Origin of the sequence: Labrenzia sp. OB1, assembly GCF_001624695.1 — a bacterium.
Taxonomy (GTDB): domain Bacteria; phylum Pseudomonadota; class Alphaproteobacteria; order Rhizobiales; family Stappiaceae; genus Roseibium.
The window spans coordinates 57,672-115,342 of the sequence record NZ_JSEP01000002.1; the positions used below are offsets into that span (position 1 = coordinate 57,672).

Sequence of the window (57,671 nt, forward strand, 5' to 3'; positions counted from 1 at the left end):
AGTCCTCCCGGAACGGGATTTTGGCGGCGTCATCGAACTTCTCACGGTTCTTCGGCCACAGGGCATAGGCCAGAATCACGCCGAACAGGATCATGAAATAGATGAGGCCCCAGGTCTGCGCGAAGGCCGCAACAGCGGTATATGTCTCATTCATCGCCTTACCTCGCGTTTGCCTTGTCGTCATAGATTGAGAAGTCGACCATGGTGCCCAGCACCTGAAGATAGGCGACCAGCGCATCCATTTCGGTGACTTCCTTCAGGTTGCCGTCAAACGTGCGGATCTTTGCCGTCGGCCAGCGTTCCTCGAACTCATAGGCCGCGTCGGTGTCCGGGCTTGCCTGACCTATGAGATCGGCTGCGGCGTTGTCGATCTGCTCCTGCGTATAGGGTGTCCCCAGGAAGGCGTTTACGGAGAGATCCGCCTGGATGTCGCGAGTGCTCAGCCGGTTTTCCGCCAGGAACGGATAGCCGGGCATGATCGAGGCCGGAACCAGCGAGCGGGGATCCTTCAGATGCTCCACGTGCCAGTCGTCGGAATATTTTCCGCCGACGCGGGCAAGGTCCGGGCCTGTGCGCTTCGATCCCCACTGGAATGGGTGGTCGTACATGCTTTCTGCGGCCAGCGAATAGTGGCCGTAGCGCTCAAGTTCGTCGCGCATCGGGCGGATCATCTGCGAGTGGCAGGTGTAGCAGCCCTCGCGGATGAAGATGTTGCGCCCGGTGAGCTCCAGCGGTGTATAGGGCCGCATCCCCTCCGTCTTCTCGATCGTGCTCTTCAGGTAGAAGAGCGGTGCGATCTCGACCAGGCCGCCGATGGCGACCACGACCAGGATCCCGATCAGGAGGACGAAGGAGTTCTTTTCAAAGATTTCGTGTTTTTTCCAAGCTGACATTTTCATCCCTCCCTTATTCGGCCGGAGCCAGGGAGCCGGCCGGCGTGGCTTCGGCTTCCTCAGCCTCACCATGACGGACAGTCATCCAGAGATTATAGGCCATGATCACGGCGCCCAGCAGGAAGAGCGCGCCCCCCAGAGCCCGGATTATGTAGAAGGGATGCATCGCCTCGACGGTTTCCACGAAGGAGTATTCCAGGAAACCGAGCTGATCGTAGGCGCGCCACATCAGGCCCTGCATGATGCCGGACACCCACATCGAGGTGATGTAGAGAACGATGCCGATCGTCGACAGCCAGAAGTGCCAGTCAACCAGTCTCAGGGAGTACAGGTTCTTCTTGTTCCACAGCCACGGAATGAGGCAGTAGAGCGCGCCGAAGGAGATGTACCCCACCCAGCCGAGCGCACCGGAATGCACATGGCCGATTGTCCAGTCGGTATAGTGCGACAGGGAGTTGACGGAGCGCAGGCTCATCAGCGGGCCCTCGAAGGTCGACATGCCGTAGAAGGCGACGGAGACCACCATCATGCGCAGCACCGGATCGGTCCTGAGCTTGTCCCAGGCACCCGACAGCGTCATCAGGCCGTTGATCATGCCGCCCCAGGAGGGCATCCACAGGATTATGGAGAAGGTCGCGCCCAGCGTCGAAGCCCACTGCGGCAGCGCCGTATAATGCAGGTGGTGCGGACCGGCCCAGATGTAGATGAAGATCAGCGCCCAGAAGTGCACGATGGACAGGCGGTAGGAATAGACCGGCCGGTCGGCGCGCTTGGGGATGAAGTAATACATGATGGCCAGAAAGCCAGCGGTCAGGAAGAAGCCCACCGCATTATGGCCGTACCACCACTGCACCATCGCATCCTGCACGCCGGACCAGACGATGTAGGACTTGGTCGAATAGACCGACACCGGGATCGTCAGGTTGTTGGTGATGTGCAGCATGGCGATGGTGACGATGAACGCCAGGTAGAACCAGTTGGCCACATAGATATGCGGTTCCTTGCGCTTCCAAAGCGTACCGAGGAACAGGAGCAGATAGCAGACCCAGACGATAGTCAGCCACAGGTCGGCGTACCATTCCGGTTCGGCGTATTCCTTGCTCTGCGTCGCGCCGAGGAGATAGCCGGTGCCGGCAACCACGATGAAGACGTTGTAGCCGACGATCACGAACCAGGGCAGGATCTTGCCCGGCATCCGCACGCGGCTCGTGCGCTGGACCACATACATCGACGTCGCCAGCAGCACGTTGCCGCCGAAGGCGAAGATCACCGCGGAGGTGTGCAAGGGGCGCATGCGGCCGAAATTGGTCCAGGGCAGATCGAAATTCAGCGCCGGGAAGGCAAGCTGGAGAGCGATCACCAGTCCGACGGTGAAACCGGCGAGGCCCCAGACCATCGCCGCGACCGAGCCGAACTTGACCGGGCCCATATTGTAATTGGGTTTACCGTCGATTTCCTGCGGGATCGGTTCCCCGCCGTCGTCGAAGTAATTCTTGAAGATCCAAAACACGCTGACGGCGGCGACAAGTGCGCCGATGCCCGCATGAAATGCCATGACCTGATCGAAGGTCTTGCCCGCCACAATCAGGCAGGCGAATGCAAGCAGCACGAGGAAGATGGCGAAACCGCCTTCCTCGAGCGAAACCATTTTGGCCTTGTTTTGTGCCATTTTTAGCGCCCCAGTCTTTGATATCGTTACAAGGTGCCAACGATGGCACGAGCATTCGCACGACTCGTCTGGAGCCGCGTTGATTCATATCAAGACGTTGAGGGGGCAGAGCGCGGGACGGCGCTCGTGCCGACTGCCGCGGTGCGAGTGCACCGTGTCGCGGGAGAGACCTTGTTCCGACCGGTCCGCCTCCAGTTCGAGGCAGGAAACACCGGCGTCCGCAGCGCCGGGTTTCCGGTCAAGGATACGTTTTGGAGGCAACGGCGCTTATACCGGACACCGCTGCCCCGATGTCATTTCTTCTTGCTTCCGCCGGCAAACGCGGAAAGGCCCTTGTTCAGGAATGACGAGGACGTTTGAGCCGGTTCGGCCGCTTTCGGCGCTTTCTTCGGCTTTCTGATCTCGCGATTGCTGCGCTTCTGTGATTTGGCCATGGTAATCTCCTGTCGTGAGAGCCGCATTCGTTGACGTCATGCGGTGAGGCCGGCTCCTGCCCTTCCGAAAAGGATGCGAATAGACACTCTTGCGACTGTCCGATTTTCCCCGCGGCGCGACTAGCTGATGTCGGCGGCGGTCAGAATGAGTGTCGCGCCCCGGCGCCGGGAGTAGGCTTTGCGGGCATGGCCCTCGAGGGTGTCGCGCATGCCATCGAAGGCCGCCAGAAACAGCGTCTCGTCGGACATCGGTTTTTCGGTCATCGTCCTGAGCGCGTCGACCTGCACGAAGATCGAGATCTCGAAGACACCGTCATATCCCGTGAAACGTACGGATTGCCGCCCAGGGTCGAAGCTTCGGCTCTGATTGGGAAAGTTCAATGCCATTGATGCAATTCCTCCGATGATCTCGGTCCGGGCGTCATCCGGGCTTCAAATGCCCCGCGCCCGGCAGGCAAGCTGTAGGTCTTGGTGACGAAAGGCGATGTCATGGCACGCAGCAGCGCGCTGTAGTTGAGCTGAAAGGTCATTTCGGATCCTGCGGTCACATAGGATTTGCCGGTGTCCACCATCAGGTGATCGCTGCTGGCCCCCAGAACCTCGATGCCGGGTACGGCGGTGAGGCCGAGAGGATCGACGTCCTGGCGGCCCAGCGCCAGTATCGTGCGGAAGGCGCTGCCGTCCCGCCCGGAAACCGGCATTGGGCCAAAGGCCGCCTGTCCGATCTTTCCCCAGGGCCGGGAGGGTTTGGTCTTGGCCTCGATGACTTCCGCGATCAGGGAAATCGCGTTGGTGTAAAGACCTTCAATCGGTTGCCGGTCGAGGGGATTCAGTCCCAGAAGGATCGCCTCTCCCAACCGGAGGTTATTGACACGCCCGGCTTTTTCTCCGGACAGCGCCCACTTGAGATTGCTGGAATTGCCGCCCGACACGACCCTGATGACAAGGCCGAATGCATCATCCAGCACATCCGCCAGGCGCGACAGTTCGGACATGTTCCCGGCATCCGGAGATACGCCGCTCTGGCAGGCAAGGTTGGCGCCGATACCCTTCAGGTCGATGTTCGGAAACCGGAGCGCCGCCCGCGCGGTTTCCTGCAAATCTTCCGGCATGATGCCTTCACGAAGGTCCCCCATCTCCACCATAAGAACCACGCCATGGCGCCTGCCCGCCCTCCGGGCCGCGGTCGACAAGGCGGCGATGACGTCAAGCTCCGTGTTGAAACTGATGTCGGCGTGGGCGACCACACGGCCGGCCTGGCTCGGCATGGGCGACCTTATGAGGGTGATGGGCGCCCTGATGCCCGCCAGGCGCATCGCCTCGATGTTTTCGATACGGGAGTCGCCGAGCCCCTTTACACCTGCCCCGAGCAAGGCGTTCGCAAAGCGCGGTTCCCCGAGACAGGCCTTGGTGACGCCGGTCACGGAGATACCCTGGCCGCTCAGCCGCGAGACCAGGGCGGAGGCATTATGGCGTATCTTTTCAAGATCGACTTCCAGGCGCGGTGCGCTCATCGTATCAAAGCGGCGTGCTTCCTCTCAAGTTCCGGAAAGGACGAAAAGACCATGTCCACCAGCCGGTCCTCGGGGCGCGCCAGCGCGTCCGTGACCGGAATTTGAAGTTCATTCTCATAGGCGGAAATGGCAGCGCCGATCTCGACGTCCGTCATGTCTTCATGATTGATCGTCAGGCCGATGACCTTTGTGTCCGAGAAGGCCTCAATCAGATTGATCTCGGATTTCGGTTCCGGCATCTTCATGTGCTCGAAATCGCAGCGGGTCTCGCGGTGTGGCGCGTGCTGCAGGATGACACCCTGCGGAGCGCTGCCCCTCAGGATGAAGGCCGACGTGCAGAAGGCGGGGTGGCTCAGCGCTCCCTGACCTTCGATGATGATCACGTCCGGATCGTCGCCCTTCCAGGCATCGACAATCGTCGCCTCCAGTTCGCCGCAACAGAACTGGGAAGGCACCGCATCCAGCGCGACGCCATAGCGCCCGCCCTGCATCAAACCGGTTTGGCCGGTGGATACCATGACAGCACGCACGCCGCGTGCGATCAGCGCCCTGGTCAGAATGCTGGCGGTCGTCCGTTTGCCGATGGCGCAATCGGTCCCCAGAACCGCGATACGCGGACAGGTCACCTCATGAATGGCGCCGCTGAACAATCTCAGGTCGTTCTTGGGGCGCGGTTTTCTGACATCGATGATCGCGGCGTTGCCGGCAGTTCCCGCCGCAACGAACTCCGGGTCGTCGCCGAGAAACTCGTGCAGCCCGTTGACCACATTCATGCCCTGCCCAAGGGCTGCAAGAACGATCTTGCGCTCTTGCGGCGACAACATCCCCGTCGCCGGTGCCATGCCATAGATGAAAAAGTCGGGCTTGCGGCGCGAACCGGCCAGCGCCTGGTCGAGACTGGCGAAGACGGGAATTTCATTCACCTCCCCGTCCAGCACCTCGCCGGCATCGCGGCCCGCTTGCGTGCTGTCGATAATCGCGAGGATTTCGTATTTTTCCGAATGGCGCACAAGGCCATTGGCCGTCTTGCCGTCGATCTTGCCGAAATTGCCTTCACAATAGACCACCGCCGTCGCAATCGCGGCTTCAGCCGGTTTTGAGTCCGGTGCAACAGGTGGAACCGGGGCATTCCTGGCAAATGACAGATGCAGGACAGGTCTGGCTTTCACTGTGGTCGCGAAGGGAATTACGGTCATAAAGGTTCCTTGGGAGTAAACGCCGTCGCATGGCCCGAAAGGCACGCGAAGACGGCCGCCTCCGCGCACGTCAAGCGGGCGCAAGGAGGAAGAAATTGATCAGGTTTCAAGCTTGTATCCGCCCGACAACGACTTCTTCGCGCTTGGACCTATGCTCCGCGCGAGTTCGTGTGCAGGGGATGTGTTTGAACAAACGGATCGAAAGGACGACGCAAGCCACCGGCACAGCGGTCCAGGAGTTCGTCAGTAAGGGCCCATGCGCCCAAAACGATCCGGTAACATCGCCATCATGCGCCATATGGCGGGCAATGTACAACGCCAATTGTAAAAACCAACACGACTCCAGACAGGTTGCCTCCCAAAGCGGCTCCTGCCGGCCGTGCGAAAACATCGCGTAAACATCAAACCAACCCGACGTTTTAATCCTTGCCCGGCGCCTCTCCCTGTTCGGCCTTTCCCGCCTCGAATGCGCTACAGAACTGACCAAGGAATTCCGGGAAGAACGCGATTGTTCCAGGTCCGGATTGCAGCCGTGGACCCGGACAACAACTTACGGCGAAGGCTTACGGCAATCGCTACTTCGCGTTCGCGGGGTCGCTTGACACCTCGCGCAACGGCGCGCGGCTGAAATCGTTCGCAGCGTCCGTCGCCTTGCGCAGCAGACGCATGAATTCCGCCACCTCAACCTCGTCTAGGCCGCTCAGCATGAGCTTCTGCGCGGTCTCCACCGCCGGTGCAATCCTGTTCAAAGCGGCTTCGCCGGTCTCCGTCATGCGCAGCACGCGGGCGCGGCGGTCCGTGCCGCTTACCTCACGGGTCAAGAAGCCCTTCTGCACCAGCCGGTCGACCACGCCTGCAATGGTCGTGCGGTCATAGGCGATCAGACCCGCCAGCGTCGCCTGATCGATGCCGGGATGGGTGCGGACCCTGACAAGGGCCGCATACTGGACCGGAGTGAGGTCGAAACCGGCGCTTTCGACCTGGGCATGGAACACGGCGACCGCGATCTGCTGAAGGCGCCGCACCAGGTGGCCGGGCATGTCATTGATGTCTTTCACGGCTGTCTCCGAACCTCTTCACTCGAATTGACAGTATGCTGATCATCAGTATACTGATTAACTACCGCCTCTGTCGAGACCAGTGTCAGCATCGCGGACGGATTGTCAAAACGGCAGCCCGCCTCCGGCATGGAAGGCGGAAACACGGCGGGCGGAGGAACGGTCCCATGCAATTTCATCTGAACGGTTTCAAGGCCGGCGATCCGGAGACCAGCGCGCAGACGGGCATCACCGGCATGCTGGCGAACAACGATGACCTTCCGGAGACCGTCGATGTCCTGATTGTCGGCTGCGGCCCGGCCGGACTGACCCTTGCCGCACAGCTTTCAGCCTTCACTGGCATCCGCACGCGGATCGTCGAGCAGAAAGCAGGACCGCTTGAACTTGGTCAGGCGGATGGCGTTGCCTGCCGGACGATGGAAATGTTCCACGCCTTCGGCTTCAGCGAAAAGCTCATGAAGGAAGCCTATTGGGTCAATGAGACGACTTTCTGGAAACCGGACCCGGACCGGCCGGCAAACATCACCCGCAGCGGCCGGGTCCAGGACGTGGAGGACGGGCTTTCCGAATTCCCGCATGTGATCCTCAACCAGGCCCGGGTGCACGATTTCTATCTCGATGTCATGCGTAAATCCGCTAACCGGCTGGAGCCGAATTATTCGCGGCACATGGCTGGTCTTGAGGTGGATACATCCGCTTCGGCGGATGAATATCCGGTCACGGTTCGCCTGGAGCGGACCGGTGCGGGACATGAAGGCAAGACGGAGACAGTCAGGGCGAAATACGTGGTCGGCTGCGATGGCGCGCGCAGCACGGTCCGCAAGGCCCTCGGGCGCGAGCTCACGGGCGATTCGGCCAATCAGGCATGGGGCGTGATGGATGTGCTCGCCGTCACCGATTTTCCCGACATCCGGTTCAAGGCGCTGGTCCAGTCGAAGTCCGAAGGCAGCATCCTGATCATTCCCCGCGAGGGCGGCTATCTGGTGCGCATTTATGTGGAGCTCGACAAGCTCAATGAAAACGAGCGCGTCGCGGGACGCAACATCAGCATCGATCAGCTGATAGCCGCCGCGCAGAGAATTCTTCATCCTTATGCACTGGATGTGAAAGACGTCGCCTGGTGGTCGGTCTACGAGATCGGCCAGAGGCTGTGCGACCGGTTCGACGATGTCGCGGATGGGGAAGATCGTCCACCACATGTCTTCATAGCGGGCGATGCCTGCCACACCCACAGCCCGAAAGCCGGTCAGGGCATGAATGTCTCCATGCAGGACACGTTCAATCTGGGCTGGAAACTCGCTCACGTGCTTCTCGGGCGAAGTTCCCCCGCTCTGCTGCACAGCTATTCCGAAGAGCGTCAGGAAACCGCACGGACGCTTATTGAATTCGACCGTGAATGGTCGCGAATGCTCAGTGCCCCGTTGAAATCGGAGGGTAATCCGGATGGCGTCGATCCGGAAGACGTGCGCAGGCACTTCGTTGAGCACGGACGCTATACCGCCGGTACGGCGACGCGATACCGGCCTTCTGTCCTCACCGGCGGACCAGATCATCAGCATCTGGCGACCGGCTTTCCGGCCGGCATGCGCTTTCACTCCGCGCCGGCGATCCGCCTTGCGGATGCAAAGCCGGTCCATCTCGGACACACTGTCAAGGCGGACGGGCGCTGGCGTCTCTTTGCCTTCGCGGGCGCGGAAGATCCGATGGCGGAAAACGCCATGATCCATCGACTGTGCACGTTTCTCGAAACCGCACCGGCCTCGCCGGTGAGAAGATACACCTCGGAAAGTGAGGATATCGATGCGGTGCTCGACGTGCGGGCGGTCTTTCAGCAGAGCCATCGCGACCTCGACCTGAGCCGCCTGCCAGCCTTCCTGCTGCCGGCGAAAGGCCGCTACGGGCTGCGGGACTATGAGAAGATGTTCTGTCCGGACCCGGTGAGCGACATTTTCGACATGCGCGACATCGACCGCACCTCGGGCTGCATGGTGGTTGTCCGTCCGGACCAGTATGTCTCTCTGGTGCTTCCCCTGGAGGCCCATGCCGAGCTCGCGGAGTTTTTCGACAGGGTTCTGCTGAGTGGAGTGAATTGACAGGAAGCGCGACAGGATCAGGTTGCCGTATCGCCCGCGATCACCTGCAAGGCCTGCATGACCTGCTCCGCCGCACTGCCGCTGCGACCGGAAGGCAGGAGCCAGAGGGAGATGGCCTCCCCTGCCGGCACCGTTTTCGAAAATGGTGCGACCAGTGCCCCGGACGCCAGATAGGGGGCAACCAGCGCCCGGCGTGAGATCAGCACACCGGCGCCGCTGAGCGCTTCCTGAAGGGCGAGCGCATAAAGGGAAAACACCGGACCGCGCGGTGCGAAGCCTTCACCCGGCATAGCCTTTTCAGCCCATGCGCCCCAGTCCCCTGCCCAGGCTGTGTCCGTCAGGCACACCGCGTCCTTCAGATCCCGCGGCTTTTTCAATGCCTTTGCGACTTCCGGCGTGCAGACCGGCAGAAGGTCATCCTCCGCGAACCGGATACTGCCATTGGGTGACTGCGAACCATAAAACAGGCAGAGATCGAACGGAACCCGTTTCAGGTTCGGCGGCCGTTCCAGCGCTGTTACCGAGATATCGATGCCGTCCAGACGTTCGCGAACGGCGGGCAGCCTCGGCGCCAGCCAGAGCTGGGCCAGGGCGGGGAGCGCAGCGACATGCACCTTTTGCGGCGCGGCGTCACGCCTGAGGTCCCGGACAGCGTCTCCCAGTGCGTCGAAAGCCGTTATGAACCCCTGCAAGGCCCTTTGCCCCAAAGGCGTCAGGTGGACACCACGCGCCTGACGGACGAAAAGCGCGGCGCCGACTTCCTGTTCCAGAGACTTGATCTGCGCTGCGACCGCCCCTGCCGTCACATGCAGTTCCTCGGCTGCAGGAGCAAAGCCGCCCAGACGCGCGGCGGCTTCGAAAGCCTTCAGCGCGTTGAGGGAGGGAAACCGGGGGACTGGTGGTTCAACCGACATGGCAAGCCCTAATTTTTCTAGGCCTTATATTTCTAAAAACTGATTTGCGATAAGGCAACCCCTCCATCAGTCTCTGGACATGTTTTCACTGGAGTTGAAGCATGACCGTTCGTGACCTACGCCCCTGGCTGCCGGCCGTCGCGGCAGCGCGCATCGATGAAATCACCGGCCGCACGCTGTCTCTGTCGTCGGCGCAGATCGCCTTGCGCATCGAAGCGCTTGCACAGGAGAACCGCCAGATCCACGAGCGGGACTGCTTCAACCTCAATCCGGCGACAAATGTGATGAATCCGAGGGCGGAGGCTCTGCTCGCCAGCGGTCTGGGCTCCCGTCCGTCACTGGGCTATCCGGGTGACAAATACGAGATGGGCCTGGAAGCCATCGCAGAGATCGAAGTGATCGCGGCGGAGCTTGCAGCCGAAGTCTTCAACGCGAAATACGCCGAAATCCGGGTTTCCTCCGGTGCGCTTGCCAATCTTTACGCGTTCATGGCAACGACGAGACCGGGCGATGCCATCATCGCACCACCGGCCTCGGTCGGCGGACATGTCACCCACCACGCGCCGGGCTGCGCCGGTCTGTACGGTCTGGAGATCCACGAAGCGCCGGTCGATCCGGACGGCTACACCATCGATCTGGACGGACTGCGGGAACTTGCCCTGAAGGTACGCCCCAAACTCATCACCATCGGCATGAGCCTCAATCTTCATCCGCATCCTGTTGCGGGTATCCGCACCATTGCCGACGAGGCCGGAGCAAAAGTGCTGTTCGACGCCGCACACCAGTGCGGCATGATCGCCGGCGGCGTCTTTTCCGACCCGCTGGCCGAGGGTGCTCACCTCATGACCATGAGCACCTACAAGAGCCTTGGCGGTCCGGCGGGCGGATTGATCGTCACCAACGACCAGGACCTGTCGCAGGAAATCGATGCGATTGCCTTTCCCGGTCTGACCGCGAATTTCGACGTTGCCAAGTCGGCCGCGCTGGCGATCACGCTGCTGGACTGGCGGGACCATGGCAAGGCTTACGCAACCGAAATGGCGGCCACGGCCGCCGCGCTGGCCGAAGCGCTGGCAGCCGACGGTCTGCCTGTCTTTTCCACCTCGAAGGGCATAACCGCGTCCCACCAGTTCGCGCTGGAGGCAGCGGCTTTCGGCGGTGGGCAGACCGCATCAAAGAAGCTGCGCAAGGCGGGCTTTCTGGCCTGCGGCATCGGCCTTCCCATTGCCCCAGTCGACGGAGACATGAACGGTCTGCGCTTCGGCACACCCGAACTGGTCCGCTGGGGCATGACCGAAGCCGACATGCCGAAGCTCGCGAGGCTGATCGCAGAAGCGCTGCGCTCGAACGACCCTGCAGCGATGGCTCAAAAAGTTGCCGCCTGGCGCGGGACATTCGACACCCTGCACTTTGTTTCAGCATGACAAGGGCGTTTCATGCCTCCTGAAGGTCCGGCAAATTCCGACTTCCGTTTTTCCGGTTCTCTGAATACGCTGGCTTTTGCAACAACCAGCTAGCGGAAATGCAAGGCGAGGCGCATATGGGGAACCGGGAAGACGACGGTTACGACGCACTGGAGGACATTGCCGCCCAGTCTCCCGATCTGCTCAAATCCATACTGGAAGGTTCGCCGGACACCATCAGTCTGTCCGATGCTTCGCAGCCGGATCTGCCGCTGATTTACGTCAATCCGTCATTTGAAAGAACCACCGGTTATCAGCGCACAGATGTTCTCGGCCGCAATTGCCGCTTCCTGCAGGGAGAGGAAACCGACCGGAACGAAGTGGCCAGACTTCGCCGGGCGATCGCCGATCGGCAGTCTGTTGAAGTCACTCTCCTCAACTACCGCAAGTCGGGAGAGCCGTTTCTTAACGCCTTGCGCATTGCACCGATCTTTGACCGGTCAGGCCAGCTGGCCGCCTATCTTGGCATTCAACGTGACATCACAAAAGAACGGCTCAGAGCCCAGCAGGACAACACACGCAACCGCCTGGAAGCCCTCGGCACGGCCTCTGGAGCGCTGGCTCACCAACTGAACAACCTGCTTCACCCGGTCGCCAGCCTGCTGTCTCTTCATCTTCCCGACATTGAGGATGCCGGCATGCGCAAGGATCTGGAAATGGCGCTTTACAGCGCCCAACAGGCGGCCGAACTCTCGCGCTCCCTGCTCGGTCTTTCACGGGGCCGTTTTGAGACGGACAAATCCACAACCGACCTGCCAGAAGGGCTTCTCCGGACAGTCGATCTGGCACGCATGATGGTGCCCACCAGAGTGATCATCGAAACCGGTATTGGGAACTTTCCTGAACACCTGAAAATTCCGATAAGTGAAACCTTGTTTGCACAAGCAATCATCAATCTCGTGATGAATGCCGCACAGGCATGCAAGGGCTCCGGGGAGATACGTATCGAACTTGCCTCAACGGAATCCGGCCGCATTAAAATTTCTATTGCTGACAACGGGCCAGGTATCCCCGACGCCGATTTCGAGAAAGTGTTTAACCCTTTTTACACGACAAAATTAAATCAAAATGGCACAGGTTTAGGTTTATCTGTTGTTTTGGAAATTATTAATAAATTAAGTGGATTAATTTATATCGAAAAAGGACTGTTACAACCTGACGGAAATGGAAGAGGCTGTATGTTTACCTTGGATATACCTATTCTTACGTAGGGTTGTGTCCAGATACAATCAAGGACATGCATCGATGTGCCAAATTCTATTGATTGATGACATGATGCCAGTCAGGCATGCCATCGCCGCCACTCTGCGCAAGGCCGGGCATGATGTCGTGGAAGCCGACGACGGCAACAAGGGCCTGGAGCTCGCCTCCAAAGACCATTTCGACCTGGTCATTACAGACATCATGATGCCTGCTTCGGACGGAACAGATGTCGTCTTTGAGCTGAAATCCAGAAACCGCGGTCCGAAGGTGGTGGCCATGTCCGGAGGAGGATCCGGCATTGCGGCCAACGAAGCGTTGCGGATGTCGGCAGCACGGGCGGACGCGGTGCTGACGAAACCGTTCACAAATGAAGTCCTGATCGAGACCGTGAGCAGCCTCACTGAAAACTGATCATATGCTTTACCGCGTTGACGGAGGAGAACAATTTGACCTGGTTCTATAACATGCGTCTGACGCAGAAACTCCTGTTTGCCTTTGCTGCCTTGCTGCTTGTGATGGCGACTATCGGCGGAAAGTCGGCGCTGTTGTTTCAGACGCTCGATCATGAATTCACCGAGTTTTCCGAGCACGGCAACGCACTCGCCGCCGCGGCAGACATCACCCAGGCCTTTTCCGAGATGGAAATCAAGGCGATGGAATTCGTCTCACATTCCACGCCGGAAAATTTCGAATCCGCGAAGATCGCGCATGACCGTGTCGCCGAACTGATTACGGACAAGCTCACCAAATTGCATGTGCCTGAGGAAGTCGACCGCCTGAAGGACGCTCAGAAGCATATCGAAATCTATTGGGTCAATTTCGAGAAGCTCACCGAAGAGCGACGCCAGCAGATCGATATTGTCGACCACCAGCTTCACAAGACAGGCGACAAACTTCAGGATGAAATCCTGACTGTCTTCAAGCACAAGCAAGATGCAGAGATTGTCGATGGCAAGCCAAGCGAGACACTTGAGCTCGTGACGGATGCCACCATTCACCTGCTGATCGCTCGAGATCATGCCAACAGATACGTTTATTCAGGCGATGAAGGCGAACTCGACTATGCGCTTTCAGAAATCGAGCGGGTCAAGAAGGACCTCACCAGCGAAGTGATGGCCTCCCTCGAAGCTGAGGACGCCAAACTCGTCGATGACGCTGTTCATCAGATCGACATCTATGTAGGCGCTCTCAAGAGCTTTCGAACGCTCGCCCAGGACATCAACCGCCTGACATCGGATGTCATGCAGAGCGAAGTCAGGGTGATCGCCAGGGATCTGGATGAAATCAAGACCTTTGCGATCGAAGCCGAACACAAGATCGAGAAACTTGTTCATGCCCAGACCTCCAGCGCAATTCTGTTTTCGGTGGGGGGCACGGCCGTCGGTCTCGTCCTTGGATTTCTGATTGCCTACATGATGGGCCGCATGATCAGCCGGCCAATCGTACACCTGTCCCGGACGATGAGGGATCTGTCTGACAACAAGCTTGATACAGATGTACCTGAGCCCCGCGGCAAGGATGAGGTCGCCGAAATGACCAGGTCCGTACTTGTCTTCCGCGATGGCCTCATCGAACGGCAGGCCATGCGCGAAACACAGGAGAAGGAACGCGAGCAGTCGGACCGGAGGCAAAACGAGGTCAACCAGATGGTGGGCATCTTCGGCAACACCATCCGCGGGATCTTCAAGCGCATGTCGGATTCTTCGACGGAAATGTCTAACACCGCCGAGGACCTCACGTCCAATGCCGACCATTCCACCTCGCAAGCCATGACACTCGACAAGGATGCGACCGAAACCTCCAGCATGGTCACCACGGTTTCGTCCGCCGCCGAAGAGTTGATCTCCTCCATTCAGGAAATTCAGCGCAGCGCCGACCATTCGGCGGAAATCGCCACGCGTGCGTCGGGCAAGGCGGAAGAAACACGTTCGAACTTTACCGAACTGGTGGCTGCGGCCGACCAGATCACCAGTGTTGTCGACCTTATCCGTGATATTGCCGACCAGACAAATCTACTTGCCCTGAACGCAACCATCGAAGCCGCCCGAGCGGGCGAATCCGGCAAGGGGTTTGCCGTGGTTGCCTCGGAGGTGAAGGAACTTGCGGCCCAGACGGCACGTGCGACCGGCGAAATCGGCAACCAGGTCGGCGCGGTCCAGCGCACGGCACAGGGCGCCGAGGAACACATGGGCGAAATCTACAATACCGTTCGCGAGATCAGCGAGGTTGCAAACGGCATCGCGGCTTCTGTTACCCAGCAGCAGGCGGCAACTTCCGAGATTGCCCAGAGCATGGAAACCGTCTCCAACAACGCCGCCAAAGTCAGGGACAGCGTTTCCGTCATGCGCGACAATGCGGAGAACTGCGCCTCGTCCTCCCAGCTCGTCAAGGATGGCAGCACGGTTGTCTATGAAGAAGCTGTTCTGCTCGGAGCGGAAGTCGAAACTTTCCTGGGAGCCATCGGCGATCGGTCGGATGACGAGACTTACCGGATCTACAATGTCGACTGGGCATGCGAAGTAACTGTTGATGGCAAGCCGGTAACCGCGCGCTGCGTCAAAATCTCCTCGGCCAATTGCGTTCTGGATGCAATGCTCAACCATCCGGCAGGCACGCCGGTCGTGGTCACGACGGACTGGTTGAAGACCCCCGTACAGGCACGCATCTCGATGAGTGACGCGTCGGGAACCACCTTGCAGTTCCCGCTCAAGCTCGACCATATTGCCGATATCAGGTTCCAGCTGGAACAGCTCAAACTGTCCACTGCGGCTTGACCCGGAACGCACGCAAGCCTGCGGCCAATGCCGCTCAGGTACTTCGGTGGCCGAGCACCAGTCCCGTTACCAGCGGCAGCAGCAGGACCATGCCGGTGAAGCGGGCGATCTGGTGGGCCGCGACGAAGGCCGGATCAAGATCGAGCATGAAGGCGAGGATCGTCATCACTTCCAGCCCGCCCGGCGCATAGGCCAGAAGTGCCTGTCCAAAAGGTATGTCGATCAGACTGGACACCAGAAGAGCCCCGGCAATCGACGTCAGGAAGGCTGCACACAGGGCCGCGAATGACGCGCTGAGAACGCTGACAAATTCGCGAAACGTCATGTTGGCGAACCGGCAGCCGATCATGGCTCCCATCATGGCAAAACAGGGCAGCAAGACAAATTGCGGCAAGGCCAGTGTCAGGGCGCCGGAGGCATTCAGACCTGCGCTCGTGAAAAAGGCCCCCGTCATCCAGCCACCCGGCACCCTCAACCTGACCGCAAGCCAGCTGACCAGCAGGCACAGCGGGACACCGACGAGGATTTCAACCGGGGTCGAGACAAGCAACTGCCCCCCCTCGCCTTCGATGGCTCCGTTGGTCGACACAACCGCGAACGGCATAATGGCAACCAGTACGAACAGGCGCAGGGACTGGCTGGAGGCAATACGCGGCAGATCCGCCCCCCGGTCCGAGGCAAGCGCAATCACGTAGGACAAGGCGCCGGGGATGGCACTGAAATACGCGGTTTCCCGTGACCATTTCGCACCGAAATGGAGCACCGCGTAGCCGGCAGTCGTCACGCCGACGACAACCACCACCAGCAACGCCATGGAGATCGGCCATTCGCCAATCCGTTCGACCACATCCGGACGGACACCCGCGCCCATGGAGATGCCGATGAGCACAAACAGGGCATCGCGGAGGCGGTCGGGCAGCAGCGTCGGCGCCCCCGCGAGCGTCGTGACGGCGACGAACACCATGGCACCGGAGAGCCAAGCCGCGGGCAGGCCCAGCCAGTAGAATACGCCTCCGCCGCATGCGGCAATCAGGAGGGTCAGAGCCAGGCGCGCAGCCGTAACTTGAAATTGGGAAAACGACATGGACAACCGGATATCATCTACGGACATCCGGTTCTATAGGCGAAGACTTCTCATGCTTCATCATTGATTGCATAAATCAACCCGATCAATCTGATCGATATCAACCTGTCACTCCCGGCAAACTGACCGGTGCTGGTCTGGTGAAGGGCAATCCTTCGATGCCTTCCTTCTTGCAAGCCAGCCGAAGAGCCGGACGGTCCTCAAGCGTTTCCATCAGCCTGCGGAGACGGGGCGTTTCGGCAAGGTCCCACTTGCCGCTGTTACCGTAAATCTGCGCCCAGCGGACACAGGCCGCCAGGTAGATGTCGACGCAGGTGATCGCCTCCCCCAGAAGAAACGGGCCGCCAATGGTTTTCAGTTCCGCCTCCAGAAGCTGAAACCCGGCGCCGATCCGTTCGATCAGCGTGTCGGAAAACAGCTGGTGCCGGCTCCGGTCGGGCAAATAGCGTTTGAGCTTGAAGGAAATGCGCAGATCGGAATGCAGTGTGTTCGACAGGTAGAACAGCCACTTGAGAAAGCGACCACGCGCCGGAGACGCCTCGCTCGGTGCAAGCTTCGCATGCCGGTCGCTCAGGAAAAGCAGGATCGCTCCTGTTTCGAACAGGGGGGTGTCTTGTCCCGGAACCTCGAGCACCGGAATCAGCCCTTGCGGATTGAGCTTGCGGTAGGCTGGCGACTTCTGCTGCGAGGTCAGGCGGTCAACGGGCAGATAGTCATAGACCTCTTCCAGTTCCTCCAGCATCATGCGCACCACCAGATTGGCACTGTCCGGAGATCCATGCAGCCGATAACGTGTCACCGCAGCCCCGGTTGCAAAACACCCGCCACGAGCTGAAGGGTCCTGGTTCACGTTGATCACCCTCTTCATTTTCCCGGCCCAGCTGACCGGTCTTGAGCAATATCAAGGCGGCGCAACAGGACCGCAGCTTAGATGGCGCCATGACGAAGGATCCGCTCTCCCACGCCATGCGCAATGTACCGCGTTACACCAGCTATCCGACAGCGCCGCACTTTCATGACGGCGTCACGGCCAACACCTACGCGAACTGGTTGAATGCGGTTTCGCCGGACGATTCGCTGTCGCTTTATCTGCATGTGCCCTATTGCCGGGAGCTTTGCCACTATTGCGGCTGTCAAACAAAGGCAACCCGCCAGGATGCGCCGCTGAAGGCCTACGCGGCGACTCTCGGGCAGGAAATCAGCCTGGTCAGCGAACATCTGCGCGAAGCCGGTCCTGTCCGGCACATTCACTGGGGTGGTGGAACGCCGAGCCTACTGCCGCAGCAGAGCCTGATCGACCTGGCAGGTCTGCTCAGGGTGCAATTCGATCTTGATCCCAACGTGGAACACGCCATAGAACTCGACCCCCGTCTTGTGAGCGCGGAACTTGCGGAAACACTGGCTCTGATCGGGGTCAACCGGGCGAGCCTCGGCGTTCAGGATTTCGACACCGATGTGCAAAAGGCCATCGGACGGTTGCAGCCCTACAAGATCGTGGAACAGACAGTGGCCTGTCTACGCGCTGCCGGTCTCACAGATCTCAATTTCGACCTGATGTACGGCCTGCCTGGACAAACCGCCTCCACCATTCTGGATACGGTGGAAAAAACATTGTCCCTGGCCCCCGGTCGCATTGCCCTCTTCGGCTATGCGCATGTTCCCTGGATGCGCAAACACCAGCGCCTGATAGATGAAAGCAGCCTGCCTTCGGCGGCCGAACGGCTTGACCTGGCCGAACTGGCCCGCGCGGAACTCACCCGGGCCGGCTATGTCGCCATCGGCCTCGATCACTTCGCCAGGCCCGACGACAGCATGGCCGTCGCGCTGACCGATGGCTCCCTGAAACGCAACTTCCAGGGCTACACCACGGACCAGGGTGAACAGCTGATCGGCTTCGGTGTGTCATCCATCGGCAGGCTGTCGGCGGGATTTATCCAGAACCGAACCGATGTAGGCACATGGCAGCGCTGTATCGCGGCCGGGCAGTTGCCCGTCGCCAAAGGGCTTGCCCTCACCGTGGACGACCGCATGCGCGGCCGCATCATCGAGGATCTGATGACGAACTATACCTGCGACCTGGCATCGGTGTGCCGGGAATACGGCCACTCGATGCTGGACCTCGCGGATGCTTTCAGGGCTTTGGAGACCCTTGCCGCAGACGGCCTTGTCCGGCTTGATCGCGGTGCCAACGATAACGCCAGGATAGAGGTGACCGAAGCCGGGCGGCCCTATGTGCGCCTGGCGGCCGCCGCCTTCGACGTCTACCTGGCGGACAGTCAGGAAGCGGGCAAGGCACGGCATTCCTCGGCCGTATGAGCGCTTGCCCAAGTACCTTCAGAAAACAAAAAAGAGCCGCGTCATTCTCGCGGCTCATATTGCCGACAAACTCTCAGCGCCTCTTTTCAGACAAGTGCAGCGTCGCTGCACGCTGATCCGGGTTCCGGCGTGTCAGCGCGAGTGCAAGCGAGCACTCAACCCGTCAAGCCTCCGAAAACCTGAAACAAGACACGCCTGTGGAGCGAAATATGTCTGGATCGATCCCTGATCTGGCCATGCCGCTATCGCTGCAGACTGTCACAGATGACCGCAGGGGGGTGTCCGCGGTCTGAAGCCACGAAATTGGCGCGGCTCTTGTGTTCAGGCAGATTCCGCCTCAATGCATGCCGGTCATCCGGCACAGGCTGCAGACCCTGTTCAGGTGAATCCTGTCGGCCTTGTCAACGCGGATCACGTTGCGGCGCTTCAGATCGGAGATGACGCGGCTGACGGTTTCGATGGTCAGGCCGAGATAGTCGGCGATTTCCTGCCGGGTCATATGCAGCCGCAAATCGAAACTGTCGTTGTCCGGATCGACCGGACCGGTGCAACCCATGCCACCGCGATCGGGTACGAGATGCATCAGGAAACTCGCGACCCGTTCCAGGGCCGATTTACGCCCCAGAAGAACGGCATGTTCGTGAAGGCCGCGCATCTGGTTGGAAAGACACTTGGCCAGGGTCCGCTGGAGATCAATCGACTGCTCAACGTGCCTCAGGTCGACTTCCTGAACCGAAGCATCCGTGAGTGTCTCCGCTGTGCAGTCGTTTTCATCGCCATTTGCCAGACCGAAGATGTCGCCTGGCTGCAGCACTTCAACCACCTGGCGCCGACCATCGGGAAGAAGCTTGTAAAGCATCACCGAGCCGCTGAGCAATTCGTAAAGACGTTTGGCCGGATCCCCTTCGTAGTAGATCACCGCATGGGTCTCATAGCGGGCCGACTTGCCCCCGAAATGGGAAAAGGATGCCGTTGCGGACGTAGGCACGGGTGCTCCCCCATGTACGCCTGCCGCACCCTGTCCCCGGGTATCAACTTCGAGATATGCCATGTGTCCCTCCTTCGCACAGAATTGCACGGTCTCAGATTTGCAATGACAGCGGCCGCATCCCTTGCAGGGGCTTGGTAACCATCGCAAGCGATGATTCCGACCGTGTTTGCATGGTGCCCCGTCCGACACCAGCAACTTGCAACCCGGACTCTAACTTCTTTATTTTTTTGGAGAAATGCGGGCGACTGCGTAAGAAAAACTACATATGGGTTGTAATGACGCAGGGATTTCTATGCAAACGCGGCGGAGATCGCCTCGATCGACAGGGGTTTTCTCAAAACCTTCATGTCGGGCAATTCCCGCAAATACCGCGTAAGCGTGGCCTGTGTCGTGCCGGAGATCGCCAGAACTCTCGGCGCATTCGGCATGAGCAAGAGCTGCCGAACGATTTCCGTTCCGCTCACCCCAGGGAGGCCGAGATCGACAATGACCCAGTCTTCAGACGACAACCTGGCTCCCGCCAGAAAGGCTTCGCCGTCCGGATAGATTCTGGAGCGACGATCCATTCCCTCGAGCGCCAGGGCGAGCGCATCGGCAACGGCTTCATCATCTTCAACAATATGAACGATCAACGGACCAAAGACCTTTCGTTCCGGCGGCATACCGAGCCGAAACGACAATCTAGGCGAGGATGGAGTCAACTGCTGTACGTAAAAATGCTTGTTCGCATTATTACTTAGGAAATACGAAAGACGGGAAAATCAGCCCCCCGCCTGTCCCCCCAGAACAATCCGCACGAGATCGGCGGCATTTCTCGCGCCGAGTTTTTCCATGATTCGCGCCCGGTGCACCTCGACCGTCCTCGGGCTGATACCCAGCGTTCTGCCGGCTTCCTTGTTGGAGGCACCGTTGGTGATTTCCTTCAGGACTTCCAGTTCCCGGCGTGTAAGCACTTCAGCACCGTGAAACGCGAGCACCTTGTCCTGCGGTTGGCGCTGCTTCATCGCAGCAATGCTTTCCTTCACCCGCTCAAGTACCGTTTCAGCGGAAAACGGCTTCTCGACGAAGTCGAAGGCACCGTTTCGTATGGCTTCGACAGCCATCGGGATATCGCCTTGTCCGGAGATGATGAATATCGGTGCCGGATAATGCTCCGCATTCAGCGCCTTGAGGATCTCGATGCCGGATCGGCCAGGCATGTGGACATCCAGCATGACGCAGGCGGGGACAGCCTTGCTCGCCGATTTTATGAATGTGTCGCCGTCGGAAAAGGTCTCCACCACGTACCCTTCCATATTGAACAGGACCGACAGCGCATCACGCACAGCAGGATCATCGTCAACAATATAAATGGCCTCGGCGTCAGCTTCCATTTGTGTTTATTCCTCACCCATTTGGTCGTCAGTTGAAAACGCGTTCAACGGCTTGTGTGAAAGATCGGCAGGCGGAACAACCGGCAACGTCAGCAGGAACGACGCCCCACACCCTTTCGGCACGTGCTCAAGCCGCAGATCGCCGCCGTGATTTTGAGCGATAGAGCGGGAAATAGCCAACCCCAGTCCGACGCCTTTCTGTTTTATACCGGTGAAGGCCCGGAACAGGCTATCGACAAGTTCATCCGGTACTCCGGGACCGTTGTCCTTCACACGAAACTCGAGCCGGTCCCCGTTTTTGCCGACCGACAAGATCACCTTTCTTTCCGGCAAGTCCGCAACCGCCTCGCGCGCGTTGCGCAGAAGGTTGATGAGAATCTGGCGGACCTGAACCGGGTCGGCCTGAAGCGGCGGCAAGTCTGGCTCCAGTTCGGCTTCAAGAAAGGACGGTCCTTCCCCGCTGCCCAGTTCAGCCATTTCCAGGCAGTTTCTGGCCAGTTCCGCCACATCGATCGTTTGGCGTTCAGGCGCTTTTTTCTCAACCAGTTGACGCATGCGCTGGATGATTTCGCTCGCCCGCTCCGCTTCGCTCACGGCCTTGCCGATGACGTCGAGAAGAAAGGGATCGAGGGAGTTGTCGACCTTTGCCTTGCGCGACACCGATTGCAGATAAAGGAGTACGGCCGTCAGCGGCTGATTGAGTTCGTGGGCGATAGCCGCCCCCATTTCATCCAGGGCGCTGATCCGCGTCATGTGCAGCAACTGTGCCTGCGCCCTGGCGAGCCGGTCTTCGATCTGCTTGCGGGACCGCAAGTCGCGCAGGATACCGATAAACTGACGCCCCACGGGCGTGGACGCCTCACCGACGGAAAGCTCGATCGGAAAAACCGTTCCGTCCTTGTGGCGGCCCTGCACTTCCCGGCCGATGCCGATGATCTTCTTCTCGCCCGTTTCGAGATAGTTTGTCAGATAGTGATCGTGCGCGGCTGCATATTCGGCCGGCATGATCCGGTTGACATTGCGTCCAAGCAGATCCGCCGCCTCATATCCGAACAGGCTTTCACAGGCCTTGTTGAAGGCAAGGACTTGCCCGCGGTCGTTGATCACCACAATACCGTCCGCAGCAGTATCGAACACGCTTGTCAGGCGCGCGTCCGACTCGCCCGCAGTCTCCTCATCGTGATCAATAACGCTGTCGCGCGGCATCTGGTCACCCTGGTGGCAGTCACGTCCATCCAAGGTTTAAGGGGTTTCACGTATACCAGCAACCCACCAGACTTCTAAAACTCTGGCAACCAAGCACTTATTCGTCTCACAGCTTCCTCAAGGAGATCTTCGCGCCGGGCAAAACAAAGCCGCAGATAGTGTTCACCGCCCGCCCCGAAAGCTGTGCCCGGCGCTAGGCCGACCCCGGTCTGACGCACCAGATCAAGAGCGAAACGGCGCGTGTCGGTCACACCATCAATTGAAAAGAAGAGGTAAAACGCTCCGTCCGGCGGCAGAACCTTCACCCGGTTCAGACCTTGCAGGCCGTTGATCACACACTCCCGCCCCCTTGCAGCGCGCGCTACCTGTTCTGCAAGAAAGTCTCTTCCCTCGGTCAATGCGGCCACAGCGCCCCATTGGGAGAAGGATGGCACGCCGGAGGTGGAATACTGGATCAGGTTTTCGATCACCTGCCCGAGAATGGCGGGAGCGGAAATCCAGCCCACACGCCAGCCGGTCATCGCCCAGTTCTTCGACATGGAATTGACGAAGATGATCTGGTCGTCTTCTTGGGAGATGTCATAGAACGACGGAGCCCGCCGGCCTTCGCCATAGTGGAAGAACGCATAAATCTCGTCCGCGATGATCCACAGGCCATGCCTGCGGGCAAGATTCAGGAATTCCGTCAACAACGCCTCGTCCGCGACCCAGCCTGTCGGATTGCAGGGGGAATTGAGAAACAGTGCTGTCGTGCGCGGCGTAATTGCCGCTTCGACATCTTCAATATGCAGCCGCCAGCCGTCATCCTCCACGCGCATGGGTACGGAAACCGCGCGCGCCCCGCGCAATTCGACAGCGGCGGAGATATTCGGCCAGGCCGGAGTCGGCACGATCACTTCGCTGCCGGCGCCCGCGACCGCCTGAACGGCAAGCTGAATGGATTGCATGCCCGATCCCGTCACGAAGAACCGCTCCGGTGAGAAGTCCTTGCCGTAGGCATCCCGGTGATAGGCGGCCAACGCCTCTCGCAACGGCGGGATGCCACGCTGATAGGTGTAGAAGGTTTCTCCCCGCTGAAGGGAACCGCTTGCCGCCCTGCAGATGAAATCCGGTGTGGGCAGGTCGCCTTCTCCCGCCCAGAGAGGGATCAGATCGTCCCTGCCCCAGCCGGCGTTGAATACTTCGACAATTCCGCTTTCCGGAGCATTTCTGGCTTCCGGGCTGAGGCGTTCGATCAGGCTGGTCAACTGGCTGGGGCCTTTCGGGTTTGCAACTGGCATTTCCGTTGCCGGCCAGCCGTAAAAAAGACGGGCCTGAACGCATCATATCCGGTTTGCCGCGCGAAGATTTATCAAAGGATGTGAACAAGACATCAATGGCGATGATCATTTCCCGATCCTGAAGGCGATAATTGCAACCCCGTCAGGGTCTGTCTTGATCGCAAGGTGGATAGACAGAATGCGAAAGCTATGATCGGATCGTGAAAGCCTTCGGTCGGAAAATCCTGCACCGGAGGCGACCAGTGTGTCCGAAAGAGATGCGCGGGACATATCAATCCGGTCGGGAGGACGGGTCACCGTATCAGTATGCACGGATGGATCGTGATATTGGCCGCAACGGCCTACATCCTGCTGCTGTTCGCCATCGCAAGCTTTGGCGACCGCATGCCACGCCGGTATTCGTCGAGAACCGGCGGGCGGCCGTTCATCTACGCCCTGTCGCTTTCCGTCTACTGCACGTCCTGGACCTTTTTCGGCTCGGTCGGCAATGCCACCCGCAACGGCGCCGAGTTTCTGACAATCTATATCGGGCCCCTGCTCGTCTTTGCGCTCGGTTACCCGCTGCTCAACCGGATCATCCAGATTTCCAAGGCCGAGAGCATCACCTCGATTGCGGATTTTATCGGCTCCAGGTACGGCAAGAGCCAGTCGGTCGCTGCGGTGGCGACCCTGATCGCCGTGATCGGCGTAATCCCCTATATCGCCCTGCAGCTCAAGGCGGTCTCCCTGTCGATCACCACAATGATCGGGCCGCTGATTTCTCCCAGCGACATATTCACCCCGGTCTTCGATGACATCACGCTGCTGATCGCGCTCGGCATGGCGATCTTCAGCTGGGCTTTCGGCACCCGCCATATCGACGCAACCGAGCACCAGGAAGGCCTGATGCTGGCGATCGCCGCAGAGGCGGTCGTCAAGCTGATTGCCTTTCTGGCAGTGGGCATCTGGGTGACTTTCGCTCTCTTCGACGGCCCCTTTCATCTGTTTCAGGCGATCGCCGAAGCTCCGGAAGTCGCCGAAATATTCGAAAAGCCTCCCAATCCCGGCAACTGGCTGGTGATGACGGTCCTCTCGTCCTTTGCGGTGCTGCTGCTGCCGCGCCAGTTTCATGTCACGGTGACGGAAAACAATTCCGATGCCGAACTGCGCCGCGCCGTCTGGATGTTCCCCGTCTATCTGGTGCTGATCAACCTGTTCGTGATCCCCATTGCCGCCGCCGGGCTGTTGCGCTTCGGCCAGGACGTGAACCCGGACACCTTCGTTCTTGCCCTGCCAATTGATGCCAACCAGCACTGGATAGCCCTGTTCGCCTTTATCGGCGGCCTTTCTGCCGCCACCGCCATGGTGATCGTGGCGACCGTTGCCCTGGCCATCATGATTTCCAACGACATTGTCGTTCCGCTGCTGCTGCGGCGGCGCGGCGAGGAGGAAATCATCCGTTCCGGCGGCAAGGACATGAGCAGCCAGCTTCTCACGATCCGGCGTCTGGCGATTTTCGCGATTCTGCTTCTGGCCTACGCCTATTACAAGGCGGCCGGCGATACCGCCGCCCTGGTGTCCATCGGACTTTTGTCCTTTGCGGCGATCGCGCAATTCGCACCGGCCTTTGTGGGCGCGCTTTTCTGGCGCCGGGCAACCTCCCTTGGCGCCATTGCCGGGCTCAGCGGCGGATTTTTCTTCTGGGCCTATACGCTTTTGCTGCCGACCTTCGCTCAGAGCGGCCTGATTTCCGACGGTTTCCTGCAGACAGGCCCGTTCGGCATCAGCATGTTGAACCCCCAGTCCCTTCTCGGACTTGAGCTGGATCCCTTCATACACGGCACTCTCTGGAGCCTGTTCGTCAACATCGTCCTGTTCATTGGGGCGTCCTTCCTGAGAAAACCGCTTCCGGCCGAAACCCTTCAGGCGAATATCTTCGTACCGGCGGAGCTCACGCCCTCGCCAAACCTGCGCTACTGGCGGACATCCGTTACCGCGGGCGATCTGCAGGCCACCGTGGCCCGCTATCTCGGCGAGGAACGGACAGAGCGGTCCTTTCAGCGGTTCGCCAGCGAAAGGGGAATCCAGCTCGATCCCAACATGCTGGCCGACGCCAATCTCCTGCGCTTTTCCGAACAGCTTCTGGCGAGCGCAATCGGCGCGGCGTCCTCGCGCCTGGTGCTGACGTTGATGCTGAAGCGGCACGACCCCTCCACCAAGGGGGCGGTCAAGCTTCTGGACGATGCCTCAATCGCCATCCAGTACAACCGGGACCTGCTTCAGACCGCACTCAACCAGGTCCGGCAGGGCATCGGCGTTTTCGATCAGGATCTGCGGCTGATCTGCTGGAACCGCCAGTTCCGCGACCTGCTCGGTCTGCCCGCAGAATACGGTCAGGTCGGAACCACACTCGACGCGATCCTGCGCTATAATGCGGAACGCGGCGAGCATGGCCCCGGTCCGGTGGAAGCGATTGTCGCGGACAGGCTGGAGAAACTCGTCCTGATCCAGGAGACTTTCCAGGAGAAACTGACTTCAAGCGGATCGGTGTTTGAAGTGCGGATCAGCCCGATGCCCGACGGCGGCATCGTGACGACCTATACCGACATCACCGAACGGGTCATGGCCGAGGAGGCTCTTGCCCGGGCAAACGAGACGCTCGAACGGCGTGTGCGTGAGCGAACCGAGGAGCTTACCCACGTCAATGAGCGCCTGGTGGAGGCCACGAGGGCCGCGGAAGAAGCCAATATCGGCAAGACCCGCTTCCTGGCCGCCGCAGGTCACGACATCCTGCAACCGCTGAACGCCGCCCGCCTTTATGCATCCGTTCTGGTCGACAAGCTCAAGGAGGGCGACGACGGCAGCCTGGCGAGCAATGTGGAGTCGGCGCTGGAATCGGTCGAGGACATTCTGGGAGCCGTGCTCGACATCTCGCGTCTGGACACCGGCGCCCTGAAGCCGGAGCTGACCGTGTTCCGTCTCGACGAACTCTTCCGCGGTCTGGCCCTTGATTTCCGGCCCGTTGCCGAAGAAAAGGGTCTGGACCTCAGTATCGTGCCGACTTCCCTGTCCGTACGGACGGACCGTCGGCTTTTGCGCCGCCTGCTCCAGAACCTTGTGTCCAACGCACTGAAATACACACAGCACGGCAAGATCCTGGTCGGCTGTCGCAGGCGGGGCAATCAGGTGCTGGTCGAGATCCACGATACGGGTATGGGCATCCCCAAGAACAAGCAGAAGGCCATTTTTCAGGAATTCCACCGGCTCGACGACGGAATGCGGATGGCAAAGGGGCTCGGGCTCGGCCTGTCCATCGTCGAACGGATCAGCCATGTGCTGGACCATCCGGTCGAACTGCGCTCTGAAGCCAATCACGGTTCCTGCTTCTCGGTCGAACTTCCCCGCTCGGCCGCAATGCCTGACCTCGTTCCTGTCCAGCAGACACCCGCCATCATAGGGCATCTGGATGGTCTGGTGGTGGTCGCTATCGACAACGAGCCCAATATCCTCAGCGGCATGCAGCATTTGCTGTCCAGCTGGAAATGCCGTGTCTTCGCCGCCGCCGACGATATCGAGGCAGCGGAGCTTCTGAACAAGGCCGGGCTGGCGCCGGATGTCATCCTTGCCGACTATCACCTGGACAACGGAACAGGAATTGAAGCCATCTTGAAGCTGCGCTGGAAATTTGGCGCTCAGATCCCTGCCCTTCTGATCACCGCGGATCGCAGCCGCTCGGTTCGCACCGAAGCCGGCGACAAGGACATCACCTTCTTCAACAAACCGGTCAAGCCCGCGGCCTTGCGGGCTCATCTGGCCCGCTTTCAGGCAGGACATGCGGCGGAGTAGACAGCGGCCAGCCAGGCAATTGGATGATGAAGCTGATTTATTGCTTCAAATGCACAAGACGCGCCGACACTTCAGGCTTGATCGGCTTTCAGATCCCTGATCGGGGCCGGCAGGAGCGCGGGTAATCTGCCACGTGCCGGGGGATGGCTGGGAGCAGTGCTCGGCGCACGGTCGAGCCAATCCTCTTTCTTGATCCGTGTGATCTGAACGGGACTGGTCGCCGGTTTGCCAAAATAATATCCCTGCATTGTGTCGCAGCCGAGTGTGCGCAGGGCATCGACCTGCAGCTGACGCTCCACGCCCTCCGCCGTGACCTCAAGTCCGAGATTGTGCGCCAGCGCGATGACCGCCGAGATGATGGCGAGGCCGTCACTGCGTTCGCCGATCTCATCCACGAAGGACTTGTCGATCTTGATCTTGTCGAACTTGTACTGCCGCAGATACGACAACGAGGAATAGCCAGTACCGAAGTCATCCAGCGCGATCCGGATACCGTAGCCACGCAATGTCTCAAGCTTCTGCGACGCGGAACCGAAATCCTGAAGGAAAACGGATTCGGTGATTTCCAGCACCAGGCGCTCGGGCGGAAATCCCGTCTCCGTAAGGACAGTCATGATGTGCTCGACCAGGTTGGGATCCAGGAATTGCACAGAAGACAGATTGACCGCGACGCTTTCCAGCTCCGGGCACTGCGCGGCAGCGGTACAAGCCTTTTTCAATACCCAGTTGCCAAGCGGCAGGATGAGACCGGCGTGCTCGGCAATCGGGATGAAGATATCGGGCGGGACTTCCCCCCTTGTCGGATGTAGCCAGCGCACGAGCACCTCGCTGGAGACCACCTTTCCGCTGCGTGAATCGACAATCGGCTGAAATTCGACATTCAACTTGCCGTATTCGAAGGCCTCGCGCAGATCGGATTCCAGCGCACGGCGCTCACGCACCTCCCGTTCCATCTCGCTTTCGAACGCAAGTGCCCGGCCGCGACCACTTTCCTTGGCCTTGTACAGCGCGATGTCCGCCTTGCGCATCAGGTCGTCGATCGTGTCATTCGATTCGCCAAGGCGCGCGAAGCCGACCGTCGCACCGATTGCAAAATCGCGGCGACCGATTCTGAAGGGCTTGCGGGTTACGTTGACGAGTTCTTCCGCGAACGCGGCAGCTGACTGCTCACAGACAAAGCTGCCAAAGGCTGCGAATTCATCGCCGCCAAACCGCGCCAGCATGGTTTTTCCGTCGCCGAGTTCACTGAATCGTCCTGCGACCTGCCTGAGCAGTTCATCGCCGGCAGGATGACCGCTGGTGTCGTTGACGACCTTGAAGTTGTCCAGATCGATCAGGAACAGTGCCAGCAAGGACTGTCCGGAGCGGCTCTCCTCATTCAGAAGCTGTTCCGACTGTTTCAGGAACCAGCTCCTGTTGCCAATGCCGGTCAGGGAATCATGTTCCGCGAGGTGGGACACGAGCGCGCTCGCCCGGCGGGCCTCCGTGATGTCGGAGGCGACCCCCTGATAGCCCGCAAATGAGCCCTTGGCGTCAACAATCGGCCGCGCAGCCAGCGACCACCAGCGTTCTTGGCCGTTCACATCCACGCCGATGACGATATCCCGGAACGCTTCCTTCGAACTGACAGCGGCTTCCAGCTTGCCGACCGCCATACGCGCATCGGTGTCCTTGAGGGAATAGGCAAGGTCGATCATGCGAAGTGCATGAAGATCCTGCTTCGAGCGTCCACTGGCATTAAGGAACCTTTCGGACGCATTCCTCAGGAAGCCCCTGGCGTCCGACTCCCAAATCCAGTCGCTGTCTTTTTCCTCGAATTCGTTGAGCAGAAGGGCGATCAGTTCCCCCCTCTGTTTCAGTTCCGCCTCGGCAAGGAAATGGGAGGCAAACAACCAGCCGGTGGATGTCACGCTGCCGATGACAACCAGCGTAAAACTCAACAGCAGAAAGAACAGCGGCCACATGAAGGCATTGCTGTCGATGGCGAGTGTGACCGTCGAGGCGAGGAAAAGGATTGCCACCCAACGAATGGCCGCTTGGGGAACGGTTGCCAGAGCAAAGCCGCCACCGCAGATCATCGCCGTCGTCACGCATGACGCAATCCACATCCCGGCAGTGTTGCCATTTGCAAAGGCGACAATCGGTACAACCGCCCACAGGGAACTGAGGATGGTTGCGTGCCTGACGGCTTTCGACAGGCCTCTGCGAGAGGCAAGTTCAATCGGCGTCCGCTTCGCCTTGAGCCATTTGAATGTTGTGACGCTGAGCAGTGCGGCGATGGCGGACAGCCAGATCACCACATAAGAAACCGGCAGGAACTGGAGAAAAACAGGAGCTACGACAAGCGCGTTGATGGTGTTTGCTATGATGACGAAAGGTGTGAGCCGGGCAATTCCGGCAATCTGAGCGGCACGGACACGTCTTGCCAGAAACTCCTCGACCACCGGGTAACCAAAGGCCAGAAGAAGCCCGCGCGTGGTGTCCGGACCGGAGGTTTTGGTCTGCCGGGATAACAGCCGCCAGTCACGACTCTTGTCGTGGGAACCTGGAGACAGAAGTGCGAAGCAGACCGTCCTGAGGATCAGTTTCCAGTTGGCATTCAGCGCCATCTCATCTCGCAATCGCTATCCGTTGAACACCTGCGTCTCAGCTCTGCAAGTGAATGGATACCGGAATTCCCTGAAATTCCGGTAAAAACGATGCTTGAATTTTCAAGGTATTTGCGAATTCTTCGCGTGTGACCGAAGTTTACGGCTTACGCGCGCCAGTCAAGTCGCAACCCTAGGTAAGCTTCGCGCAGCTGCTTCCCGGCATGACATTTCCGAAACTATCGCGGCAGCAACAGGCGTGCCACGGTTACGCTTCCGCGGTTTCCTGCGTTTCCCCGCCGAGCTGCCATTGACCGGCCTCGATCTTCGAGGCGGCGATGACCGCCTGGGTCCGGCTCTCCACGCCGAGTTTCTGCAAGATGGCGGACACATGCGCCTTTACGGTCGCCTCGGAGACCGACAATTCATATGCGATCTGCTTGTTCAGCAGGCCCTCGGACAACATCATCAGAACACGCACCTGTTGCGGCGTCAGTGTCGACAGGCGCTGAACGAGATCGCCGCTGCCGTCGTCCGCCGTCAGATCGACGTCGGGCGGCGTCCACATGTTTCCGGACATCACTTCGGAGATCGCCTGGCGGATCACCTCAATGCCATGGGATTTGGGGATGAAACCGGACGCCCCGAATTCGACCGCCCTGCGGATGGCCTGCGGGTCCTCGTTCGCGGACACGACGACAACGGGAACACCGGAATATTGAGCACGCAGATACATGAGGCCCGAAAATCCGCGCATTCCGGGCATCGTCAAATCCAGAAGGATCAGATCGACATCGCCGTCCTTTTCCAGGCTCGCGGTAACATTCTCCAACGCGCCCGCCTCTTCGATGGACGCATCGGGATACTGCGTTTCAAGCGTTTGACGCAAAGCTCCGCGAAACAGCGGATGATCATCCGCGATGATAAAACGATACGATGTTTCCGACACGTTGTTCTTCCTCCCTCAACGGTCTTCCTGCCGCTCCACCACCCTGAATTGCCGAGCGCCTCAGCCTCCCTGTACGCTTCCAGGCCACCCTATCGACAGGATCTGCAGCATTAAGCTCTCATCCCGGGTCGCGGCATTATTTCAGTATGTTTGCTACAATGATTGCACGCAAGTCAAACCATGCTTTCGGCCAACGCGCTTTATTTCGCCGGCTCAGGACATAAGGCATGAACAACGCCTGCTTTTCGAGTTCGTTAAGTATAAATTCCTGTACAGCGCATTTCTCGTCCCAACAACTTAAAGTTTATTTCAATTCTTCCGCAGAAGAAGTGACACTTTTCTCCGCTTAGACGGCAGCCGAGCATACAATCTTATCCACAGACTGCTTTTCTTGTTGAAAATTAACGCAAAGACGGCAACTAATGTCACCGTTGAAAACGTTCACACATAATCAAAATCGCTGAGCTCACGAAATTTTAGTATGACAGTCCAGGCAACTTTATTTTCATTCGTAAATCGTTGGGAATGCGACGAAAACGATCACCTTAACGTTCAGTTCTATTTCAGCAGGTTCGAGGAGGCCGATCGTCAGTTCCGGCTGGCTTCCGGCCTCAGCGAAACCCTGGTCGGCGCTCGCCGCGTTCGGCATGTGCGTTACCATGAAGAACTTCGCACCGGCGATCTGATTACCGTTCATTCCTGTATAGCATTTGACGGGCCTCACATGCTGACGGTCGTGCACGAATTGCGCAATGCCGGCACCGGATCCCTCGCCGCTACTGCTCTCGACGGATATGAGCCGAGCGCGAATTCCGCGAAGACCCTGCGCCAGCGGTTCAAGGACTACCAGTGCGCGATGATTGCGGAGGCTTCTCCCAAAGGCATACAGACAGGTCCGTCCGGTCTGCGGGCGACCCTGGCAGGGCTTGCCGCGAAAGGCGCGGAGATCTGTTATCGCGGGACGGTGCTGCCGCGTGACATCGGCATCGACGGCAAGGCGGATGACCGATACGCCCTGTCCTGCTGCACGGACGGCGTCGCCCATGTCTGGCAGCGAACACCGATGAATCAGGACTATCTGAACGAAAATGGCCTGGGCCGGGTTGCGGTGGAAATGAAGCTGACCTGGGCAACGCCGCTGAAAACCGGCGATACCGTGGTGGTCACCACAGGTTTCACCGGCGTCAGCGCGAAAATGTTCACAATGCGCCATCATCTGTTTGAAAGCCGGACAGGCCGTCTTGCGGCAACGCTGGACGTCGTGGCGCTGACGATGGACCTCACAACACGGACCGCTGTGGACCTGCCCGCCGAGGCGCATCAGAGCATCAGCAAGCAGCTGATCGATTAGGGTACGGACTGCAGTCTGAAGACGATACCGGTTGCGTCATCCTCTTCAGTTGCCTGTGTCTGCACCCTCCCCCTCGAAGTCCTTCTGAAGGTCGCGAACCATCCCGAAAAAACGGCGCATGGCGCTTTCGGTGAAGGTCAGAACCTTTTCGAGTTCTTCCTCGTCCTCCTCGCGCAACTTCGAAGTCTGATCCTTGCCGTTGTCCGGGGCCTTCGGCCTGTCGAGCGCCGCTCCCGGGGGCAGCAGCTTTTCCGCGCCCTGTGTTGTCTCGTCCACGTCGCCGGATTCCAGCTCCTCGATGCGGACCGCAAGCCTGTCGATCTCTTCGGAAAGCTCATTTATCTCCGCGAGGTAAGCCTCCTCGGCAAGCGGAACCGGGTTGCAACGCCAGGCATCGCTCCGCTCGACGCAAACTGAAACCGTGCCGTTCTGCCGGTCGACCCTGAGGATTTCATCGTCGACCGCGACAAGCGAATAGCGGCCGGGCTCACCTGCGCTTACGGCCAGGGAAGTTTGCGGATCGACCTTTTCCTGGGCGATCGCCGCACCGGCCAGCAAGGCCAGGATCGGGATGCTTCCCAAAATGGATGCAGACAGGGTTTTGCTGAAAGTCATGAACGCCTCTGGGTCTACAATTGCCGGCAGCTCAAGCCTGCCAATTCATACTTGCCTGATGCTTGCCACGATTCCATGGCCAAAGCACGGCTGATCGCCTCATTTTCGGCGATCGCCTGGGGGTGCGCAATCAAATTGCACCGGTAGCGGGCAGCAGACCTTCCAGAAACTCTATCCTGTCTGCTTCGGAGGGCGGCTTGTCCCATCTCAGTCTCGATATCCTGGGAAAACGCATGGCCACGCCGGATTTGTGACGGCTGGAACGGTTCAATCCCTCAAAGGCAACCTCCAGCACCAGCCCCTTGTCCGGACCATGCGCGACTTCGCGCACCGGACCGAACCTGTTGACCGTATTGTTGCGCACAAAGCGGTCGATCTCGCGCAACTCATCGTCTGTAAACCCGAAATAGGCCTTGCCCACAGGAACGAGTTCGGGGCTGCCATCAACGTCCTTCCAGACCCCGAAGGTGTAGTCGGAATAAAAGGACGAACGTTTGCCGTGGCCGCGCTGTGCGTACATCAGCACGGCATCCACCAGATGCGGATCACGCTTCCATTTGTACCACAGGCCCTTGGGACGCCCGGTGACATAGGCTGAGTCCCAGCGTTTCAGCATCACCCCTTCGACCGCTTCCGCATTGGCGGCATCGAGATGCGCCCCGGGCTCAGCCCGCGCGGCGGCAATTGCGGTCCATTCCTCCGCCGGAACCATGGGAGACAGGTCTATCCTGGGATCACCCAACTCTGCAAGAAACGTCACCAGCCGCTGCCTGCGCTCCGCGAAAGGAAGGCCGCGAAGATCCTCGCCCTTCACAAACAGCAGGTCATAGGCCCTGATCGCGGCCGGATACTCCTTGAGGAGCTTCGGCCCCGCCGTCTTGCGATTGAGCCGCTTCTGAAGATCTGAGAACGGGCGGACCCTGCCCTCCGACATAACCAGAAGTTCACCGTCAAGACAGGCCTCGAATGTCAGAGCATCGACGACATCCGGAAAGGCCCTGGAAATATCCTCGCCGGTTCGGCTGTACAGGCGCCGCACGGTCTCACCGTTGCCGTTCAGGCCGGCCGAGGCCTGGATGCGGATACCGTCCCATTTCCATTCGACTGCAAAATCGCCTGCTTCAAACTGGTCCTGATCCTTGTCCTCGTCGAGAGGGTGGGCAAGCATCACCGGTCGAAAAGGCGCCGGATCGCCGCTGTCGGGTGCGTCGGCTTTCCCTTCGGCCCATGCGAACAACGCTTCATAAGGCGGTTGCAGTCCATGCCAGACCTCCTCCACCTGTGAGACATCGAGATCCCCCAGACGGGCAATGGCGGTTTTCGCAAGGCGCGCCGAAACGCCGACGCGCAGACCTCCGGTCACCAGCTTCAGCAGGGCCCAGCGTCCGGTCTCATCCAGCCGGTCCAGCCAGACGGACAGGAGGCGCGGCACATCTGTCTTGCCGGCGGTTTCCAGTTGAACGACAACATCGGACAAAGCGAGTTCGCCTTCCTGCCGTTCCTCTGCCTGCTCCGTTGCGCCACCGCTCTCGGGCCACATGAGGGCGATTGTCTCAGAGAGGTCCCCGACAAAGTCGTAGGACATTGCAAAAAGCCGGGTGTCTGTACGTTCGCCGATCAACGCCCTCAACAGCGCTGGCTTGGCATGTTTGAAACTGAGACCACCCGTCAGCGCCGCCAGGGCATATCCCCTGTCGGGATCGGCCGTCTCCTTGAAATAGCGCACAAGAAGCGCTTCCTTGGCGAGCCGCCGCGGTTCCAGGGAAAGTCTGTCCAATAGTCGGGAAAATGCCTGCATGATGATAGAAAATGCGGGCAAGCCATACGATTTCAAGCCTTTCAGGCGGATTGACAGCCAATTTTCGCGTGCCAAATCAATTTGTTTGCGGGATGGACGAGGCAGCCATTTGCCTGTATAAGCCGCGCCCATCCCGTGGCTGATGTAATTTAAGCCCGATCCGGTAGACTGCTGACTGGCATGCAGAAGATCCGGAGCAGTTGAAAGATTCCAATGACTGATTTGACGTCTATCGCCCCGGCCCTGTCGGCCGCGCTGGCGAAACGAGGCTATGAAACCCTCACGCCCGTGCAGGAAAGCGTTCTGAGCGGCATTCCGCCTGAAGCAGACCTGCTTGTTTCCGCCCAGACCGGTTCCGGCAAGACCGTTGCTTTCGGCCTGGCGCTTGCGCCGACACTGTTGCAGGGCGACGAAACTCTCGGCAGAGCGGGAGCTCCTATCGCTCTGGCCATCGCGCCCACCCGCGAACTTGCCCTTCAGGTGAAGGAGGAACTGACCTGGCTTTACGCTGAAGCCGGTGCGGTCACCACATCATGCGTCGGCGGCATGGATCCGCGGACCGAGCGGCGCGCGCTCGATCGCGGTGTCCATATCGTCGTCGGCACCCCCGGCCGCTTGCGCGACCACATCGAGCGCGGCGCACTGGATCTTTCCGAAATCCGCGCTGTGGTTCTCGACGAAGCCGACGAAATGCTCGACATGGGTTTTCGCGAAGACCTGGAATTCATTCTCGACGCGGCTCCCCGGGAGCGGCGGACGCTGATGTTCTCCGCGACTGTACCGAAACAGATCGCCGAACTCGCAAAGCGCTTCCAGAAAGACGCTGTTCGGCTGTCGACCATCAATGCACGCGAGCAGCACGGCGATATCGATTACATTGCCCACCCTGTTTCCCCGAATGAGCGCGAAAACGCACTGATCAACGTGCTGCGCCTGCATGATTCGGAAAAGGCGATCGTCTTCTGCTCCACACGTGAGGCGGTCAGCCGGTTGACGTCCCGTCTCGCCAACCGGGGCTTTTCCATCGTCTCCCTGTCCGGCGAGCTCAGCCAGGAACAGCGCTCCAGTGCGCTGGCCGCCATCAAGGATGGCCGCGCCCGGGTCTGCGTCGCCACGGATGTGGCCGCGCGCGGCATCGACCTGCCGAACCTCGATCTCGTCATCCATGCGGATCTGCCCACCGGCAAGTCCGCGCTGCTGCACCGCTCCGGCCGTACGGGACGCGCCGGGCGCAAGGGCACCTGCGTGCTCATGGTCCCCTTCCCGCGCCGCCGCCAGGCGGAACGCGTTTTGCAGTTCGCCGGGATCAAGGCCACCTGGAAGGGCGCGCCGACTGCTGACGACATCCGCGCGAAGGACAAGGAACGGCTTCTGGCCGACCCCGCCCTCAGCGTGGAACTGGAGGAGGAGGACCGGGCAATCGCACTTGAGCTGCTGGCGCTGCACAGCCCGGAACAGCTTGCCGCCGCTTTCGTCAAACTGCGCCAGTCCCGCCTTCCGGCCCCGGAAGACGTCGCCGAACTCAACGAAACCTCCCTGAAGGGACGGGATGCCGGATCGCGCGGCGGCCGCGGCGCCGAAATTACCGGCAAATTCGAGGACGGTGTCTGGTACTCGCTTTCGCTCGGTCACCGCCAGCGCGCCGAGCCGCGGTGGATCCTGCCATTGATCTGCCGGGCGGGTCACGTCACGAAAAAAGAAGTCGGCGCGATCAAGATTTTCCAGAACCAGCTCTATTTCGAAATTGCCGGCAGCCACGGCCAACGCTTTTCCGAAGTGATCAAGCGCGACGGGTCCGGCGAGGACAACGTCACCATCACGCTTCTGGACGCTCGCGGCGGCAAGATCCCGGCTCCGCCGAAGGAAGACGATGACCGGCGCGGACGCGGTGCTCCGCCAAAGCGCCGCTTCAACAAAGGCGATGCCCCGGACTATGAAACCATGGGAGCGGAAGACACGTTGAAGCCGAGAGGACCGAAACGCGGTCCGAAAAAGGAATTCGACGCGCCGCGCGGCAAGCCGCGCCGCCGCCCGGACGACAAGGACGCGGTGCCAAATCATCCTGCCTACGAGCCGCTCGACATGAAGACCCTGGCCCGGGAGCTGGACGGCGACGACAAGCCCGCAGCCCGCAAGCCCCGTTCAGCGGAGGCCCGCGACGGCGACGGTGAACGCCGCAAGCCGCGCAGCAAGTCGGCAGGCAAACCGGCTGGCAAGAAGAAGGCACCGAAGAAAAACAAGCCTTCCCGTTCGGAGCGCAAGGCCTCCAAGGCGAAGACATGAAACAAGGCCGGTGGGAAACCCCGCCGGCCTTTTACCTTGGCCCGTACCGACGTCCGCCGCCCAATCCGGCACACTCGGACAAGCCGACACGCGTGGCAGGCCTGCTCGTATGAAGTTACGCCCTAGAAGGAATACGAGATCCCCACTCCGGCCATGAACTGGTCGGCCGACCCTTCCTCGGTCACGATGGGGCTGTCGGCTGCATCGCCGAGCAGCCTGGTATATTGCAGGCGGCCCAACACTCCCCAGCGCTCGGTGAGATTATAGGTCGCCATCATGCCGAGACCGACGTCTTTCAATCCACCGGCGGCCGTATAGGCGGGAAGGCCCGAGCGCACCGCCCCGGCACCTGTCACTCCAAAATAGGCATCCATATAGCTGTCGGTGGCGAAACCGGTGGAGACATTCACCCCTATCCGGGCACGCTCTGAAACCGCGACCATGTAGGACGCGCCGATTGACCCTCTTGCACCATCGGTGCCACCGCTGATATCCGCCATCAATTTCGCCGACAATTCCAGCACGTCCGACTGAGCCAGCAGGCCATTGAAGCGGAGTTTGGCGAAACCTCCCACTTCAAACGCTGCATCCACGGAATCGAGACGGTCCACCACAGTGTTGGAGACATCGTCCCGGCCAGGACTGTACCCGGCCACCGGACCGAGTTGGAAAACGGCATCAGGCCGCAAGTTCAACGCCACCTCGGGACCCAGGATCTGCATTTCGGCGCCATAGGCCCTCAAGGTGGCGAAGGCGAAAGGAATGGCGGCGTATTCCGCCGAGCCTTCAAAATCGGGCGCGATGCCACCGCCCAGCAAAACCATTCCATGAATTCCCTTCGAGCGCTCGTCATCGGCATTCTTCAAATCCGCGGCCAGCGCGGATCCGGCAGCGAAGCTTGTCATTGCCAACTTGACACCCGCGATCAGGACCAGTTCCCTGTGATTGCGCAAACTTGTAACCTCCGATCAATCTACTGCCGCTTCACCGGAAGTGCTGCTCCTTGCTGCAAGGAATCCGGACGGCAGCGAGACTATGATTGAGGGCGGATTTTCCAGAAACTCGCTTTTCGCACCTGCAAGATGGGCGAATTCAATTGCAGGTAATTTGCTATAAATATCTGTTTTCTTTGTAATTATTGCCGATCCGAAACACAGACCCAGGTCCATAAACGTGCTCTGCTCGCGTTCCGGTCACAATTCGACCCACCTTTCATCCATATAGACGCTGATCGATCAATCAGGGGATATGCGTGCAGATGCATCTCAAGCCGGGGCAGCGGCGTCAGCCGAAGCAACTTCGTTCACGCATGATGGTGGAAACCATCGTCGAGGCTGCCGAGCAGGTCTTCGCCGAAACCGGCTATGAACTGGCCACGACCAACCAGATCGCCGAACGGGCCGGGATCAGCATCGGCTCGCTGTATCAGTACTTTCCGAACAAGGACGCCCTCATATTCGAGGTCCACAAGGCCCATGACGATGAACAGTTGCGTGTCGTGGAAACCTGCATCGCCGAGTCCCGGCACCTGCCATTTCGCGATGCCATAAGGCTTGTCATCCATACAAGCCTCGTCAACCACTCGAAGTCTCCCAAACTGTACGCCGCCTTCGAGGAATGGATACCCGTCGCCACCAAGCTGATCGACCGGACGGACTTTGAGGAAAACATGGTGATGATGCTCACCGAGTTTCTGAAGGAAAGAACGCTCGTGAGCGACGGCGCGCGGCTGAAGCCGGCGATATTCGTCATCATGAACATGTGCCGCTCGGTGGTGCATGCATTCGTTCACGCCGGCCAGACCCGGTTCGGACACGATGAAATCGCGACCCATCTCACGGACAGCATTCTGGGGTGCTTGAAGTCCTTCGAGGGCAATGGCCTGGAGACAAGCCCGAATTGTGGCGGGTCTCGCTAAAAGGAATTCACTTGACCGGGATGGTATCGGTCTTCGGTCCGAAGGGCCGCGAAACTGGCACACAGGCGGCGGGAACGCAAAAGCTTGCCCCTCACGTAACTCACACTGCCCGATAGAAGATGTTCAGTCATTGATAATGCAGGCGATCACCCAGTCCGAGCCGTCCTGCATGAGCTGATAGTGGCAGGTGAATTCGAAAACCGCTTCGCCGTCGGAGTCTTCCTGCACCCAGTCGAGGGTGACCAGCGCCGAGGAACCGCTGACATGGCTGGAAGCGACATGGAAATCCGACTGGGTCACCTTTTCCTTTTCCAGCGCTTTCAGCAGGGCCTCGATGTTTTCAATCAGTTCTTCTTCATCGTTGAAAACATGGCCCTTCTCATGCTGCCAGATGATTGCCGGCAGGGCGAAACAATCGCAGATCCGGTCGATATCATAGTCGTTGAACCCGGCCTGATAGTCGTCAAACAGCTGGGCAATCGCTTCTTCGGCATCGCCGTTCGCCCCTGAGCCTGCCCCGTTCTTTTGTCCGTTGCCAGTGCCTGCAAAACCACCGTCATCCGCCATGACTGTCTCCAGATAGGAACCGGGGCCCTGCCCGGTGCGCCAAAGTCCCGCCCACCCTGTCGTTGTCAGAGCATGGTGGGCTCGCGAACATGCGAATAACACGCTTCAACATGTTAAAGAATGTCGCGTTAATTGAATTCATTAATCTGCTTAAACGCGACCTGCTTCAATATCGTTCAATTCTTTCGCTTCGTTGCCAATTCACGTCAATTCGGTTCGAGCCTGCGCCACATCGATATCCTCGCCGTCGTCATAGCCGATCATATTGAGAGGGCGGGCGTTGCGTCCATTCATTTCGCACCAATGCACAAGTGCATCCTCCGCACCATGCGTGACCCAGATCCGTTCGGCCCCGGTTTCCAGAATGGTGCGGCACAGATCGTCCCAATCCGCGTGATCGGAGACGATCAGCGGAAGCTCGGCGCCCCGCTGGCGGGCGCGGGCGCGCACCCGCATCCAGCCGGACGCCATGGCTGTCACCGGATCTCCGAAGCGCCGCGCCCAGCGGTCACTGAGTTGGCCGGGTGGGCAGAGAACGATTTCCCCCTGCAGCTCCTTGCCGCGTTTGCCGACCAGATCCACAGGTCCGAGAGCGATGCCCTGGCTAAGGTAGTAGCCGGTGAGCTTTTCCAGCGCGCCGTGGAGATAGATTGTCTTGTCGTAGCCGGCCGCCCGAAGTTCAGCGATGATCCGCTGCGCCTTGCCGAGCGCGTAGGCGCCGACCAGATGGGTCTGCTCCGGGAAGAGGTTCAGAGACGACAGAAGCTTGGCGATTTCCCGATGGGCAGGCGGATGACGAAACACCGGCAAGCCGAATGTTGCCTCTGTTACGAAGGTGTCGCAGGGGACAAGCTCAAAGGGGGCGCAGGTCGGGTCGGCACGGCGTTTGTAGTCGCCTGAGACCACCGTGCGCCCCGCCGATCCGCTCAGCAGAACCTGAGCCGAACCGAGCACATGGCCCGCCGGGTGCAGGGACACGTCCACTTCGCCAACCTTGAGCCGGGCGCCGTAGGCTATTTCCTGGAAAGTGCCGCAGAAATTCGCCCCATAGCGGATCGCCATGATCTCCAGCGTCTGCCGAGTCGCCAGAACGGCCCCGTGGCCCGCTCGGGCATGATCGGCATGGCCGTGGGTGATGATCGCCTTTTCCACCGGCCGGACGGGGTCGACATAGGCACCGGCTTGCGGACAATAGAGGCCTTCCGGCGTCAGGGATAGATGATCTGACATCTGCTCTTACATAAGTCGGACGATTGCAAATGCCACGGCCATACGGCTCCACCGCCGTATGGCCGCCCCGGCTACTGACAGTAGGCGTATTCGAGCCGACAACCGGACGCCCCGTTGTTGGCGCACCAGCTTATGGCGAAATCGCGGGCTGCCTGCTCGCTGTCACCAGCGCCGATGCCGTTGCCGGATGGAGAGACTGCCAGCGCGTGACACCGTGCCTGGGTTGCGTCCGCAATCGTGCACTGCCGGCTCCCGCAATACTGCATGGCGAACTGTTCGGCACCGGCTCGGGTGGGCGCTGCACCGTGACCGAAGGCCCCGCCGGGTGCGAGAGCAAACGCCATCCACCCCCCGCCCTGTCCGTTTGAACTGCCGGGGGCAGGCGCACCCGAGACCGCGGTACCGCAAACCTGGTAGATGCCAGCGATCTGCCGACCGTTGGAGCACATGATGCCACCCCATTGAAACCCGCGCTTGCCATTGTCGGCCACGACTTCAAACCAGTCGTAACCATCCATTCGTACGCCGGAGTTCCGGAGGATCGTTATCCAGGAGCCCTCAGGCAGGCTGCCGACCTGGGCATGGTTCGTTCCCGGACCACCACGTAATTTGCCGCCAAGAGACCTGCCCTGAACATTGAGGTCCCGGGGGTTGCCTGCCGTTGGCTGGACCTGAGCAGGCCGGCTGGTGCCGCATTGCTGATATATGCCCGCAAGGTGCTGACCGTTGGAACACATGATGCCGCCCCACTGGTAGCCGCGCTGACCGCTGTCCGCCGCCACTTCGAACCAGTCATAACCGTCGAAGCGGACGCCGGTATTGGTCAGGATGGTGACCCAGGTGCCTTCGGACAAGCTTCCCAACTGGCGGAAATTCGTTCCCGGTCCGTCGCGAAGCTTGCCACCAAGCGAACGGCCCTGGGCGTTGACCTGCGTTTCGTTGCCGCCGACAGCACCGCCTGCGTGGGTCTGCCTTCCGCCTGTCCCGGCCCTTGCAAGTTCGCAGCGATGCGAAACATCGCCCAGCCAAACCAAAGGTTCTCCTTTGTCGGTTTGAAAGGAAATGCCTGAACCCTCGTTGAAATATCCGCCCCGGCCATCCGGAACAAGGTCGGTCTTGGTACCAAGTTCCTCGTATACTGCCCGGCCTTCTTCAGGAATGGTTTGAACGAAAACGAACTGGTTCCCGGTATTGCACCTATAAGAAAGGCTTTCAGATGCCACAGCACCTGAACTCGCGCCAAGAACACCAACACAAATTGCGAAAACAGGTTTCAAAAACTTCAAGGATTCCTCCATGATTAGCCCACCCGAACAATCGAGCACACGCAACCTGAATACAAGCTGAACATATCGGGTCCGGCCCCTCGCCTTTTCACGAACGCTACCTTAAAACAATGACATGGTTGCTGCAGTGCTTCCCGAAAAATTCCGGACCTGGTTCACGTCACGGGGATGGGCTCCGCGGCCCCATCAGCTTGAGCTGATCGATCATCTTTCCCGGGGTCACTCCACCCTGCTAATCGCTCCGACCGGGGCGGGCAAGACACTCGCCGGTTTTCTGCCGAGTCTTGTCGAGCTGGACAGAAGCGGCAAGCGCAAGCCAGGCGCCGCGGACAACGGAATTCACACTCTCTACATTTCGCCGCTGAAGGCGCTCGCCGTCGACATTGCCCGTAATCTGGAAGCGCCGGTCACGGAAATGGACCTTCCGGTCAGGCTGGAAACCCGGACGGGCGACACGCCGTCCCACAAGCGCCAGCGGCAGAAGCTCAATCCGCCGGATATTCTTCTGACGACACCGGAGCAGATCGCGCTGCTTTTGTCCGATCCCGCATCAGCGCGGCTGTTCGCTTCGCTGAGGACCGTCATTCTGGATGAGCTGCATGCGCTGGTCACCTCCAAACGCGGCGATCTTCTGGCCCTGGGACTGGCACGGCTCCGACGCCTGGCACCGAGGCTTCGAACCATCGGCCTGTCGGCGACGGTCGCCGAACCCGATGACCTGCGCGCCTATCTGGTGGACCAGCCGGACACGGAAGCGCGCGCGCTCTCCCATCTGGTGCAGGTTTCAGGTGGGGCCCAGCCGGACATCACCATCCTGGATTCCGAGGAACGTCTCCCCTGGTCCGGGCATTCCTCGCGCTATGCGATTGGCGACATCTACGACCTGATAAAAAAACACAATGTTTCGCTGCTGTTCGTGAACACCCGCAGCCAGGCGGAGATGGTGTTTCAGGAGCTGTGGCGCATCAACGACGAGACGCTGCCGATCGCGCTGCATCACGGCTCGCTCGATGTCGGCCAGCGGCGCAAGGTGGAAGCGGCGATGGCCGCCGGCAGCTTGAGAGCGGTTGTCGCCACATCCTCCCTCGATATGGGGATCGACTGGGGCGACATCGATCTGGTCATCAATATCGGCGCTCCAAAGGGGGCGAGCCGTCTGGCACAGCGGATCGGCCGTGCCAATCACCGCATGGACGAGCCCTCCAGAGCCGTCCTGGTGCCGGCCAACCGCTTCGAGGTGCTGGAATGCCAGGCGGCTCTGTCGGCTTCCAGACGCGGCGAGCAGGATACGCCGCCGCTGCGTAACGGCGCGCTGGATGTGCTCGCCCAGCACCTTCTGGGACTCGCCTGCGCCGATCCGCTGGACGCCCTTGCCACCTATGAGGAGATCCGCTCCTCGCAAACCTATCGTTACCTCGACTGGGAGGCCTTCGAGAAGGTGCTCGATTTTGTCGGCACGGGCGGTTACGCGCTCAAGACCTATGAGCAATACGCCAAACTGAGGAAGGGCAAGGACGGGCTGTGGCGCATCGCGCATCCGAAGATTGCCCAGCAGTACAGGCTGAATGTCGGCACCATCGTCGAAGCTCCCATGCTCAAGGTACGGCTGGTGAAGTCCAAGGCCGACGGGCGGCGGACGCCGGTCGGCCGCGGCGGGCGGATGCTGGGTGAGATAGAGGAATATTTCATCGAGCAACTTGCTCCGGGCGATACGTTCCTCTTCGGTGGAGAAGTGCTGCGCTTCGAGGCGATCCGGGAAAGCGAGGCTTACGTTTCGCGAGCGAAAACTGACAATCCGATGATCCCGTCCTATATGGGCGGCAAGTTCCCGCTCTCCACCTATCTGGCGGCCAGCGTGCGGGCGATGCTCGCGGATCCTGAGAGCTGGAAAGAGCTTCCGGACCAGGTGCGCGACTGGCTGGAGATCCAGAGAGAGAAGTCGGTTCTGCCCCGCAAAGACGGGCTGCTGGTGGAGACCTTTCCGCGTGCCAACAAACATTACATGGTCTGTTATCCGTTCGAAGGAAGGCTCGCCCATCAGACACTCGGCATGCTGCTGACGAAACGGCTGGAGAGAATGGGCGCGCAGCCGATGGGCTTTGTCGCCAATGACTATGCGCTCGCCGTCTGGGGCCTTCGCGACCTGTCATCCTTGTTTTCGTCCGGCCGCATTCCGCTGGATGAATTGTTCGAACAGGACATTCTCGGCGATGACCTGGACGCATGGCTGGCGGGGTCCAGTCTCATGAAACGGACCTTCCGCAATTGCGCCGTAATTGCCGGGCTAATCGAGCGCCGTCATCCGGGAAAGGAGAAGACGGGCCGTCAGGTCACCGTGTCCTCCGACCTGATCTACGATGTGTTGCGCGCCCATGAACCGGACCACATCCTCCTCAAGGCCACCTGGAACGACGCGGCTGAAGGACTTCTGGATATCTCCCGTCTGGGGGAACTTCTTGCCCGGATCAAGGGACGAATCACGCATACTGGCCTTCCGCACGTCTCACCCCTCGCCGTGCCTATTCTTCTGGAGATAGGAAAAGAACCTGTCTATGGAGAGGCCATGGACACAATATTGGAAGAGGCGGCGCAAGAGCTGGTTCTGGAGGCTTTGGAATGAGTGTACTCAGGTCACATTTGCGCAACTACACGGCTGCGCCGGTGTGTCATGACATTCCGATCAACGGTCAGCTTCTCGGCCTGCATGACAGCGGCGTGCTGTGGTGGCCGGACGAAAACACCCTTGTCGTTTCCGACCTGCATCTGGAAAAGGCTTCCAGCTACGCAAGGCGCGGTGTGATGCTCCCGCCTTACGACACCGGGGTCACTCTGGAAAAACTCGCCGGTGTGATGGACGCCTTCGATCCGGCGCGGGTGATCTGTCTCGGCGACAGCTTTCACGACTCGAAAGGCTCCGACCGCCTGCCCGCTCCCTACCGCGCCATGCTGACCACCCTGCAGCTCGGCCGGGAATGGATCTGGGTCACCGGCAATCATGACCCGGTCGCGCCCGTGCGGCTTTGCGGCGAGACTGTTGACGAGGTGTCCTTCGGGCCCCTCTCGTTCCGTCACGAACCGATCGAGAAGATCGGCTCGCAAGAAGCGCTGGGCGAAATCTGCGGCCATCTGCATCCTGCGGCGCGCGTGCGCCGCTTTGGCCGGTCCATCCGCCGTTCATGCTTCGCGACCGACGGCACCCGCCTCGTTCTGCCCGCCTTCGGCGCGCTCACCGGCGGTCTCAATGTGACCGATGAAGCCTACAGCATGATTTTCCGCCGCCGCCAGTTTTCCGTCTTCCTGCTCGGCAACGACCGCCTGTATCCGTTCACCGCCAGCCGTCTGGTCGGGGACTGATTCCTGCCCGGATTGCGGCGCCGAATTCACGCAAGAAGCGGCTTGCGCCTTTAAGGGATAATACGCTTCCGGAAAATCGGGGCGAATTTTATCCGCCACAGAGCTCAATCCCGCCGGAAAATCACACCTGCCAGCCAGCCGGTGAAAATGGCGAGGCTGACCGCCAGAATGCCATAGACCAGCGGATATTGCTGGGCGAGCCTGAAGGTAATCTGCTCAAAACCGATCTTGGCGACGGCCATGGTTTCCTCGGTCCGGGAGACCACTTCGCCCCCTTTGAACAGGAAGCTCTTCACCCTGTATTCGCCCACGGGGATGTTGGCCGGCAGGGGAATATTGGTGCGGAACATCGATGCGGTCAGAAACTGGATCGAGGTTTCCTGCTCCGAATAAAGTCCCGTCTCCTCACGCAGGCGGACAAAAGCCTCGCGGAAGTCGTCACGGTCGGCGAGCGGCACATTCGAGACACCGGAAACCGCCAGGTTGATGTGATTGAGACCAATGCCCAGATCATCGAGGATGTTGCGGTTGGCAAGTTCGCCGATATCGATGGTGCTGGCCACTGCGTAAAAGGACGGGACGTGCTGGAACCGCTCCGCCTCCCGATTCACCCAGACGCCGAGAAAGCGCCCCTTGCGCCGCGTGGTAATGTCCTGCGGAGGCCCCTCGACGACGATTGCGAGTTCCAGGCCGCCCGGATCGTTCGGCTGGCGCTCGAAGTTCTGCGCCTGGCCGAAGATGACGATTTCCGTTCCGGTGAAATTCGACTGAATGGAAATCACATCCGAAGACAGGGATGTGACCAGATCGCTAGTGTTCTCTTCGCCGACGGCCGGGGCGACAAACAGGACGGCGGCAAGCAGCGACCAAAGACCGGAGGAACGGATCATGCACCCGCCCCCTTGCGAATGGCGATGGAATAAAGATCGTCGGGGACCAGCAGCAGATCGACGGCAAAACGCAACCCGACGCCCATCACCAAAATCGCCAGCAGCAGCCGCAGTTGATCGCCGCGCAGGTTCTGCCCCATGCGCGCACCGAATTGCGCTCCGATGACGCCGCCGATCATCAGCGTCATCGCCAGAACGATATCGACGGTCTTGGTGCCCATGGCGTGAAAGATGGTCGCCGCGGCCATGGTGAAAAGGATCTGGAACAGCGAGGTGCCGATCACGATGCTGGTGGGAACCCGCAACAGGTAAATCAGCGCCGGCACCATCATGAAGCCGCCGCCGATGCCGAGAACCGTTCCCAGGAAGCCGATAATGGCACCGAGACCGACAACAGGAATGACGCTGACATAGAGCTTCGAGCGGCGGAACCGCACCTTCAGCGGAAGACCGTGGATCCAGTTGTGCTGGCCGGGCCTGCGGGCCTTGGGCGCCGCACCCGATTTGCGCCGCCGGATCGCCCTGACCGATTCAAACAGCATCAGGCCGCCGATCGCCCCCAGGAAGGTCACATAAGAAAGGGAGATGACAAGATCGAGCTGGCCGACGGATTGCAACACGTCGAACAGAATAACGCCGATCAGGGACCCGAAAACACCGCCGGCCAGCAGGATTGTCGCCAGCTTCAGATCTATGGCCTTGCGGCGCCAGTAGGTGACGACCGCCGAAGCGGAGGAGGCAACGACCTGGGTGGTAACCGTCGCAACGGATACCGCCGGTGGAATTCCGGAAAAGATAAGCAGCGGTGTCAGCAAAAATCCGCCGCCGATACCGAAGAGGCCCGACAAGAAACCCACAGCTCCACCCATGCCGAATATCACGAAGATATTCACCGGGATTTCGGCTATGGGCAGGTATAATTGCACTGGATCACGCCAACAGACTGCAGATGGAACCGCAAGATGACTAAACTAAATTGGTTAAAGACCCGTGCGCGCAGGCGTGTCAACCAGCCAGCCGGCCTCTTCCGTTCGGTTGTGCGATTTTAGGCTAAAGCCGGCCGGGTTGCGATCAGATCGCCTGACTTTTCAGCTCTTCAAGCAACTTGGCGTCCACCTCACCGGTTTCCGGCAGGCCAAGGCTGCGCTGGAAGGCGCTGATGGCGCTGCGCGTCCGGGGTCCCATCTCGCCATCCGGCGTACCGGTGTCAAAGCCGAGATAGTTCAGCTTGTCCTGCGCCTCGCGAATCATCGACGTGTTGTCGACCGCTTGAACGGATGCCCGGGACGCGGGAAGCGCGGCACTGTCCGCCCAGTCCGACTGCATGGTCACCTTGTTCGCGGCCGGATCCGGTGTCTTCAACTTGAAGTTCTCCACCGCGAGCCGGGCGTTGGCCAGCATCTCCTGGTCCATCATGTTGGCGATGTCGTCGCGGCGCTTGGCAGCTTCCGGGTCGCCCTGATCGGCCGCGATCGCGAACCACTTGTAGCTGGCGACGAGGTTCTTATCGACGCCGATACCGCCGGCATACAGAATGCCGAGATTGAACAGGCTGTCCTTGACCCCGAAATTGGCCGCGCTCTCGAACCATTTGCCGGCAGCCGCATAGTCGGGTTCTCCGCCGGCGCCTTCTGCGAACAGAACGGCGAGATTATGCATCGCCTTGGCATTGCCGGCTTCCGCGGCCTTCATGTACCAGGCCTTGGCTTTCGCAATATCCTTTTCAACGCCGCGGCCCTTTTCATAAAGGCTGGCCAGACGGTATTGCGCAGGGGCAAGACCCTTGTTCGCCGCTTTCTGATACCAGACGGCGGCCTTTTCCAGGTCGGCCGGAACGCCGCTGCCTTCGGTATATTTCACGCCGACCAGGAATTCAGCCGCCGGATCACCGCTGGCGGCAGCACTGCGCAAGGCCATCGGGCCGATGGCTTCAGGCGGCAGATTTGCAATCAGACCGGCCGCCGGCTGGCCAGCACCGGCCACCTCGGTTTCAGTCGAAGTCTTGCCTGCCTTGTCAGATGCACTCCGGCTGAAGGTCGAGGGATTTTCCGTCTTTCCGGTTCCGAAGCTGCTGGCAACCCCGGCCGGAGGCGCAAAGGCCAGTTCGGTGTCGACATCCACGGAACCGCTGGCGGAGGCCTGCTGAACCTTCCCGGACTCCAGGGCTGGATCACTCGCAGGTTTGGCGGCCTGGGTGTCCGGCGCCGACGCGGTGCTGGCCGCCGCAGGTGCGACGGCGGAGCCAACTGGCGCGGCCGCGGTACGTACCGGCTGAGTTTGCGGTGTTTGCGATCCGGAAACTGTGGCGCTGCCCGAGGCAGACTGCTGCTGACCAGATTGCACGGCTGCAGTGGCTTTCGCAGCGGCGGCGGCCAGATCCGTCTCTGCATCTTCCGGCAGCGCTTCGACGGACTCTATCGTTTTTTCTGCGATGGAGGCGACCTGCTCGCCGTCACCGGTCCCGCCGGTCGTCATCCGGTAGACCTGCAGGGTTCCGATCAGAAGCACAACCGCGGCAGCGGCGTAAAGTATGGTACGGCGACGGCCACCGGAGGACGCCGAAAGCTCGGGTGCCGGACGGTCGCCCGGCAGAACCCTGGCATCTTCTGCCTGAAAGTCCCTGTCCGCGATGTCCTCGGTGCCGAGTTCCAGATCCTTGACCGGTTGCGGTGCCGTCTTCCCGCCGGCAGCCGGCTTTTCCCGTCTCAGAACATTGCGCAGCCAACCAACCCGTTCCTTGCCGCGTTCCTCGTCAGCGGCATCCGACCCGCTGAGTGCCTTGGGTTTCTTGTCGAGCCGGGCAGCCTCCGCGGAAGCTGCCTGCGCGGCCCGGCGGGCGGCCGCAATGAAATCCGCCTTGCGGTCCCGTGCACGCGTGTCGGGCCGCACGGATTCACCGGCAGACGTTTCGTGATGGTCTTCTTCCGAACTCGCGGGGACAACAGACCTGGCGAAGACAGGCGTCTGATCGTCCTCCTTGAGCGGCGTGAAGCTCGCCGCAGGTGTAGCCGATACGGTTTCCGGCCGTTCCAGATTGTCCAGGCGCTCCGTCAGCGAGCCGAGGACGGACTTGACGCCGTCAAAGGTATTGCGGGTGCGCTCTTCGCCACCTTCGGCGGCGTCCAGCAGGCGTCGAAGGTCGCCCTGCAGGGCATTGATTTCCTCGTCATACTGCGAGTGTTTCGCGTTCGGCAGGTTCGCGACAGCTTCCGTTGCTGCCTGTCTTGCGATTTCGGCGACGTCGGCACGGGACTGTTGCAGGCCTTGTTCAATCCGCTCCAGCACCGGCGAGAGCTGCTCCGCACCAAACGCCTTGCCGGAAGAGTTTTCGAGCTGTTCCGCAAGCGCGGCGACTTTTTCGCCAAGCTGTTCGAAACGGCCGTCATCGCTCAGTTCACCGCCTTTGGAGACGACCTGGGCGAGATCCGCGATCCGCTGTTCCAGCGCCACGGTCGATGCGGGCGCGGTAACGCTGGCCCGCATGGAACCGATTTCCTCGCGCAATTTGTCGAGATCCGCCGTCGTCACCGTGTCCGTCGGTTGGTCGAGCCGGGCGGTCAGGTCGCTCAGGCGGTCCTGAAGCTCGGACAGAAATTCGGTGTCGGTTCCACCGCCCCCCTTGGCATTCGACTTCGCGGGACGCGACCGGGTGGTTTTCTTTTCGATGGCGTCGATCTTGCCGGAAATCATTTCCAGCCGCTTTTCCAGCGCCTCGAAGGCCCCGGATTGCGCCGAGGGCAACGGCGCCGCATGTTCCATGCGCTCAAGGCGTTCGACGATATCGTCGAGACGCCGGTCCACACGGGAGAGGTGTTCATCGCCCAGCGGTTCGGCCCGGTCATCGGACATCATCCCGACGATATCTTCCAGACGCCCCTGCAGCCGGGCAAGCGTTTCCGGCTCGGGCATGCGGTCTTCCATCGCGGAAAGACGGGTGTCGAGACCGCGCTGCTCGCGTGCCAGGACTTCCAGATCGTCCAGCCGTCCGGAGACGAATTTCATGCGGTCGTCGATACCTTCGACCAGTCCCTTGATGTCGATCTGCTCGACAAAGCCACGCACTTCCCGCAATTCCGCTCGGAGGGGTTCGATTTGCACGTGGTCCTTGCGTTGCAGCAGCTCCTCGACGCGTTCGGCGATGGTGACGACACGGTCTTCAAGCACCACCATGTGCTCGGACCGCGGCAGGGCCGCGAAGGCATCCTCAATCTCGTCAAGGCGCGCCGTCACGCTGCGCAGGACCCTGGGATCCACCGACGCGCGGGAAAGTTCGTCCAGGCGCTGGAGGATATGGGCGTATCCGTGCTCCAGGGTCTCAAGAGCACCTTCCACATTGGTGCCGCCAACCATGGACTTGAGTTCGGCCACCTCCTTGCGGATTTCCCGCGCCAGATGGTCGGTCTTCTTGTCGGTCCGCAGGCGCTCCACCATATCGGCGAGACGCCGCAGTTCCGTATTCTGCCGATTGACCGTATCACTGGTGCCGCGTGAAATGCCGCCCAGGGCATCGCGCAGGGAACCGATTTCCTCGCGGACCTGACCGAGGACCTTTTCCTGCGGCGCCCTCAGGGCGTCGATGCGCCGGCCCAGGTCCTTGTAGACATGGAAAGACGCGTCGTGACGGTCGCGAGCGATCTGTTCGCGTGGCGGCGGAGCCCGGTCATAATAGTCTTCGCCATGATTTTCGGATCCGGCGTCCCGATGCCCGTCATCGTAATAGGGGTCGGACGGGTCCTGGTAACGGTCGTCCCGGAGGCTGTCGATGGCGTAGCGGCCGGGCCGCGCATGTGGCCTTGAGGACGTGCCATACGGCTCCTCGAATCCCCTGCCGCCTCCAAGGCCCTGCACCTGTTCATCAAGACGGTCGAGCGCACCCAGCACTTCGTCTACGCCAGGATCATGCGCGCGTGCGCGCGTCGGAGCACGGCGGTTCGGTGCCGGATCGGCGTGACGGGTCTGGCGGGCAGATCCCGCGGAACGCTGCGGCTCGGCGGAATCCTTCTCCGAAAGCAGCCGGTCAAGTTCATCGGCCACCGCATCGAGATCCTGATCGCGCTCATCCATGCGGGAGCTCCGGCCGCCGCCCAGCGCCGTTGCGGTACGAGTCAGCCGTTCAATGCGGTCACGAGCACGTGCGCTGCGCGGTGACTCTTTAAAGTCGTCACCTTCAAACGCATCGCGATCGCGGCTTCCTGCCTCGTGTGTCTTCCAAGCCGGCATATCTTGACCCTGGGCTTACGGCTTTTCCAACCGCTGATGGTGCATGCCGTGTCCATTTTCCGTCGAAGGCGGAACGGACGCAGCGTCTATAGGAGACTTTGTCGATTTAGGGTAAACAGGCCGTTAATCGGAGTTGCCAAATGCAAAAACCGGTTGTTTCAACTCCGATTCGGCCAAACTCACATGTGAAGAACGCCGAATCACCACACAGCTGCTCAGGCCTTTTCCACCAGAGTTCCGCCGCGACTGGACGTTGACGCGAACGTAAGCTACAAGGACCTCAAGAACTCGGCCCTCAGCAGGCATCCGACCGCGGCTCTCGCGAAGATGCCGGCAATAGATCTCCGGCGCCGGTTTCAAAAACCGTATCGACATCAACGATGAGCCGGACAACGGCTGTAGCACGAGCACCAACTGACATGAGCGAAGCGCTTTCCATCCTCAACGAGGAAAATCTGGTGGACGTCGTATCCGCGACGGACGACAGCACCAAAAAGACCCATTTCACCATCGGTGATCTGGCGAAAGAATTCGACTGTACCCTCAGAACCCTGCGGTTCTACGAAGACCGGGGGCTTTTGAACCCGAAACGGGACGGCCTCAACCGCATTTACAACCGCCGTGACCGGGCGCGCCTCAAACTGGTCCTGATGGGCAAGCGGGTCGGTTTCTCGCTTTCCGAAATCCGGGACATGCTTGACCTTTATGACCTGCGCGACGGGCAGGTCACGCAGCTCCGGGTTGCCTTGTCGAAGTTCAGTGAACAGATTGCCGTTCTGGAAGACCAGCGCAAGGACATCGAACAGGCGATCGAGGAACTGTCCCGCACAGTCGAGATCGTTTCCGGAATGCTGAAACACAAGGAAGCCGAGGAAGCCTAATCGCGTTTCCACTGCGATCCGCCAACGCCAACCGCCGGTTCACCAACCGGCGGTTTTTTTGTGTGTGGCGTCATGAGCGTGTTTTGCTCCAGGGCCTGCCCTTCCCCGGCAGCCGAAAATATCGCAAAATAACGACTGGAAGCGCCAAACTGGGTGGCCTCGGCTGCAAAACCATTTCCAAATACATGTTTTAGGCGTATTTTTTTGTAACCCCTTCCCTTGGGACACCACTTGCCGGGGCGATTCAAGACGCGTATATACAGATCAAGTTGACGTTTACGGAAACGTAAGGTCAAGAGGACACGGCAGATCTGGGAGGATTTCCATGCCGAGCTATTCCGCGCCTGTCGATGACACGCTTTTTCTTTTGAAAGATGTCCTGGGCTATGAGCGATATTCCAACTTGCCGGGCTTTTCCGATGCCCCGCTCGATCTGGTGGAAGCGATCCTGCGCGAAGGCGGCAAGTTCGCCGAGGAAGTGCTTCAACCGCTGAATCAGAGTGGCGACCAGCAAGGCTGCACCCGGCACGACGACGGCACGGTGACCACTCCCAAGGGTTTTGACGGCGCCTACAAGGCTTTTTGCGAAAATGGCTGGGGCACGCTGTCCGCGGACCCGGACCATGGCGGCCAGGGCTTGCCGCACACGCTGGCGACCGTTTTCAACGAATTCGCCTCGTCCGCCAACATGGCCTTTGCCATGTATCCGGGCTTGACCGCCGGTGCGGTGGCAGCCTTGACCCTGCATGGCACGGACGACCTTAAACAGCAGTATCTGCCCAACATGATCGCCGGGACGTGGACCGGCACGATGAACCTGACCGAGCCCCATTGCGGCACGGATCTCGGCCTCATCCGGACGAAAGCCGTCCCGCAGGCGGACGGGTCCTACAAGATCACCGGCACCAAGATCTTCATTTCTGCCGGCGAACACGATCTGGCGGAAAACATCGTTCATCTGGTGCTCGCCCGGATCGAAGGCGCGCCGGAGGGCACAAAGGGCATCTCGCTGTTTGTTGTGCCACGCAATCAAGTCAACGAAGACGGATCGGTCGGCGATACCAACGGTGTTTCCTGCGGCTCCATCGAACACAAGATGGGCATTCACGGCAACGCCACCTGCGTGATGAATTACGACGATGCAAAGGGCTGGCTGGTCGGCGAGGAGAACAAGGGGCTTCGCGCCATGTTCACCATGATGAACGAGGCCCGTCTCGGCGTGGCGGTTCAGGGCCTGGCACAATCGGAGGTCGCCTATCAGAACGCGGCGGCCTATGCGAAGGACCGCCTGCAGGGCCGTGCCCTGACCGGACCGAAGGCCCCGGACAAGGCAGCCGACCCGATCATCGTGCATCCGGACGTCCGCCGCACACTGATGTCGATCCGCTCCTTCAACGAGGCGGCCCGGGCTCTGGTGCTCTGGACAGCCCTTAACGGCGACGTTTCGCACCGCTCGGACGATGAGAAGACCAGGCAATTCTCCGACGACATGATGGGACTGATGACGCCGGTGTTGAAGGGCGTCCTGACCGACATCGGTTTCGCCAACGCCGTCAACGCCCAGCAGATGTTCGGCGGCCACGGATATATCGGCGAATGGGGCATGGAGCAGTTCGTCCGCGACGCCCGCATCGCCATGATCTACGAAGGCGCGAACGGCATTCAGGCGCTCGATCTGGTCGGCCGCAAGCTGCCTGCCAACGGTGGACGCGCCGTCATGAGTTTCTTCAATGAAGTCAACACTTTCCTGAAAGAAAATAAAGACAACGAAGACCTTGCCTCCTTCACCGGCCCGCTGAAAAAAGCCATGGACGACCTTCAGGCCGCGACCATGTGGTTCATGAACAACGCCATGAAAAATCCTGATAACGCTGGGGCAGGTTCCACCGATTACATGCACCTCTTCGGTCTGACCGCGCTCGGCTACATGTGGGCCCGGATCGCGGTAACAGTGAAGCAGCAACTGGAGGCGGGCGCGGGCGACAAGTCTACATGGCTTGAGAACAAGCTTTCCTTCGGCACGTTCTTCATGGAGCGAACGCTCCCGGAAACGGGCGCGCATCTGGCGCGGATCTCCTCCGGGTCGGACACCCTGATGTCCGTGAGCGAAGAGGCTTTCTGATGCGCGCCGTAGCGTCAAAAAATGTTGGAAGATTGAACCCCGCAGACCGGATCGCGCGGCTATAGTCTCGCGATCTGATTTGCCAGGGAGATTTTCAAGATATGGCTGAATACTTTCTTCACTGCATGGCCCAGTCCGGGCACTCCTATAAAGCGGCCCTGATGCTGGCGCTGTGCGGTGCCGACTGGACACCCAAGTGGGTCGATTTCTTCAACGGCGAAACCCGCACGGAAGAATATCGCAAGACCGTGAACGAGATGGGCGAGGTCCCGGTGCTCAATCACAATGGCAAGCTGCTGACCCAGTCCGCCGTGATCATGGACTATCTGTTCGAAAAATTCGGCAAGTTCGGCTGGGAGAATGAAGACGAACGCCGGGAAATTCTGCGCTGGACGATCTTCGACAACCAGAAGGTATCCGGCCTGATCGGACCGCTGCGATTCATGCGGACGCTCGCAAAAACTGGCGAGACCGAAGTGACGAAGTTCCTGGACGGCCGTTCGAAAGCGGCCCTTGCCATCCTTGAAAAGCATTTCGACAGCTCCGCGTTTGCCGTCGGTGAAAGGCCGACGATCGCCGACTTTTCCCTGTGCAGCTATCTCTACTACGACGGCGAACTCGGCTTCGACCTCGACGCCTATCCAAACGTCATCCAATGGCTGGCACGGATAAAGTCCCTGCCCGGCTGGAAACATCCCTACGACCTCATGCCCGGCCATCCGTTGCCGAACGCGACATGAGGAGGATCTGATCCGGAGCATCCAGCGCCCGAAAGACCGCTGGATGCCTGGACACTTTCAAATCGACCAACTTCAGATTGGTCCAGAGGAGGATCTGATGCCCGAAGCCTATATCTACGATCACGTGCGTACGCCGCGCGGCCGCGGCAAGAAGGACGGAGCTCTGCACGAAGTGCCCGCCGTCCAGTTGGCGGCGACCGCGCTTGAGGCAATTCGCGACCGTAACGACCTCGATACAGGCAGGCTGGACGATGTCGTGCTCGGCTGCGTCGATCCGGTTGGCGAGGCCGGCGGAGACATTGCCCGTGCGGCAGTGTTCGCTGCGGAATACGCCACGTCGGTTCCGGGCATGCAGATCAACCGTTTCTGCGCCTCCGGTCTCGACGCCGTCAACATGGCCTCCGCGCAGGTCATGTCGGGCCAGCACAAGCTGGTTGTCGCAGGGGGGGTGGAAAGCATGAGCCGTGTCGGCCTCGGCGCCTCCGGCGGTGCCTGGCCGATCGAGCCGCAGGTCGCCATTCCCTCCTACTTCATGCCACAGGGCGTCTCCGCCGACCTGATCGCAACAAAATACGGTTTCAACCGCGACGACTGCGACGCCTATGCAGTCCAGAGCCAGAAGCGCGCCGCCAGATCCTGGGACGAAGGCCGGTTCTCGAAATCCGTGATACCGGTGAGAGACGTCAACGGCATCACCATCCTGGACCGCGACGAGCACATGCGGCCGGAGACCGACATGCAGTCCCTGGCCTCGCTCAACCCGTCTTTCGAGATGATGGGCAGCATGGGCGGCTTCAACGCGGTCGGCATTCAGGCGCATCCGGAAATCGAGGCAATCCGGCACGTGCACCACGCAGGCAATTCCTCAGGCATCGTCGACGGGGCCGCCGCGGTGCTTATCGGCTCCAGTGCCGCCGGCCGCTCAAGCGGCCTGAAGGCGCGCGCGCGCATCAAGGCCTTCGCCAACATCGGTTCCGAACCCGCCCTGATGCTGACCGGACCGGTGGATGTCACGCAAAAACTTCTGAAGAACGCGAGGATGGAGATGAAGGACATCGACCTCATCGAAATCAACGAGGCCTTCGCGTCCGTCGTTCTGAGGTATCAGCAGGCCTTCGATCTCGACCCGCAAATCGTCAACGTCAATGGCGGTGCGATCGCCATGGGCCATCCGCTCGGCGCAACCGGGGCGATGATCCTTGGAACGGTTCTGGACGAACTGGAACGCCGCGATCTCAACACCGCCCTCGTCACGCTGTGCATCGGCGCGGGCATGGGAACAGCGACCATCATCGAACGGGTCTGATCATGTTGAGAAATATTGCCAGGGAACGCAGAGCGATGCCGTTCGTACCGGCAGTGACGAAACATACAGGCGACGTAGTTGTGGAAGGCACCGGATCGGCAGCGCGGCAGCGCGCCCATCAGCAAGACAGCGGTGCAGGCCCGAGGAGGATTTTCAAATGAGCTACAGGAATTTCACCCTAGAAACCGACGAGGACGGTTTCGCGCTGATCACCTGGGACATGCCGGAAAAGTCGATGAACGTCATCGACATCACCGTCATGGATGAGTTGAGCGCCCTTGTCGATCAGGTCGCCGGCGACGAGGCTATCAAGGGCGCCGTCATCGCGTCCGGCAAAGCCGCCTTCTCCGGCGGCGCTGACCTGACCATGCTTGAAGGTCTGTTGAAGGATTTTCACGTCAAGCGCGGCAAAGACGCCGAGGCGGCTGCCAAAGCGCTGTTCGAAGGGTCCCGCAAACTGTCGCAGGTCTACCGCAAGCTGGAAACCTGCGGCAAACCGTTTGTCGCCGCCGTCGCGGGCACCTGCATGGGTGGCGGAACGGAACTGGCGCTTGCCTGCCATGGGCGCGTTGTCGATGACGGCCTGAAAATGGGCCTGCCGGAAGTCAAAGTCGGCCTCTTCCCGGGTGCCGGTGGTACCCAGCGTGTCATGCGTATGGCGGACGCCCAGCAAGGCCTGCAGTTCCTGCTGCAGGGCCGCACCCTGCGCGCGCCGCAAGCCAGGCAGTTGAAGCTGGTTGACGAAATTGCATCGTCCCGAAAGCTGGTGGCCACCGCCAAAAAGATGCTGAAAGCCGGTCTCGACCCCGTCAAGGACTGGGACAAGAAGGGCTACAAGCTTCCGAACGGAAAAGTTTATTCTCCGGCAGGTTTCCAGTTCTGGCCGGCGGCGAACGCCATTTACCGCCGGGAGACCCATGACAATTATCCGGGAGCCCGCTACCTCCTGCGCTCGGTCGTGGAAGGTCTTCAACTGCCGATGGATCTCGCCCTGCAGGTCGAAAGCCGGTATTTCGCCAAGGTGCTGCAGACCCCGGAAGCGGCCAACATGATCCGCTCCCTGTTTGTCTCCATGCAGGAGTTGAACAAGCTGGCACGCCGTCCGGCGGACCAGCGCCCGAACCGGATCAGGAAGGTCGGCATTCTGGGGGCCGGGTTCATGGGCGCGGGCATCGCCTATGTCACCGCACAGGCGGGGATCGAAGTTGTTCTGATCGACCGCGACCAGGACGCCGCCGACAAGGGCAAGGCCCATGCGGACGAACTCATGGGCAAGGCTGTAAAACG

General features: G+C 60.1%; 45 protein-coding genes (2 of these 45 cut by a window edge). 17 read left to right on the plus strand and 28 right to left on the minus strand.

Annotated elements, in window-relative coordinates:
• The 8 genes from OA90_RS02640 to OA90_RS02670 form a co-directional block, all read right to left on the minus strand.
• Positions 1 to 154 carry the 5' portion of a cbb3-type cytochrome c oxidase subunit 3 gene (locus tag OA90_RS02640; RefSeq protein ID WP_068406794.1) on the minus strand. 2 nt of this gene lie to the left of the window's left edge, so only the first 154 of its 156 coding nucleotides appear in the window; its start codon is at positions 152 to 154; its stop codon straddles the left edge of the window (only 1 of its three bases is visible, at position 1).
• A 4-nt stretch (positions 155 to 158) separates the two neighbouring features.
• Entirely contained in the window at positions 159 to 893 is a 735-nt protein-coding gene (gene ccoO, locus OA90_RS02645; RefSeq protein ID WP_068406796.1) for a cytochrome-c oxidase, cbb3-type subunit II, read from the minus strand.
• A gap of 13 nt (positions 894 to 906) precedes the next feature.
• A complete protein-coding gene (ccoN, locus tag OA90_RS02650) occupies positions 907 to 2,562 on the minus strand; it encodes a cytochrome-c oxidase, cbb3-type subunit I (protein ID WP_068406799.1) in 1,656 nt (551 codons plus the stop codon).
• Between the two features lie 293 nt (positions 2,563 to 2,855).
• Positions 2,856 to 2,996: a hypothetical protein gene (locus OA90_RS28955; RefSeq protein ID WP_199823582.1), complete on the minus strand. Its 141-nt coding sequence runs from the start codon at positions 2,994 to 2,996 to the stop codon at positions 2,856 to 2,858.
• Between the two features lie 120 nt (positions 2,997 to 3,116).
• On the minus strand, positions 3,117 to 3,383 hold the full coding sequence (locus tag OA90_RS02655) for a DUF1488 family protein (protein ID WP_068406804.1): 267 nt from the start codon (positions 3,381 to 3,383) through the stop codon (positions 3,117 to 3,119).
• Complete coding sequence (locus OA90_RS02660) at positions 3,374 to 4,510, minus strand: alanine/ornithine racemase family PLP-dependent enzyme (protein ID WP_068406806.1); 1,137 nt, start codon at positions 4,508 to 4,510, stop codon at positions 3,374 to 3,376. Before OA90_RS02660 ends, OA90_RS02655 begins: the two co-directional genes overlap by 10 nt.
• Positions 4,507 to 5,706, minus strand: coding sequence for a DUF1611 domain-containing protein (locus OA90_RS02665; protein ID WP_082836806.1), 1,200 nt, complete (start codon positions 5,704 to 5,706; stop codon positions 4,507 to 4,509). The genes OA90_RS02660 and OA90_RS02665 overlap by 4 nt, the downstream gene beginning before the upstream one ends.
• Positions 5,707 to 6,281: 575 nt before the next feature.
• Positions 6,282 to 6,764 carry a MarR family transcriptional regulator gene (locus tag OA90_RS02670; protein WP_068406809.1) on the minus strand — a complete coding sequence of 161 codons (483 nt, stop codon included), beginning with the start codon at positions 6,762 to 6,764 and terminating at the stop codon, positions 6,282 to 6,284.
• A gap of 167 nt (positions 6,765 to 6,931) precedes the next feature.
• On the opposite strand from OA90_RS02670, the gene OA90_RS02675 reads away from it, so the two are divergent.
• Positions 6,932 to 8,857 carry an FAD-binding monooxygenase gene (locus OA90_RS02675; RefSeq protein WP_068406812.1) on the plus strand — a complete coding sequence of 642 codons (1,926 nt, stop codon included), beginning with the start codon at positions 6,932 to 6,934 and terminating at the stop codon, positions 8,855 to 8,857.
• 17 nt (positions 8,858 to 8,874) lie between these two features.
• Here OA90_RS02675 and OA90_RS02680 read toward each other — a convergent pair whose 3' ends face one another.
• Positions 8,875 to 9,771 carry a LysR family transcriptional regulator gene (locus OA90_RS02680; RefSeq protein WP_068406815.1) on the minus strand — a complete coding sequence of 299 codons (897 nt, stop codon included), beginning with the start codon at positions 9,769 to 9,771 and terminating at the stop codon, positions 8,875 to 8,877.
• A gap of 101 nt (positions 9,772 to 9,872) precedes the next feature.
• Between OA90_RS02680 and OA90_RS02685 the strand changes: the two genes are divergently transcribed.
• From OA90_RS02685 to OA90_RS02700, 4 genes are all read left to right on the plus strand, one after another.
• Positions 9,873 to 11,195: an aminotransferase class I/II-fold pyridoxal phosphate-dependent enzyme gene (locus OA90_RS02685; RefSeq protein ID WP_068406819.1), complete on the plus strand. Its 1,323-nt coding sequence runs from the start codon at positions 9,873 to 9,875 to the stop codon at positions 11,193 to 11,195.
• Between the two features lie 116 nt (positions 11,196 to 11,311).
• Complete coding sequence (locus OA90_RS02690) at positions 11,312 to 12,445, plus strand: PAS domain-containing protein (protein ID WP_068406821.1); 1,134 nt, start codon at positions 11,312 to 11,314, stop codon at positions 12,443 to 12,445.
• 34 nt (positions 12,446 to 12,479) lie between these two features.
• Positions 12,480 to 12,848 carry a response regulator gene (locus OA90_RS02695; RefSeq protein ID WP_068406824.1) on the plus strand — a complete coding sequence of 123 codons (369 nt, stop codon included), beginning with the start codon at positions 12,480 to 12,482 and terminating at the stop codon, positions 12,846 to 12,848.
• Positions 12,849 to 12,883: 35 nt separating this feature from the next.
• Positions 12,884 to 15,211 (plus strand): methyl-accepting chemotaxis protein, encoded by a 2,328-nt coding sequence (locus OA90_RS02700; RefSeq protein ID WP_156510363.1) that lies wholly within the window; start codon positions 12,884 to 12,886, stop codon positions 15,209 to 15,211.
• 34 nt (positions 15,212 to 15,245) lie between these two features.
• Here the strand turns inward: OA90_RS02700 and OA90_RS02705 are convergent, their stop codons facing one another.
• Together OA90_RS02705 and OA90_RS02710 are read right to left on the minus strand one after the other, a co-directional pair.
• Complete coding sequence (locus OA90_RS02705; RefSeq protein ID WP_068407714.1) at positions 15,246 to 16,295, minus strand: AbrB family transcriptional regulator; 1,050 nt, start codon at positions 16,293 to 16,295, stop codon at positions 15,246 to 15,248.
• A gap of 100 nt (positions 16,296 to 16,395) precedes the next feature.
• Positions 16,396 to 17,094 (minus strand): glutathione S-transferase family protein, encoded by a 699-nt coding sequence (locus tag OA90_RS02710; RefSeq protein ID WP_208985945.1) that lies wholly within the window; start codon positions 17,092 to 17,094, stop codon positions 16,396 to 16,398.
• A 140-nt stretch (positions 17,095 to 17,234) separates the two neighbouring features.
• Between OA90_RS02710 and hemN the strand changes: the two genes are divergently transcribed.
• Positions 17,235 to 18,611 (plus strand): oxygen-independent coproporphyrinogen III oxidase, encoded by a 1,377-nt coding sequence (hemN, locus tag OA90_RS02715; protein ID WP_068406831.1) that lies wholly within the window; start codon positions 17,235 to 17,237, stop codon positions 18,609 to 18,611.
• 337 nt (positions 18,612 to 18,948) lie between these two features.
• Here the strand turns inward: hemN and OA90_RS02720 are convergent, their stop codons facing one another.
• From OA90_RS02720 to OA90_RS02740, 5 genes are all read right to left on the minus strand, one after another.
• Positions 18,949 to 19,662, minus strand: coding sequence for a helix-turn-helix domain-containing protein (locus OA90_RS02720; RefSeq protein ID WP_068406833.1), 714 nt, complete (start codon positions 19,660 to 19,662; stop codon positions 18,949 to 18,951).
• Between the two features lie 230 nt (positions 19,663 to 19,892).
• On the minus strand, positions 19,893 to 20,234 hold the full coding sequence (locus OA90_RS02725) for a response regulator (protein WP_082836809.1): 342 nt from the start codon (positions 20,232 to 20,234) through the stop codon (positions 19,893 to 19,895).
• Positions 20,235 to 20,363: 129 nt separating this feature from the next.
• A complete protein-coding gene (locus OA90_RS02730) occupies positions 20,364 to 20,975 on the minus strand; it encodes a response regulator (RefSeq protein ID WP_068406835.1) in 612 nt (203 codons plus the stop codon).
• 6 nt (positions 20,976 to 20,981) lie between these two features.
• Entirely contained in the window at positions 20,982 to 22,181 is a 1,200-nt protein-coding gene (locus OA90_RS02735) for a PAS domain S-box protein (RefSeq protein WP_068407723.1), read from the minus strand.
• A 74-nt stretch (positions 22,182 to 22,255) separates the two neighbouring features.
• Positions 22,256 to 23,461, minus strand: a complete 1,206-nt coding sequence (locus OA90_RS02740; RefSeq protein WP_068406837.1) for a pyridoxal phosphate-dependent aminotransferase — start codon at positions 23,459 to 23,461, stop codon at positions 22,256 to 22,258.
• 306 nt (positions 23,462 to 23,767) lie between these two features.
• Here OA90_RS02740 and OA90_RS02745 point away from each other — a divergent pair, with 306 nt between their 5' ends.
• Positions 23,768 to 27,286, plus strand: coding sequence for a PAS domain-containing hybrid sensor histidine kinase/response regulator (locus OA90_RS02745; protein WP_068406840.1), 3,519 nt, complete (start codon positions 23,768 to 23,770; stop codon positions 27,284 to 27,286).
• 71 nt (positions 27,287 to 27,357) lie between these two features.
• Here the strand turns inward: OA90_RS02745 and OA90_RS02750 are convergent, their stop codons facing one another.
• Both OA90_RS02750 and OA90_RS02755 read right to left on the minus strand, forming a co-directional pair.
• The gene (locus OA90_RS02750; RefSeq protein ID WP_082836810.1) at positions 27,358 to 29,895 is read right to left on the minus strand and encodes an EAL domain-containing protein; all 2,538 of its coding nucleotides are present in this window, start codon (positions 29,893 to 29,895) and stop codon (positions 27,358 to 27,360) included.
• A gap of 247 nt (positions 29,896 to 30,142) precedes the next feature.
• Complete coding sequence (locus OA90_RS02755; RefSeq protein WP_068406843.1) at positions 30,143 to 30,823, minus strand: response regulator transcription factor; 681 nt, start codon at positions 30,821 to 30,823, stop codon at positions 30,143 to 30,145.
• Between the two features lie 481 nt (positions 30,824 to 31,304).
• Between OA90_RS02755 and OA90_RS02760 the strand changes: the two genes are divergently transcribed.
• Positions 31,305 to 32,174 (plus strand): thioesterase family protein, encoded by an 870-nt coding sequence (locus OA90_RS02760; protein ID WP_068406846.1) that lies wholly within the window; start codon positions 31,305 to 31,307, stop codon positions 32,172 to 32,174.
• 45 nt (positions 32,175 to 32,219) lie between these two features.
• Here the strand turns inward: OA90_RS02760 and OA90_RS02765 are convergent, their stop codons facing one another.
• Together OA90_RS02765 and OA90_RS02770 are read right to left on the minus strand one after the other, a co-directional pair.
• Positions 32,220 to 32,789 carry a hypothetical protein gene (locus OA90_RS02765; RefSeq protein ID WP_068406849.1) on the minus strand — a complete coding sequence of 190 codons (570 nt, stop codon included), beginning with the start codon at positions 32,787 to 32,789 and terminating at the stop codon, positions 32,220 to 32,222.
• A 130-nt stretch (positions 32,790 to 32,919) separates the two neighbouring features.
• Complete coding sequence (locus OA90_RS02770) at positions 32,920 to 34,587, minus strand: cisplatin damage response ATP-dependent DNA ligase (protein ID WP_068407725.1); 1,668 nt, start codon at positions 34,585 to 34,587, stop codon at positions 32,920 to 32,922.
• A gap of 213 nt (positions 34,588 to 34,800) precedes the next feature.
• On the opposite strand from OA90_RS02770, the gene OA90_RS02775 reads away from it, so the two are divergent.
• On the plus strand, positions 34,801 to 36,870 hold the full coding sequence (locus OA90_RS02775) for a DEAD/DEAH box helicase (RefSeq protein WP_068406852.1): 2,070 nt from the start codon (positions 34,801 to 34,803) through the stop codon (positions 36,868 to 36,870).
• A 122-nt stretch (positions 36,871 to 36,992) separates the two neighbouring features.
• Here the strand turns inward: OA90_RS02775 and OA90_RS02780 are convergent, their stop codons facing one another.
• Both OA90_RS02780 and OA90_RS28455 read right to left on the minus strand, forming a co-directional pair.
• Entirely contained in the window at positions 36,993 to 37,823 is an 831-nt protein-coding gene (locus tag OA90_RS02780; RefSeq protein WP_068406855.1) for a MipA/OmpV family protein, read from the minus strand.
• 15 nt (positions 37,824 to 37,838) lie between these two features.
• The gene (locus OA90_RS28455; RefSeq protein WP_156510364.1) at positions 37,839 to 38,039 is read right to left on the minus strand and encodes a hypothetical protein; all 201 of its coding nucleotides are present in this window, start codon (positions 38,037 to 38,039) and stop codon (positions 37,839 to 37,841) included.
• A gap of 89 nt (positions 38,040 to 38,128) precedes the next feature.
• On the opposite strand from OA90_RS28455, the gene OA90_RS02785 reads away from it, so the two are divergent.
• Positions 38,129 to 38,788: a TetR family transcriptional regulator gene (locus OA90_RS02785; protein ID WP_068406857.1), complete on the plus strand. Its 660-nt coding sequence runs from the start codon at positions 38,129 to 38,131 to the stop codon at positions 38,786 to 38,788.
• A gap of 123 nt (positions 38,789 to 38,911) precedes the next feature.
• On the opposite strand, the gene OA90_RS02790 is transcribed toward OA90_RS02785, so the two are convergent.
• The 3 genes from OA90_RS02790 to OA90_RS02800 all read right to left on the minus strand — a co-directional run bounded on the left by OA90_RS02790 (position 38,912) and on the right by OA90_RS02800 (position 41,619).
• Positions 38,912 to 39,355 carry a DUF4440 domain-containing protein gene (locus tag OA90_RS02790; protein ID WP_082836811.1) on the minus strand — a complete coding sequence of 148 codons (444 nt, stop codon included), beginning with the start codon at positions 39,353 to 39,355 and terminating at the stop codon, positions 38,912 to 38,914.
• 201 nt (positions 39,356 to 39,556) lie between these two features.
• Positions 39,557 to 40,585, minus strand: a complete 1,029-nt coding sequence (locus OA90_RS02795) for a ligase-associated DNA damage response exonuclease (RefSeq protein ID WP_068406860.1) — start codon at positions 40,583 to 40,585, stop codon at positions 39,557 to 39,559.
• A gap of 71 nt (positions 40,586 to 40,656) precedes the next feature.
• Positions 40,657 to 41,619 carry a DUF4189 domain-containing protein gene (locus OA90_RS02800; RefSeq protein WP_199823586.1) on the minus strand — a complete coding sequence of 321 codons (963 nt, stop codon included), beginning with the start codon at positions 41,617 to 41,619 and terminating at the stop codon, positions 40,657 to 40,659.
• Between the two features lie 367 nt (positions 41,620 to 41,986).
• Here OA90_RS02800 and OA90_RS02805 point away from each other — a divergent pair, with 367 nt between their 5' ends.
• Positions 41,987 to 44,491, plus strand: coding sequence for a ligase-associated DNA damage response DEXH box helicase (locus OA90_RS02805; RefSeq protein WP_068406866.1), 2,505 nt, complete (start codon positions 41,987 to 41,989; stop codon positions 44,489 to 44,491).
• On the plus strand, positions 44,488 to 45,225 hold the full coding sequence (pdeM, locus tag OA90_RS02810) for a ligase-associated DNA damage response endonuclease PdeM (RefSeq protein WP_068406869.1): 738 nt from the start codon (positions 44,488 to 44,490) through the stop codon (positions 45,223 to 45,225). The genes OA90_RS02805 and pdeM overlap by 4 nt, the downstream gene beginning before the upstream one ends.
• Before the next feature lie 104 nt (positions 45,226 to 45,329).
• Here pdeM and OA90_RS02815 read toward each other — a convergent pair whose 3' ends face one another.
• The 3 genes from OA90_RS02815 to OA90_RS02825 all read right to left on the minus strand — a co-directional run bounded on the left by OA90_RS02815 (position 45,330) and on the right by OA90_RS02825 (position 51,179).
• Positions 45,330 to 46,115, minus strand: a complete 786-nt coding sequence (locus tag OA90_RS02815; RefSeq protein ID WP_068406872.1) for a TIGR02186 family protein — start codon at positions 46,113 to 46,115, stop codon at positions 45,330 to 45,332.
• The gene (locus tag OA90_RS02820; RefSeq protein WP_068406875.1) at positions 46,112 to 47,041 is read right to left on the minus strand and encodes a sulfite exporter TauE/SafE family protein; all 930 of its coding nucleotides are present in this window, start codon (positions 47,039 to 47,041) and stop codon (positions 46,112 to 46,114) included. The genes OA90_RS02815 and OA90_RS02820 overlap by 4 nt, the downstream gene beginning before the upstream one ends.
• 145 nt (positions 47,042 to 47,186) lie before the next feature.
• Entirely contained in the window at positions 47,187 to 51,179 is a 3,993-nt protein-coding gene (locus OA90_RS02825; RefSeq protein ID WP_208985946.1) for a peptidoglycan-binding protein, read from the minus strand.
• 575 nt (positions 51,180 to 51,754) lie between these two features.
• On the opposite strand from OA90_RS02825, the gene OA90_RS02830 reads away from it, so the two are divergent.
• The 5 genes from OA90_RS02830 to OA90_RS02850 form a co-directional block, all read left to right on the plus strand.
• Positions 51,755 to 52,216 (plus strand): MerR family DNA-binding transcriptional regulator, encoded by a 462-nt coding sequence (locus OA90_RS02830; protein ID WP_068406882.1) that lies wholly within the window; start codon positions 51,755 to 51,757, stop codon positions 52,214 to 52,216.
• 325 nt (positions 52,217 to 52,541) lie between these two features.
• Entirely contained in the window at positions 52,542 to 54,338 is a 1,797-nt protein-coding gene (locus OA90_RS02835; protein ID WP_068406885.1) for an acyl-CoA dehydrogenase C-terminal domain-containing protein, read from the plus strand.
• 101 nt (positions 54,339 to 54,439) lie between these two features.
• Complete coding sequence (locus tag OA90_RS02840) at positions 54,440 to 55,078, plus strand: glutathione S-transferase (RefSeq protein ID WP_068406888.1); 639 nt, start codon at positions 54,440 to 54,442, stop codon at positions 55,076 to 55,078.
• A gap of 97 nt (positions 55,079 to 55,175) precedes the next feature.
• A complete protein-coding gene (locus tag OA90_RS02845; protein ID WP_068406891.1) occupies positions 55,176 to 56,384 on the plus strand; it encodes an acetyl-CoA C-acetyltransferase in 1,209 nt (402 codons plus the stop codon).
• A 157-nt stretch (positions 56,385 to 56,541) separates the two neighbouring features.
• A protein-coding gene (locus OA90_RS02850; protein ID WP_068406895.1) for a 3-hydroxyacyl-CoA dehydrogenase NAD-binding domain-containing protein crosses the window boundary here: on the plus strand, positions 56,542 to 57,671 show its 5' portion. It continues 1,081 nt past the right edge of the window; 1,130 of the gene's 2,211 nt are visible here — the first part of the coding sequence; it begins with the start codon at positions 56,542 to 56,544; the stop codon falls past the right edge of the window.

Bases quoted from the DNA above. Each gene is read 5' to 3' on its own strand.
- ccoO (WP_068406796.1), bottom strand. From the start codon at position 893: ATGTCAGCTTGGAAAAAACACGAAATCTTTGAAAAGAACTCCTTCGTC.
- ccoN (WP_068406799.1), bottom strand. From the start codon at position 2,562: ATGGCACAAAACAAGGCCAAAATGGTTTCGCTCGAGGAAGGCGGTTTC.
- OA90_RS28955 (WP_199823582.1), bottom strand. From the start codon at position 2,996: ATGGCCAAATCACAGAAGCGCAGCAATCGCGAGATCAGAAAGCCGAAG.
- OA90_RS02655 (WP_068406804.1), bottom strand. From the start codon at position 3,383: ATGGCATTGAACTTTCCCAATCAGAGCCGAAGCTTCGACCCTGGGCGG.
- OA90_RS02660 (WP_068406806.1), bottom strand. From the start codon at position 4,510: ATGAGCGCACCGCGCCTGGAAGTCGATCTTGAAAAGATACGCCATAAT.
- OA90_RS02665 (WP_082836806.1), bottom strand. From the start codon at position 5,706: ATGACCGTAATTCCCTTCGCGACCACAGTGAAAGCCAGACCTGTCCTG.
- OA90_RS02675 (WP_068406812.1), top strand. From the start codon at position 6,932: ATGCAATTTCATCTGAACGGTTTCAAGGCCGGCGATCCGGAGACCAGC.
- OA90_RS02680 (WP_068406815.1), bottom strand. From the start codon at position 9,771: ATGTCGGTTGAACCACCAGTCCCCCGGTTTCCCTCCCTCAACGCGCTG.
- OA90_RS02685 (WP_068406819.1), top strand. From the start codon at position 9,873: ATGACCGTTCGTGACCTACGCCCCTGGCTGCCGGCCGTCGCGGCAGCG.
- OA90_RS02690 (WP_068406821.1), top strand. From the start codon at position 11,312: ATGGGGAACCGGGAAGACGACGGTTACGACGCACTGGAGGACATTGCC.
- OA90_RS02695 (WP_068406824.1), top strand. From the start codon at position 12,480: ATGTGCCAAATTCTATTGATTGATGACATGATGCCAGTCAGGCATGCC.
- OA90_RS02705 (WP_068407714.1), bottom strand. From the start codon at position 16,295: ATGTCGTTTTCCCAATTTCAAGTTACGGCTGCGCGCCTGGCTCTGACC.
- hemN (WP_068406831.1), top strand. From the start codon at position 17,235: ATGACGAAGGATCCGCTCTCCCACGCCATGCGCAATGTACCGCGTTAC.
- OA90_RS02720 (WP_068406833.1), bottom strand. From the start codon at position 19,662: ATGGCATATCTCGAAGTTGATACCCGGGGACAGGGTGCGGCAGGCGTA.
- OA90_RS02730 (WP_068406835.1), bottom strand. From the start codon at position 20,975: ATGGAAGCTGACGCCGAGGCCATTTATATTGTTGACGATGATCCTGCT.
- OA90_RS02735 (WP_068407723.1), bottom strand. From the start codon at position 22,181: ATGCCGCGCGACAGCGTTATTGATCACGATGAGGAGACTGCGGGCGAG.
- OA90_RS02740 (WP_068406837.1), bottom strand. From the start codon at position 23,461: ATGCCAGTTGCAAACCCGAAAGGCCCCAGCCAGTTGACCAGCCTGATC.
- OA90_RS02745 (WP_068406840.1), top strand. From the start codon at position 23,768: ATGCACGGATGGATCGTGATATTGGCCGCAACGGCCTACATCCTGCTG.
- OA90_RS02750 (WP_082836810.1), bottom strand. From the start codon at position 29,895: ATGGCGCTGAATGCCAACTGGAAACTGATCCTCAGGACGGTCTGCTTC.
- OA90_RS02760 (WP_068406846.1), top strand. From the start codon at position 31,305: ATGACAGTCCAGGCAACTTTATTTTCATTCGTAAATCGTTGGGAATGC.
- OA90_RS02765 (WP_068406849.1), bottom strand. From the start codon at position 32,789: ATGACTTTCAGCAAAACCCTGTCTGCATCCATTTTGGGAAGCATCCCG.
- OA90_RS02770 (WP_068407725.1), bottom strand. From the start codon at position 34,587: ATGCAGGCATTTTCCCGACTATTGGACAGACTTTCCCTGGAACCGCGG.
- OA90_RS02775 (WP_068406852.1), top strand. From the start codon at position 34,801: ATGACTGATTTGACGTCTATCGCCCCGGCCCTGTCGGCCGCGCTGGCG.
- OA90_RS28455 (WP_156510364.1), bottom strand. From the start codon at position 38,039: ATGGACCTGGGTCTGTGTTTCGGATCGGCAATAATTACAAAGAAAACA.
- OA90_RS02785 (WP_068406857.1), top strand. From the start codon at position 38,129: ATGCATCTCAAGCCGGGGCAGCGGCGTCAGCCGAAGCAACTTCGTTCA.
- OA90_RS02790 (WP_082836811.1), bottom strand. From the start codon at position 39,355: ATGGCGGATGACGGTGGTTTTGCAGGCACTGGCAACGGACAAAAGAAC.
- OA90_RS02795 (WP_068406860.1), bottom strand. From the start codon at position 40,585: ATGTCAGATCATCTATCCCTGACGCCGGAAGGCCTCTATTGTCCGCAA.
- OA90_RS02805 (WP_068406866.1), top strand. From the start codon at position 41,987: ATGGTTGCTGCAGTGCTTCCCGAAAAATTCCGGACCTGGTTCACGTCA.
- pdeM (WP_068406869.1), top strand. From the start codon at position 44,488: ATGAGTGTACTCAGGTCACATTTGCGCAACTACACGGCTGCGCCGGTG.
- OA90_RS02815 (WP_068406872.1), bottom strand. From the start codon at position 46,115: ATGATCCGTTCCTCCGGTCTTTGGTCGCTGCTTGCCGCCGTCCTGTTT.
- OA90_RS02825 (WP_208985946.1), bottom strand. From the start codon at position 51,179: ATGGATGAGCGCGATCAGGATCTCGATGCGGTGGCCGATGAACTTGAC.
- OA90_RS02830 (WP_068406882.1), top strand. From the start codon at position 51,755: ATGAGCGAAGCGCTTTCCATCCTCAACGAGGAAAATCTGGTGGACGTC.
- OA90_RS02835 (WP_068406885.1), top strand. From the start codon at position 52,542: ATGCCGAGCTATTCCGCGCCTGTCGATGACACGCTTTTTCTTTTGAAA.
- OA90_RS02840 (WP_068406888.1), top strand. From the start codon at position 54,440: ATGGCTGAATACTTTCTTCACTGCATGGCCCAGTCCGGGCACTCCTAT.
- OA90_RS02845 (WP_068406891.1), top strand. From the start codon at position 55,176: ATGCCCGAAGCCTATATCTACGATCACGTGCGTACGCCGCGCGGCCGC.